The organism is Mitsuokella sp. UBA4253, from assembly GCF_002395285.1.
Lineage (GTDB): Bacteria > Bacillota > Negativicutes > Selenomonadales > Selenomonadaceae > Mitsuokella > Mitsuokella jalaludinii.
Window position 1 is genome coordinate 57672 of the sequence record NZ_DGWR01000017.1, and the last position, 55245, is coordinate 112916.

Sequence of the window (55245 nt, forward strand, 5' to 3'; positions counted from 1 at the left end):
GATGACGGAGGCGACGCGCTCGAGGAGCTCTTCCTTGAACGGCTCCTTGACGGTGTCGATGAGGGTGACTTTCTCGTCGAGGATCAGGTAGGCGTTGTAGCTCGAGCCGCGGCTCGTCTCGTAGCCGTGGAAACTGCGCATGGACCAGTCAATGGCGCCGACCCAGTAGATATTGTTCTGGATTTCAACTGCTTTCATGGTATCCCTCTTTCTTTGGGTATTTCAGGACAAAAGTGCCTCGAATTTTCACATTATGACTCTATTTTATATCGACTTAGCGGTCTTGTAAATATCGATTGTCACATTCACAGAAATGCGGTATGCTAGAGAAACAGTGCCATATCGTGCTATATAAGGTAGTGAATTTTAATTTATATTTAGGAAAGGGATGTGGATCTATGCGCCATCGACTTGGTCCAATCGGGCAGATGAACCGGAAGCAGGTCGCTGTGGCCGGGGCTGTCTGCCTCGTGCTGCTGGCGCTGGCCCTCCGCCTGTACATGGGCGGGGGCAGCCAGGAAAAGAAGAATGTCTCGCACGGCAGGCCGCTCGTCAAGGTCGTGACGGTCAGCCGCGCGGATATGATGCGCCATATCGCGCTCTCGGGGCAGACGGTGGCGGATGCGGATATCCCGCTCGCGCCGAAGTACACGGGGCGTGTCACGGAAGTGCGCGCGAAGCTCGGCGACGAAGTGAAGGCCGGCGATGTGCTGATGGTGCAGGATACGGGGGACCTCGACATCTCGATTGCCGAGAACGCGGCAGCTGCGGGCGCGGCGCAGGCCGATGCGCGCGAGGCGCGTGCCTCGTACAATGCCAACTACATCAAGGCTCGCAACGACCTCGAGCTCGAGCAGGCGAAGTACGAGCGCAACGAGTACCTCTACTCGATCGGCGCGATCTCCCAGGACACGCTCGACAGCGTCAAGCAGGAGTACCTCGCCTCAAAGGCGGTCTTCGATGTGCTCGCGGACCAGGTCGAGGGCGGCAGTGCGGCGAGCGTCGAGTCGAAGGCCTATACGGCAGAGAAAGCACAGCACGCGACGGCGGCGCTGCGCCGCCAGCGCGAGGACATGTACCTGCGCGCACCGCGCGCGGGCGTGATCGGCTACCGCAATGTGGAGGCCGGCGAGATCGTCTCGGCGGGCACGAAGGTCTTCTCGCTCGTCGACACGAGTCACATCAACGTCGACTGCACAATCGCGGAGGCAGATGCCGCCATCCTCAAGACGGGCCTGCCCGTCGAGGTGACGATCGACGCGCTCGGCGAGGACTACGCGGGCGAGATTGTCTACGTGAGTCCGGCGATGGACGACACGAGCAAGACGTACCAGGTGCGCATCGAGCTGACGGACGAGGCGGCGCGCGAGACGATCAAGGCGGGCCTCTTTGCCCGCACGGCCGTCGACATCCTGCAGCGGCGCGCGACGCTCTGCGTGCCGAAGGAAGCGCTGCTCTCGCACAACGGCCGTCAGGTGCTCTTTGTCGTGGGCGATGACGGCAAGGTCTCAGAGCGCGAGGTCAAGGTCGGCCTGATGAATGATGCGGAGGTCGAGATCCTCGATGGCCTTGAACCCGGCGATACGGTCGTCGTGACGAACCAGGACAAGCTGCAGGACGGCAAGAAGGTCGAGACGGAGCCGTATGAGGGCGAGGACAGCAGCGATGACGAGGCGAGTGCATCATGAACATGACACGCCTTTCCATCAAGCGACCGGTCGGCATCTCGATGATCGTTGCGTTCTTTGTCGTGCTCGGCCTCTACAGCTACTACCGCATAGGCGTGGAGCTCCTGCCGGCGCTCAACACGCCGTATGTGACCGTCTCGGTCAAGTACCCGGGCGCGAGCGCGGAGTCGGTGGAGCAGGAGGTCGTCAAGCCGGTCGAGGACGCGCTGTCCTCGGTGTCGGGCGTCAAGAAAATCACCTCGACGGCGAGCTATGAGCGGGCGCGCGTGACGCTCGAGCTCGACTTCGCGACGAATGCCGACACGGCGGCCATCGACGCGAGCAAGAAGGTCGAGGCCATCGCCAACAAGCTGCCCGACGAGGCCGACTCGCCCGTCGTCATCAAGCGCGACATGAACGCGAAGCCGATCGTGGAGCTCGCCGTGCTCTCGGATCACAGCCTGGCCGACACCTACACGGAGACGGACAACGTCTTCTCGGAGGTCATCCAGCAGGCGGGCGGCGTCTCGGAGGTCGAGCTGCACGGCGGCCGCGACAGGGAAGTCGCCATCGATGTCGACCGCGAGAAGATGGCGGCCTACAAGCTGACGCTCGCCAAGATCGCCGCGGCCATCAAGGATGAGAACCAGCTCGTGCCGTCTGGCTCTGTCTACACGGAGACGACGAAGTCGGACGTGCGCGTCGTCGCGCAGTTCCAGAAGCCCAGCGATATCGAGAAGGTGCAGGTGGCCAACACGGCGGGCAAGATGATCCCGCTGACGGCCGTCGCGACTGTCCGCGAGCGCGAGGCCCGCACGGAGCGCTACGGCCGCCTCAACGGCGAGGACGCCATCAATGTCCTCATCTACAAGAACAGCGATGCCAACGTCGTCGAGACGGCGGCCAACATCATGAAGAGCGTCGAGAAGCTGCGCAAGACGTATCCCGACTACCAGTTCGTCGTCGTCTCGAATGACGCCGACTACGTCCGCGACTCGCTGCACAGCACGATGAACACGCTCATAGAAGGGCTGATTACCACGGGCCTTGTGCTCTTCTTCTTCCTGCGCGGCTGGCGCTCGACGGCGGCCGTCATGATCGCGATCCCGACCTCGCTCATTGCGACGTTCTTCGTCATGTACCTGGCGGGCTTCACCTTCAACATGATGTCGCTGATGGGCATGACGCTCTGTGTCGGCATCCTCGTCGACGACTCGATTGTCGTCCTCGAGAATATCGTGCGCCACCTGAAGCTCGGAGAGGCGCCCGATACGGCGGCCGAGAAGGGGCGGACGGAGATCGGAATGGCGGCCATCGCCATCACGCTCTGCGACGCCGCCGTATTCATGCCGATCGCCTTCATGCAGGGCATGACGGGCCAGTACTTCCGCCAGTTCGGCCTGACGATCGTCTTTGCCGGCGCCTTCTCGCTCTTCGTCTCCTTCACCCTGACGCCGATGCTCGCCTCGCGCTTCTTCCGCAAGGGCTACCACCCCGCGAAAAACCGTGCGTTTGCCTGGATGGACCGCGTGGAGGCGCGGGCCGAGCGCCTCTACGTCGAGGTGCTCAATTGGAGCCTGCGCCATACGAAAAAGCTGCTCCTTTCCATCCTGGCCGTCTTTGCTGCTGTCGTCGCCCTGGTGCCGCTCGGCCTCGTCGGCATGGAGTACATGCCTCAGACGGATGAGTCGAGCTTCACCGTCAACATCCAGGCGCCCGTCGGCTCTTCGCCAGCTGAGACGAACCGCGTCGCCGAGCGCATCGAGGGCAAGCTCGCCGAGATCCCCGAGGTCAAGTACTACATGACGCAAGCGGGCGGCAGCACGGCCTATGAAGGCCGCATCAAGGTCCAGCTCGTGGACCGCCGTGAGCGCAGCCGCACCGTCTGGCAGGTCGCCAACGATGTGCGCGCGTTCGCCGCCGACATCAAGACGGCCGATGTGCGCGTCGCCGAGACACAGACGAATGTCGCCGGCATCGCGGGCGGTGGGGGATCGAAGAACGGCGGCGGCGCCCTGCAGGTCGAGCTGCGCAGTAACGACGGTGCGGCGCTTGACGCGGCCGCCGAGAAAGCCATGGACACCCTGCGCGCCATCGACGGCGTGACGGACGTCAACTCCTCCTATGTCGAGGGCATGCCCGAACTGCGCCTGACCGTCGACCGCGAGAAGCTCAAGGCCTACGGCACCTCTCTGCAGGACGTCGACACAGCCTTTGCCAGCGCCATCTCCGGCCTCTCCGCCGGCGAGCTCAAGAGCGACCCCAAAAACGGCGGCCAGGACACCGCGATCAAAGTTCGCTTCAAGGATGCCGACAGCTACAAAGCCTCCGACGTCGCCCGCGTGCCGCTTTCCGCCTCCGGCAAGCTCATCTACCTCGGCGACGTCGCCGCCATCCAGAACGGCAGGGGACCCGTCACCATCCGCCGCGTCAACAAGCAGCGCTCCGTCGCCATCGGCGCCAACCTCAGCGGCCGCCCCATGGGCGATGTCACCCGCGATGTCAAGAAAGCCTTCGCCAAAGCCGACCTCGGCGATAACGTCACCTACCAGTTCAAAGGACAGGCCACCCGCATGGACGAGACCTTCAGCGAGCTGCTCTCAGCGCTCTTCCTCGCCCTTATCCTCATCTACATGCTGCTCGCCGTCCTCTACGAATCCACCATCACACCCTTCATCCGCATGTTCTCCCTGCCGCTCGGCCTCATCGGCTCCATCCTCATGCTCTTCCTCACGCACAACACCCTCAATCTCTTCTCCATGATCGGCATCCTCGTCATGGACGGCATCGTCGCCAAGAACGGCACCCTGCTCATCGACTACACCCTGACCCTCATGGATCGGGGCAAGAGCCCGCTGGAAGCTGTCATCGAAGCCGGCCGCGTCCGTCTCAAGCCGATCTTCATGACCACCATCACCATGATGGTCGGCATGACACCCATGGCCCTCGCCATGACCCCCGGCTCCGAATCCCGCGTCTCCATGGCCTGGGTCATCATCGGCGGCCTCCTGACCTCCACCGTCTTCACCCTGGTCGTCATCCCGATCATCTTCCTGTTCTTTGCCAATCATAAGAAGCAAAATCGAGTAGAGGAGAGAAGCAGCTCGATTTAAGGCACCGGGGCGCAGCGTCAGCGTCCGCCCCCCCCATCGAGCAAACTCCAAAGAGGCGAGGCGAGCAGGGGGCGCAGCGGAGCGCCCGTCCCCGACCGCAAGCCTAGCCTCCAACCGAAAAAACGGACGCAGCTAGGGTCGGGGGACCTGTTCCGCCTGCAGGAGCGAAGCGACCGCCCGCAGGGCTGGCCCTCAAACGGCACCTCGCAAAAGCAGTCGATGAAAACCGCCGCGGCAGGCGGCGAACCTGCCTCCATGCACTCCGCAAAATGAGGGCCATTTAGCGGAGCGACGAAGCCGAAACAGGTCCCCCCGCCCCCGCAACCAAAACTTTTTTCAAATTTCCCCTTGCCAAACCCCGCGATTTACGCTATACTAATCTACGTTGTCGGGATGTGGCACAGTTTGGTAGCGCGCATCGTTCGGGACGATGAGGCCGCAGGTTCGAATCCTGTCATCCCGACCATTTATCAGGAATCAGGAGACCAGTCCAGTCGGACTGGTCTTTTTTGTTGCCCTGATCCAGCATTGATGATAAAATGTATACCTGTAATGCCCAATAGAAGGAGTTGTTGTATCGTGAATATCTTCCGGACCAAGAGCATCGCCGAGTACAAGGCCGATGCCCACCAGTCCCACCTCAAGCGCGCCATGGGCTCCCTTGACGTCACCCTGCTCGGCATCGGCGTCATCGTCGGCACCGGCATCTTCGTCCTGACCGGCGTCGCCGCCGCCAAGTATGCCGGCCCGGCGCTCATGCTGTCCTTCCTGCTCGCCAGCATTGCCTGCGGCTTCGTCAGCATGGCCTACTCCGAACTCGCCAGCATGGTGCCCGTCGCCGGCAGCGCCTACGCCTACGCCTACACCTCCGTCGGCGAGTTCTTCGCCTGGCTCGTCGGCTGGAACCTCGTGCTCGAGTACTCTGTCGGCGCCAGTGCCGTCGCGGGCGGCTGGTCCGCCTACGTCGTCGGTCTCCTGAAGACCGCCGGCATCGAGCTGCCGACCGCCTGGACGAGCGTGCCGGCTGACGGCGGCATCGTCAACCTGCCGGCCGTGCTGATCACACTCTTCCTGACCTTCCTGCTCGTGCGCGGCGTGCGCGAGAGTGTCACGGTCAACAAGGTGCTCGTCGGCGTCAAGCTCGCCGCCATCTTCCTGTTCTTGTTCCTCGCCGCGCCGTCCGTCGACCCGACGAACTGGGAGCCCTTCATGCCGTTCGGCTTCTCCGGCGTCTCGGCCGGCGCCGCCGTCATCGTCTTTGCCTACCTCGGCGTCGACTCCATCGCGACGGCGGCAGAGGAGACGAAGAACCCGGCGCACGACATGCCGACGGGCATCATCGCGTCGCTCCTCATATGCACGGTGCTCTACATCGCCGTGACGGCCGTCATGACGGGCAACGTGCCCTATACTGAGCTCGACAACGCCGAGCCGGTCGCTTTCGTGCTGCGCCAGCTCGGCTACCGCTTCGGCTCCGCGCTCGTCGGCACCGGCGCCATCGCTGGCCTCACGACCGTGCTGCTCGTCATGATGTACGCGCAGACGCGCGCCTTCTTCGCCATGAGCCGCGACGGCCTCATCCCGCAGTCCATCTGCAAGATCCACCCGCGCTTCGCGACGCCGCACCGCATCACGATCATCGTCGGCCTCGCCGTCGCTGTCATCAGCGGCTTCACGCCGATCAACGTCATCGCCGAGATGTGCAGCGTCGGCACGCTCTTTGCGTTCATCATCTCGTCTGTCGGTGTCATGCTCATGCGCCACAAGTACCCCGACCTTGCGCGCCCGTTCCGCTGCCCGGCCATCTACGTCGTCGGCACGCTGGCCATCGTGAGCTGCGGCTACATCATGTACAACCTCTCCTCGATGACCTGGGAGCGCTTCTGGATCTGGAGCGCCCTCGGCATCCTCGTCTACTTCCTCTACGGCTACCGCCACAGCCGCGAGAACAAGCAGGGCGAGGCCTGATCCCACCTGGTGTGCAGCCTGCCTGTACAGATGACGGCAGGGAAGTGGGTGTGAGGAATATATCTTTACATTTTTTTGCATAGCACGTATAATGAAATCTGATGGCACCTCAATCTTGCCATCAGGTTTTTCTATTTATTCCTGACTATGCGATGGGGGACAGCCCCCATCTGTCAAATCCAATATCAGAGGGGAGTAACAAAACACATGAGCAAAAAGATGAAAACCATGGACGGCAACACAGCTGCCGCCTACATCTCCTATGCTTTCACCGACGTCGCGGCAATCTACCCGATCACGCCGTCCTCGCCGATGGCTGAGCATGTAGATGAAATGGCTGCCAAGGGAGCGAAGAATCTCTTCGGCCAGAAGGTCAAGGTCATCGAGCTGCAGTCTGAGGCCGGCGCTGCCGGCGCTGTGCACGGCTCGTTGCAGGCTGGTGCACTGACGACGACGTACACGGCTTCCCAGGGCTTCTTGCTGATGATCCCGAATCTCTACAAGGTAGCCGGCGAGTTGCTGCCGGGCGTCTTCCACGTCTCCGCGCGCGCACTCGCTGCCAACTCCCTGAACATCTTCGGCGACCACCAGGATGTCATGGCCGCACGCCAGACGGGCTGCGCCATGCTCGCCGAGGCGAGCGTCCAGGAGGTCATGGACCTCTCGGCAGTCGCACACCTCGTCGCCATCAAGGGCCGCGTGCCGTTCATCAACTTCTTCGACGGCTTCCGCACGTCGCATGAGATCCAGAAGATCGAGACGATCGACTACGAGGACCTCGCAAAGCTCCTCGACTGGGATGCCGTCAAGGCCTTCCGCCGCCGCGCGCTCAATCCGGACCACCCGGTCCTGCGCGGCTCCGCGACGAACCCGGACATCTACTTCCAGTCGCGTGAAGCAGCCAACAGCTTCTACGATGCACTGCCAGAGCTCGTCGAGGAGGCCATGGCTGACCTCGCGAAGGTCACGGGCCGCGAGCACCATCTCTTCGACTACTACGGCGCCGAGGATGCCGACCGCATCATCATCGCGATGGGCTCCGTCTGCCAGACGGTCCAGGAGACGGTCGACTACCTCAACGCGAAGGGGGAGAAGGTCGGCCTCTTGAACGTACACCTCTACCGTCCGTTCTCCATCGAGCACTTCTTCAAGTACCTGCCAAAGACGATCGAGAAGGTCGCCGTCCTCGACCACACGAAGGAGCCGGGCTCTCTTGGCGAGCCGCTTTACCTCGATGTCAAGGCAGCCTTCTACCATTCCGACATGCATCCGACGATCGTCGGCGGCCGCTTCGGTCTCGGCGGCAAGGACACGACGCCGGACCAGATCTTCGCCGTCTTCGAGGAGCTCAAGAAGGACGCGCCGAAGGACGGCTTCACAATCGGCATCGACGACGATGTCACGCACACGAGCCTGACGCCGGCACTGACGGATGTCGACCTCACGCCAGAGGGCACGACGGCCTGCAAGTTCTGGGGCCTCGGCTCGGACGGCACGGTCGGCGCCAACAAGAGCGCCATCAAGATCATCGGCGACAAGACGGACATGTACGCCCAGGCGTACTTCGCCTATGACTCCAAGAAGTCGGGCGGCATCACGATGTCGCACCTGCGCTTCGGCAAGTCCCCAATCACGAGCCCGTACCTCATCAACAAGGCGGACTTCATCTCCTGCTCGCAGCAGTCGTACGTCTACAAGTACGACCTGCTCGCCGGCCTCAAGAAGGGCGGCACGTTCCTCCTCAACACGGTCTGGAGCGACGAGGAGCTCACGAAGCACCTGCCGGCAGCCATGAAGCGCTACATCGCCAAGAACGAGATCCAGTTCTACACGGTCAACGCTGTGTCGATTGCCAAGGGCCTCGGCCTCGGCGGCCGCTTCAACATGGTCATGCAGTCCGCGTTCTTCAAACTTGCGAACATCATCCCGATCGAGACGGCTGTGACGTACCTCAAGGAAGCCGTCGTGACCTCGTACGGCCGCAAGGGCCAGAACATCGTCGACATGAACAACGGCGCCATCGACCAGGGCATCGAGGCCCTGCACAAGGTCGAAGTGCCGAGCTCGTGGGCTGATGCCGAAGACGAGCCGCAGGAGAAGCGCGACCTGCCGGAGTTCATCACCGAGGTCCAGGAGGTCATGAACCGCCAGGAAGGCGACAAGCTGCCTGTCTCGAAGTTCGCCGGCGACCGCGCCGACGGCACGTACCCGCTCGGCGGCGCCGCCTACGAGAAGCGCGGCACGGCCATCAACGTGCCAGTCTGGAACGCCCAGAAGTGCATCGGCTGCAACAAGTGCTCCTACGTCTGCCCGCACGCCTCCATCCGCCCGGTCCTCACGACGGACGAAGAGCTCGCTGCAGCACCGGAGGGCTTCCCGTCCAAGGAAGTCCGCGCCGTCAAGGACTACCACTTCACGGTGGCTGTCTCCACGATGGACTGCCTCGGCTGCGGCAACTGCGCGCAGGTCTGCCCGGTCAAGGCCCTCGACATGACGCCGCTTGACGACGACCTCAAGGCAAAGCAGGCTTACTTCGACTACGGCGTCGACACGGAAAAAGTCGCGCCGAAGAAGAACCCGATGAAGAAAGAGACCGTCATCGGCAGCCAGTTCGAGCAGCCGCTCATCGAGTTTTCCGGCGCCTGCGCCGGCTGCGGCGAGACGCCGTACGCCAAGCTCATCACGCAGCTCTTCGGCGACCGCATGATGATCGCCAACGCCACGGGCTGCACCTCCATCTGGGGCGGCAGCGCACCGGCCATGCCGTACACGACGAACGCCAAGGGCCATGGCCCGGCTTGGGACAACTCCCTGTTCGAGGATAACGCAGAGTTCGGCCTCGGCATGTTCCTCGGCACGCAGTCCGTCCGCAACGGCCTCGCCGATGACGCCAAGAAGGCCATCGAAGAAGGCCTCGGCAGCGAAGACCTCCAGGCAGCCCTCAAGGACTGGGTAGAGAACCTCGACAACGGCAACGGCACGCGCGACCGCGCCGACCGCCTCGAAGCCCTGCTCGCAGCCGAGAAGGGTGACAATGCGCTGCTCAACAAACTCTACGAGAACCGCGACTACTTCGTCAAGCGCTCCCAGTGGATCTTCGGCGGCGACGGCTGGGCTTACGACATCGGCTACGGCGGCGTCGACCACGTCCTCGCCTCCGGCGCAGACGTCAACGTCTTCGTCTTCGATACCGAAGTCTACTCCAACACCGGCGGCCAGGCCTCCAAGGCAACGCCGGCAGCAGCGATTGCACAGTTCGCCGCCACGGGCAAGAAGACCCGCAAAAAGGATCTCGGCCTCATGGCCAAGACCTACGGTTACGTCTACGTCGCCCAGGTCGCCATGGGCGCAGACCAGAACCAGTTGCTCAAGGCCATCACCGAGGCCGAGGCTTATCCGGGCCCGTCCCTCATCATCGCCTACGCACCGTGCATCAACCACGGCATCCGCAAGGGCATGGGCTGCAGCCAGCTCGAGGAGAAACTCGCCGTAGAGTGCGGCTACTGGGCAAACTACCGCTACAACCCGCAGCTCGTCGGCACCGACAAGAACCCGTTCAGCCTCGACTCCAAAGAGCCGGACTTCTCCAAGTTCCAGGACTTCCTCATGGGCGAGAACCGCTACATCAACCTCAAGCGCACCTTCCCAGAAGCAGCCGAAGCCCTCTTCGAGAAGACCCAGCGCGACGCCGAGATCCGCTACAACAACTACAAGACCCTCGCCGGCAAATAATCGCCAGCAGGGCATAGAAAAAGACCTGTCCGTTTGGACAGGCCTTTTTTATTGGAAGTACCTTCAGCGCAGGGATGGATTCCGCCTGCAGGAGCGAAGTGACCGCCCGCAGGGCTGGCCCTCAAGTCGCATGCGCAAGAGCAGTCGATGAAAGCCCGCCGCGGCAGGCGGCGCACCGCCTCCATGCACACAGCCGAGATGAGGGCCATTTAACGGAGCGACGAAGCCGGGATCCATCCCTGTGCGGTACTGTCTTCCAGTCGTGCGAACTCGTGCAATGGGGCAGTAGCGTACCTTCAGCGCAGGGATGGATTCCGCCTGCAGAAGTGAAGTGACCGCCCGCAGGGCTGGCCCTCAGTCGCATGCGCAAGAGCAGTCGATGAAAGTCCGCCGCGGCAGGCGGCGCACCGCCTCCATGCGCGCAGCCGAGATGAGGGCCATTTCAGCGGAGCGACGAAGCCGGAATCCATCCCTGCGCGCCACCGGAACCGCTCCTTAATACCAGCGCGTCATCGGCAGCTCATTGTTGTTGCCCTTCGTCATCAGCACCTGGTGGATATCAATGTACCCGATGTAGAACGCCGCCGCACACCCCGCGAGATAGAGATCCCACATCCGCACGAACTCCTCATTCTTCCAGCCCGCGACCACATCGTGGACCTTGAGGAAATTGTGGTACCAGCACATCAGCGTCCGGTAGTAGTGGCGTCGCAGGCTCTCCACATCGAGCACGCGGAAGTCCGCATCGTAGGCGTGCGAGATGAGCTCGCGCAGCGACGGCAGCGTCCCGCCCGGGAAGATGTACTTGCGGATCCACGGCTCCGACACCACCTCATCGTGGCCCGTGATCGTGTGCAGGAGAAAGATGCCGCCGTCCTTTAAGAGATGGTTCGCCGTCTCCATGTACGTCGCGTAGTTCGACCGGCCCACATGCTCCATCATGCCGACACTGACGATGCGGTCGAAGATCAGCCCCTTGTCCTCAAGGTCGCGGTAGTCCACGAGCTCAATCTGCACCTGGCCCTCGAGCCCTTCCGCCTTGATGCGCTCCTGGCCCTTCTTCCACTGCTCCTTGCTGAGCGTGCAGCCGTAGCCCTTGACGCCGTACTTCTTCGCCGCCTCGATGAGCAAAAAGCCCCAGCCGCAGCCGATGTCTAAGAGCGTCATGCCCTTCTTGAGGTAGAGCTTCTCGAGGATGTAGTCCACCTTGTTGCGCTGCGCCTGCTCGAGCGTGTCGTCCTCATGCTTGAAGTACGCGCACGAATAGCTCATCGTCGGGTCGAGCCAGAGCTTGTAGAATTCATTGCCCAAATCGTAATGGGACGAGACCTCCTTGGCCTGGTCCTTCTTCTTCTCCGACATGTAGAGGATGTTGCGCAGCCCCTTGCGGTCGAGCGAGAAGCGGTCGGCCTGCTCGAGGAACGTGCAGAGCATGTGGAAGAGGTCGCCCTCGATCTCGATGTCGCCGCGCATGTAGGCCTCGCCGAGCGCCAGCTGCGTCGACTCCAAGAGCGCCTTCTTCGGGACATCCTTGTGCACGACCACTGTGAACTCCGGCTCACCCTGGCCAATCGTGTACACCTCATCGTGCAGCTTCACATTGAAGCAGTGCTTGTCAAAGCGACTCAAATAGTGGAGCAGGAAATTATCCATGAGTTTCTGGAAATGCATCAAAAAAATCTCCCTTCTGCTGGGAGCCACCTCATGTGGCTCTCTCAAGTGTTTCAGGAATCTTCGACATCGTGCAAGCAAAATCCTCTTTTGAGTAAAAGGAGCGGGAAGAAGGACCCTCATGCTGCATTCTGTTCCTGCAACAGCGAAAGACGCGAGAAAGACTCCGAATAGACCGCTTGCTTGGAGCAATGTTAATCAAACGTGATAAAAATCAAAGAAGATAAGGTATATATGTCGAAATCGCATGGCTTCATTAAGGTTACACGTGACTTTTATTTCAAAATGATGTAAGATAATAATAAAAACATAAAGTTTGTAACAAGATGGATTGCAACTTTACAGTGGAACCGGTTTGTTGAGCACGGCATAGGCCAGTCATGGAGGACACGCTCCACATCCGGCGACACAAGGGAAATCAACACGAGAAGAACTAAAAATATGTCGGATGGGGGAAGCAAGATGAACCACATTTACAAAGTCGTCTGGAGCAAAGTCAAGAACTGCTACGTCGTCGTCTCCGAGATTGCCAGGAGCAACGGCAAGACCCGCTCCCAGAAAGTCGTAGCCGTTCTTGGCACTGCCCTGATCAGCAGCGTGCTGTTCACTGGGGGGGGACAGTTTGAGATTGCAGAGGCAGCACCACACACGATTGGCGGGTATACCTTTGATGATACGACGATTTCTATTGCCACAAGTAGATCGACTGTATCATCAACAGGTGGAAGTAAGACAATCGCTTTAGGAAATAAGACAAGAGCTACAGGAGCCAATTCCGTTGCACTGGGAGATCAGAATGAAGCGACGGGAGATAATGCCATTGCCTTTGGCGGCGGCTATAACAAGGCTACAAAGTCTAATACTGCCAGCGGCACCGCATCAGTGGCTTTTGGTGAAGGGACACAGGCTCTTTCGGAAGGCTCTGTTGCCTTTGGTAATGGCACCCAGGCGGGCAACACTGAAATAGATCCCCAGACAAAGAAAAATAGCGGTCAGGATGCTGTAGCTTTTGGCAACGGAACAAAAGCGCTTGGCGGACGTTCCCTGGCCTTTGGCGAGAAGACCATTGCCAAGTACAATGACTCTGTCGCCTTCGGCGACGATACCCGCGCATCGTCCACGGGCGCCACGGCTTTCGGCAACCGTACGCGCGCCCTGTCGCAGTATGCGACGGCCTGGGGCAATGCCACTGTTGCCGCCGATGCAGAATCCACGGCCTGGGGCACGGATACCATCGCCGGTGCCAAACTCGATGAGAATGGTGCCGTGACCAATATCTATACCTATAAGAACAACCCAAACGATAAAACCGAGGAAGAAAAGACAGCCACGGAGAAGATGGATGTCCATGGCAATCTGGCCTATCTCCGGGCAGATGGCACGACGGCTGGTATCAAACAGATGGATATCGGCGGCAAGACGGAAAAGCATGATTATGTGGTCCTGGCCGGCAAGGACGGCAATACCTATGTCCGGGATTACCAGGGCAGTCTCTGGAAGGTCAATGTGGCTGCCGACGGCACGGTGACTGTGGACACCACGGCAGGCACCAAGGGCAAGGTCTACAACGGCCAGAAGAAGACCTCTCTGGCCAAAACCACCGTGGACGGCAGCGAAGTGGACATCAACCCGGACAATGTGCTGACCAAGGCCCATGAAGGCTCCAACGGCTACACCATCGACGGCTATGCCAACGCCACGGCCTTCGGCTATTCCACCGAGGCTTCCGGCGACAACGCCACAGCCTTCGGCAACGACACTAAGGCCAAGGCGGCAGCTGCTACGGCCTTTGGTAAGACAACGACGGCTTCGGGTGACAATGCCACAGCCTTCGGCCTCAGCACTACAGCTTCCGGCAAACAGACCACGGCTTTCGGCAGTTCGACAACTGCCTCCGGCGACAACGCCACGGCTTTCGGCAACGACACCAAGGCCAAGGCATCAGCTGCTACAGCTTTTGGCACGACAACGACTGCTTCGGGCGACAATGCCACGGCCTTCGGTCTCAGCACTACAGCTTCCGGCAAACAGACCACGGCTTTCGGTAGTTCGACAACTGCCTCCGGTGACAACGCCACCGCCTTTGGCAAAAACAGCACTGCCTCCGGCGAAGCCGCAACCGCCTTCGGCATCGGTTCCACCGCTTCGGGTAAGAATTCTCTCGCCGGTCTGGGCGGCACCGCAAGTAACGAGAACTCGATTGCACTCGGTAAGGATACCAAGGCTGATAATGCAGATAGTGCAGTCTCCGTAGCCATTGGACAGAATGCAGAGGCTTCCGGTGCACAATCCTTGGCCATCGGTTTTGGCAATGTGTCTGAGACCAATCAGTCCGGAAACACGCCATATCCTGTCAGCGCAACACAGGCTGCTGCCAAAGGGGCCATTGCTATTGGTATCAATACCGGCGCTAAAGGGGAACATTCTATAGCCATGGGCTCTCATACCGATGCAGCCAAAGACTCGTCGGTGGCCATTGGCTTTGACACGCATGCCGTCGAAGATTCGTCTGTGGCCATCGGCAGTGGTACAAAGGCAGCTGGCCGCTACTCGGTAGCTCTGGGCCTGAGTTCGATTGCCGGCACGGAAACAAATGATGAGAAAAATCCGCTGGATGGCGGCGGTAGCGTAGCCATGGGTTATGCTACTTCAGCTGAAGCCTCCCGCAGTATTGCCATCGGTACCGGTGCAACAGCAGCAGATTCGCAGTTCACTACTGCCGTTGGTGATTCTACGACAGCTCAGGCTGAAGGCAGTGTGGCCATCGGTGCCGGATCCATTGCAACGAGAGGTGCAGGAAATAAGGAAAGCATCGTCTCCACCGATATTAATACAGGTAAGACAACCATAACCTATGGTGATGAAAAGAGGGCTTATCTGAAACCGGATACTCTCTCCACGGACAAGATAAGTACCTGGGGATCGACCACAGGTGCTGTGTCGGTTGGCGGTCAGGCCACATATAAAGAATATGACGACAATGGAAACCTTGTTAAGAAAACGAAGCTGCTCACCCGTCAGATTACCAACGTAGCAGCCGGTTCCGATGATACTGACGCCGTCAATGTCGCCCAGCTCAAAGCCGCTCAGCCGACTGTCACGTCGAATGACCACTCTGTGACCATTGCTACATCCACTGATTTAACAGACTATCACAAGAATTATGACTTGAAGATTGCCACGGCCACCTTGTCGCCGGAAACGAATGGCTCGGGAAACAGTGCTGTGGCAACTGGTAAGGTTACCGTTACCAATCCGACATATACAGGCAGTGACGGAAAACCTGTTACAAACGAGAATGCCTATGTAACAGGCAATAGCGTGGCAGATGCCATCAACAACTCCGGCTTCAAGCTGACCGCATCAGCGTCCGAAGGTGCGGTGACTGGCAACAAAGAGACCTTGATCCATCCGGGCGATACCATGACAATCGATGCCGGCAAGAATATTTCCTTGACCCAGGATAAAGGCAAGATCTCGATCGCCACGAAGGAAAACCTCAACTTGGGGTCTGCTGATAGCAAAGATGATAAGCAGCAGGATGTGCCGGGCACTAATGGTTCTATTACGGTCAATGGTAAGAACGGTTCTTCCGTTGCCATCAATGGCCAGGATGGTTCCATCGGCCTGACCGGCCCGAAGGGGACAGATGGCACGAGCACGTCCATCCAGATGTCGACAATCATGTCTGATCCTACACTGGATGATGGTAAGAATACCAAAACGACCAGTGATGAAGGGGAACAGCAGACAACCACGACCCAAGCTCCGCGCATCCAGTACAAGAACGGCAACACTACCTATGAAGTCGCCACGATGGATGACGGTCAGAAGTATGCCGGTGATGTACAGGCCAGCGATGCGAAGGCGAATGCATTCAGCCGCAAGCTCAATGAACAGACCAATATTGTCGGTGGAATCAAAAATCTGGATGCTCTGTCGACAGGAAATAACGTCGGCGTTGTTTCAAACGGTACAGATACGTTGACCATTCGCCTCGCTAAAGAACTCACTGACTTGACCAGCGTCACCACGGTAGCAAAGGATGCCAAGGGGAATAAGACGAGCGAGACGGTTCAGGATGGCAATGGCATTACAATCACTCCGACTACGTTGGGGGAGGGCAAGTCATCTGTATCCCTGACCGACAAGGGCCTCAGCAATGGTGGCAATCAGATTACGCATGTTGACAGTGGTCTGAAAGATGCTGCCGGCAACACGGTAGATTTGGCAGCAGCCAGTGGAGATGTGCTGAACAATGCAGTCAATGTAGGAGACTTGCAGAACGTACAGAAAGTCGCTTCTGCCCATACGGCTGTTACCGTCAATGGTAGCGTAGAAGCTCCTGATGCCGGTGCCAATGGTACTTTAGGTAATTATACTGATGAAAAGAAAGGCAATCTGCTGCTGGCACAGAAGAAGGATAACACCGGTAAGATCACCTATGACCTGAAACTCAATGATAATGTCATTCTTGGCAAGGATACCTCTGACGGCAAAGACGGCCAGGAAGGCACCATTGGCCTCACCGGTAAAGATGGTCTTCCGGGCACTGATGGCAAGCAGGGATATAGGACCACCATCATCAAGACGGAAAAAGGACAGAAAGGCAAAGATGGCAAGACCGGCAAGGAAAATCTTGGCGGCACGGACATCAACCGCATTGTCTATACCGATAAGGACGGCCGCAATCCTCAGACCGTAGCCACGATGGATGACGGGCAGAAGTATGGTGGTGATAACTATGTTGCAGCGACTGATAAGGCTGCTGAACAGAACGTCATCACGAAGAAACTGAATGAACGCTTGGATATCCAAGGTGGCGCAGATAAGGACAAGCTGACTGAACAGAACATCGGCGTCAATGTTAAAGACGGTGTAATGAAAGTCCAGCTTGCTCAGAATCTCAACCTGACCGGTAACGGATCTGTCACGATGGGCAATACCATCATCGACAATGGCGGCGTGACCATCACCACAAAAAATGGCGATAACACCAATACAATCAGCTTGACAGACAATGGCCTCAATAATGGTGGCAAGACCATCACCAATGTCGCAGGCGGCACGAATCTTACCGATGCCGTCAATGTATCGCAGCTCAACGCTGCCAAGACAACGGTGACATCGAATGACCACTCTGTGACCATTGATACGACTACGGATTCAACAGATAAGCACAAGAATTACGACTTGAAGATTGCTACGGCCACCTTGTCGCAGGATAAGACTACAGGAGACAACCCTGTGGAAACCGGTAAGGTTACTGTTAGCAACCCGAAAATTTCTGTTACAGAAAATGGAGAAACGAAGCAGGTTGATAACCCTAATGCCTATGTAACAGGCAATAGCGTGGCAGATGCCATCAACAACTCTGGCTTTACGCTGACTACATCAAAATCTGAGGGCGGTTCTGTATCGGGAACATCGACTACGTTGATCAAGCCGGGTAGCACTGTAACGTTGAATGCAGGCAAGAACATTGCCATGACTCAGGCAGATAGTAAAGTGACCATTGCTTTGTCGGATGATGTGACCGCGCAGACAATCACTGCTAATGGCAAGAATGGTAATGACGGCGAGATTGGTCTCACCGGCAAGAACGGTGCTGATGGCACAGTAACCACCATCATCAAGACCATCGGCAAGAATGGTACCGATGGCAAGAATGGTACACCTGGTGTCAATGGCACCGATGGCATCACTCGCATTGTCTATCAGGATGGCAAAGACGGCGAAGCTGGCACTACGACCCATACAGTGGCTACGCTTGATGACGGTCTGAAGTTCATTGGTGACAAAACTGATGATAAGGCGATTGCCAAAAAGCTTGGTGATATCTTGAAGATTAAAGGCGACGGTACTTACGATGCAGCTACCCAAACAAATACGAGCAATATCCAGACTTCTGTTGATGGCGATGCAATCAAGGTTGCTCTGAATAAAGATATCAACCTGAAGCAGGATGGTTCCTTGACCGTCGGCGGCAACACGCAGGATGGTTCTAAAACGGTGGATAATCCGATTGTCATCAAGCACTTCGGCGACAAGACGCTCGATATGATTACAGGCGTTGACAAAGATGGCAAGCCGATTTCTGCTAATAAAAAGGCTGCAGCTGGCGACTATGTCACAGGCCTTGACAACAAGGACTGGAATGTCGACAGTCCGACTTACGTCAGCGGCCGTGCAGCTACCGAAGACCAGCTCAAGACAATCAGTGATGCGGTCAAAGAAGCTTCTACTACAGCTGGTAAGCATACAGTCGTTACTGTAGAAGGTGGGAAAGACGCCGGAACTACAGACTATAACGGTGAAAACCTGAAGCTGAAAGTCACGGATACAGCTGGTCAGAAGACGTACGATCTGAAACTCAGCGATAAGCTGAACCTCGGCACGGTTGGCAAAGATGGTGAGAAAGGTACAGATGGCTCTATTGGACTCAAGGGGGCAGACGGCAAGTCTAGCATCGGTCTCAACGGCAAGGATGGTATCTCTGTTATTGGCAAGGATGGTAAGAATGGCGTCAGCATCACAGGTTCCAATGGCCTCAATGGCAAGGACGGCATCGATGGCAAGATTGCCATCGGTACGCCGGGCAAGGACGGCCAGCCGGGCAAAGATGCGGTTTCTATCTCCGGCCAGAATGGTATTGGCCATATCGGCCTGACCGGCCAGAGAGGTGAAGATGGCAAGGATGGTGTATTTACCGACCTTTCCACGACCCTTGGCACAGCAACGCTTGACCCTGCCAAGAATGAGCAGAGCAAGTCGGCCGACAAGGTGAATGCAGACGATAAATCATCCCGCATCCAGTACCAGACGACCGTCACAGACAAAGATGGCAAGACTAAGACGGTCATTACCCATGAAGTCGCTACGATGGACGACGGCCAGAAGTATGCTGGTGATTTCGGCGATGGCGCTTCGGTCAAGCTGAACAAGACGGTCAACGTCAAGGGCAATGCCAAGAAGGAAGCCGACCTTACGGATGGCAACATCGGTGTAGTTTCGAGCCAGAGTGGCGATAACGGTCAGTTGTTGATCAAGCTGAACAAGGACCTCAACCTTGGTGACAATGGTTCTGTCAAGATGGGGAATACGACCATCAACAATGATGGTATGACCATCAGCAAGACGGAATCCGGGAAGACGACTACTGTCACACTGACGGATAAGGGCCTTAACAATGGCGGCAACAAGATTACCAATGTAGCTGCTGGTACCGATGGAACGGATGCTGTAAATGTATCCCAGCTCAATGACGTCAAGACCTTGGCTGGTCAGCATACGACGGTAGAAGCTGGTTCGAAGAATATCACGGTCAAAGAAGGTACGAATTCGACTGGTGGCAAAAACTACACCATCGATTTAGCCAAGGATGTCGCGTTTGGTGATGCCGCTAAGGGCGATAAGACGGTTGCCATCAGTGGCACCAATGGCACGGTTATGGCCGGTACAGGCGACAACAAGGTCACTGTCGACGGCTCGAAAGGTCAGATTGTCGCTGGCGGCGATAATGGCGTCAAGATCGGCAATATCGCGGAGGGCGACAGCAGACTGACCATCTACGATAAGGATGGCAAGGCTACGAACCAGACCGACAAGGCTGGCAAGTATGTCACCAATCTGGATAACAAGACCTGGAAGGATGATGGTTCCTATGTCAGCGGCCGTGCTGCTACAGAGGATCAGCTCCATCAGGTCGAGTCGAATGTCAACAAGCAGATTGCTGATGTGAACACGAAAATCGACAAGGTCGACAAGCACCATACGGAAGTCACCGTCAATGGCGGCACGGCTGCGAAAGCGGACGGCTCCTACACGGATGGCAATCTCCAGCTGAAGCAGACGACTGGCGAGGATGGGCAGAAGGTCTATGACCTGAAGCTCAACGACCAGCTCAAGGTCGGCCAGAAGGGCGACGCTGGCACGGCTGGTAAGGACGGCAACGTCACGGTCGAGACAAAGGGCGGCACGACGGTCGTCATCGGCCATGATGGCAAAGATGGAAAAGACGGCAGGGATGGCCTCTTTGTCAACGGTAAGGATGGCAAGGACGGCAAGTCCGGCGTTTCCATCACCGGTCCGAACGGCGTTGCTGGCAGGGATGGTGTCGACGGCAAAGTCGGCATCGCTGGCACGGACGGCAGAGATGCGGTCTCGATTGCTGGCAGGGATGGTGTCGGCCATATCGGCCTGACAGGCCCGAAGGGCGCAGATGGCAAGGATGGTGCTTTCACAGACCTTTCCACGATCCTCGGACAGGCTACGCTGGATCCCGCGAAGAATGTGAAGGGGAAGGATGGCGACGCCAAGGACGAAAAGGCATCCCGCATCCACTACGAGACGACGGTCGCGACGAAAGATGGTGAAAAGACAGTCTCCCATGAGGTCGCCACGATGGACGATGGCATGAAGTACAGCGGTGATTCTGGCAGCGCGGCGGTGAAGCTGAACAATAATGTCCAGCTCTACGGCGGTGCGAAGGAATACGCGGCTGGCGACAACATCGGCGTCGTTGTTTCGCAGGATGGCGATAACGCTAAGATGCAGGTCAAGTTGGCCAAGGACCTCAAGGGCATCGATAGCATCGATGCCAAGACGGTCACGACGGGCAATACGACCATCAACAACGGCGGCCTGACGGTCAAGGGCGATGACAAGCACAAGGACATCACGGTCCAGCAGGGCGCGGTCAATATGGGCGGCAACAAGATCGAAGGAGTCGCGCCGGGCCGCATTGCGCCGGATTCGACGGATGCTGTCAATGGCAGCCAGCTCGCGCAGCGCGATCAGGCGATCGGCAAGCTCGGTGGTGAGGTCAGCAATCTCGACCGCCGTGTCGACCGCGTCGGTGCCGGTGCTGCGGCTCTCGCGGCACTTCATCCGCAGGACTTCGACCCGGATGACAAGTGGGATTTCGCAGTGGGCTACGGCAATTACCGCGGTGCGAATGCGGCGGCTGTCGGCGCGTTCTACCGTCCGAATGAGGACACGACGCTGTCGGTCGGCGGCACAGTCGGCGGCGGCGAGAACATGGTCAACGCTGGCATCAGCTTCAAGTTCGGCCAGGGCAACCATGTGACGAACAGCCGCGTCGCGATGGCAAAGGAAATCCTCGCGCTCAAGGACTACGTCCAGAAGCAGGACGAGAAGATCGAGAAGCTCGAAGCGCTCGTCGGGACGCAGGGCACGGCAAACGCGCCGAAGCGCCGTTCCATCCTGTTCCCGGATGTGCCGGAGAACCACTGGGCTTACGCCTACGTCAAGAAATTGGCGGACCGCGGCCTGCTCGAGGGCTATCCGGATGGCGAGTTCAAGGGCACGCGCACGATCACGCGCTATGAGTTCGCCGCCATCTTCTCGCGGGCACTCGAGAACGGTGTCAGCGTCGACGGCGACATGGAGCGCATGTCGGAAGAATTCGAGCCGGAGATCCGCGAGCTCTCCCTGAACCGTTTCCGCGTCGACCGCGTCGAGGGCGATGACAACGACCGCCATAAGATCGAGCGCGTCCGCGTCAACGACCGCGATGAACTGGTCAAGCAGAAGAACGGCGAGCAGAAGAAGCGCTACCGCGATGTCTACGGCAGCGTGATCGAGAAAGACGCGCCATCTGACGCTGTGAAGTAAAGTCAATAAGCAAACAGAAAAAGAGAAGGCATCCAGCAAAAACTTGCTGGATGCCTTCGTTCATGTTAAACTGGAAATGCTACTGGGAACGGCTGGCGGTTCCTCGCAGAAAGGTCGAAATCTATCGACAGGCGAGGTGATAGCCTTGGATCAAGCGACGATGCAGCTTCTGCTGATCTTACTCATCTTGATCATGGTAAAAAAATAACCGCCTGAGCGACCAAACTTAGCGGTTATTTTCATGAAAGTGATAAAATAAACCAACGAGTGAGGAACTGCGCCGCACCCAGTAGTTTTTTCTTACATTTATTATACTATTTTTGCATAGGGAAAGCAAGTAGACTCATTTTTTTAGGCCTGACAAGGAAAAATGCTTGACACGGTGGCGAGGAGCCGCTATAATAGCCTATGTCAAGCAAAACGCCTTGGCACGATATCAGGATTAAGGTGGGGCAGGATGGAGCAGCTTTTGTATTTGTCGGCGCTGTTTGATTTTTATGGGGCGCTTTTGACAGAGAAGCAGCAGGAATGCCTCAAGATGCATCTCTTTGAGGATTTTTCCCTATCGGAGATCGGCGAGGAGCTCGGGATTTCCCGGCAGGCGGTCTACGACAACATCCATCGCTCTGAGAAGGCCATGGAATCGTACGAAGAGAAGCTTGGGCTCGTGGCGCGTTACCAGAGGGAGCGCGCGGTGCTCGCGGACATCTGCCGCTCGGTCAAGGCCCTGCGGACGGATGCCAACAGCGCTGCGGTCAGCGACATCCTCGCGCGGCTCGTGCCTCTCCTCGGTAGCAGTGAATATGGCCGGGAGGTATGATTTTTGATTTTTGAAAGTTTATCGGACCGACTCCAGGCAACCTTCAAGAAGCTCCGCGGCCACGGCAAGCTGACGGAGGACGACGTCAATGAGGCGATGCGCGAGGTGCGCATGGCGCTTCTCGAAGCCGATGTCAATTTCAAGGTTGTCAAGCAGTTCATCAAGACCGTCAAGGAACGCGCGATCGGCCAGGATATCCTCGAGACGCTGACACCTGCCCAGGTCGTCATCAAGATCGTCGATGAGGAGCTCACGAAGCTCATGGGCGGCACGCAGAGCCGTCTCAACATGAGCCCGAAGCCGCCGACGGTCATCATGATGGTCGGCCTGCAGGGCGCCGGTAAGACGACGTCGGCCGGCAAGCTCGGCCTTGCGCTCAAGAAGCAGGGCAAGCGCCCCTTGCTCGTCGCGGCGGATATCTACCGCCCGGCGGCCATCACGCAGCTGCAGGTCCTCGGCAAGCAGCTCGACATCCCCGTGTTCTCGATGGAGCAGGGGACGGACGCGGTGACGATCGCGAAGGAGTCGATCGGCTACTCGCAGTCGCATGCCTGCGATGTCGTCATCATCGATACGGCGGGCCGCCTGCAGATCGATGAGAAGCTCATGCAGGAGCTTCGCGACATCAAGTCGGAGGTTCATCCGCATGAGATCCTGCTCGTCGTCGATGCGATGACGGGCCAGGAATCCGTCAATGTCGCGCAGGCGTTCAACGACGCTCTCGGCCTCGATGGCGTCGTCATGACGAAGCTCGACGGCGATGCCCGCGGCGGCGCGGCGCTCTCCGTCAAGGCGGTCACGGGCGTGCCCATCAAGTTCATCGGTCTTGGCGAGAAGCTCGAGCCGCTCGAGCCGTTCCATCCGGACCGCATGGCGTCGCGCATCCTCGGCATGGGCGATGTGCTCTCGCTCGTCGAGAAGGCACAGGCGACTTTCGACATGGAAGAAGCCAAGAAGATGGAGAAGAAGCTGCGCAAGGACGAGTTCACGCTCGATGATTTCCTCGCGCAGATGCAGCAGGTCAAGAAACTCGGCTCGCTCGAGAACATCTTAGGCCTGATTCCGGGCATGGGCGGCCTCAAGAAGCAGCTCGCCGGTCAGGACATCGACCTCGACGGTAAGGAAATGCGCCAGATTGAGGCAATCATCAAGTCGATGACGCCGAAGGAGCGCGCCAACATCACGATCATCAACGGCAGCCGCCGCAAGCGCATCGCGATGGGCTCCGGCACGCGCGTGCAGGACGTCAACAAGCTCCTGAAGCAGTTCGGCGAGATGAAGAAGATGATGAAGAAGATGCAGAAGGGCAAAAAGGGCCTGCCGAATCTCGGCGGCCTGGGACTTCCCAAATTGCCGTTCATGCATTGAGATATTTCCTGATCACGATTTGAAAGGTGGTGAATTCACATGGCAGTAAAGATTCGTCTGAACCGTATGGGTGCAAAGAAGAATCCGTTCTATCGCATTGTTGTCGCGGACTCCCGCGCACCGCGCGATGGTCGTTTCATCGAGGTCCTCGGTAACTACGATCCGTCCCAGAACCCGGCAGTCGTCAATGTTGACGAGGAGAAGGTTCTCGACTGGATGGGCAAGGGTGCTCAGCCGACGGACACCGTTAAGAATCTCTTCAGCAAGAAGGGCCTCATGGCTAAGTTTGCTGAGGTAAAGAACGCTAAGAACTGATTGAGTGAGGCTACAGCATGAAAGAACTTGTTGAAGTCATCGCCAAGTCCTTAGTGGATCATCCGGAAGATGTCCGCGTCGAGGAGAAGCAGCAGGACCGTCAGGTCACGCTCGAGCTCCGCGTGGATGAGGATGACATGGGCAAGGTCATTGGCCGCCAGGGCCGCATCGCGAAAGCCATGCGCACGGTTGTCAAGGCCGCAGCCACCCGGGAGAACAAGAAAGTCTCGGTTGATATCATTTGAAAAGAGCGGCATCGCCCACATGCATCTGCATGGCATGGGTATTGCCGCTGTTTTTGTATCTTGAACAAGAAGCAGAGAAGCAGAAAAGAGGAATACCATGGATACGATTTCGCTCAAGATGCCGGTGACGGTCAAGGCCAAGGTCACGGAGAAGCTCAAGGAGAAGATGACGAAGGAGCTCGCAGAGGGCATCCAGCGCGCAGAGCTCGAGCTGCAGCAGCTCGACATCCAGGAGAAGCGCGTCATGCAGGAAAACGGCCCGGCAAACCCGCAGGAGCCGACGCCGCAGGAGATCCAGCGCCTCAACGCCATCCAGCAGCACTTCGGCCAGGAGCGCCAGAAGCGTGCGGAGTACCGCGCGCAGGCTCTCGCGCAGAAGGAGCAGACGGAGAAGCTCAAGATCGGTTCGGAGATCGTGCAGGGCACGCTCGAGCGCCAGGTCGAGGTCAAGGTCGGCGACGATATGCGTGAGCTCATGAATGTGGAAGTGCTGGTGGAAGATGACAAGATTATCGCTATCCGCGGCTAATAAGAAGAAAGACCGCGTGACAATCGGCAAGGTCGGCGCGGTGCACGGCATCCACGGCGAGCTGCGCATCATCCCGCTGACGGACTTCGTCGAGCGCTTTGCCGGCATGAAGGAAGTCATGGTCGGCGATGAGATGCTGCACATCGAGAGCTGCAAGTTCCACAAGCAGTTCGTGCTGCTGAAGTTCCGCGAGTACCCGGTGCGCGAGCAGGCCATGCGCCTGACGGGCCAGCTGCTGACGGTCGCGCGCGACGAGGCTGTGCCGCTTGAAGAGGGTGAGTTCTACACCTTCGACATCATCGGGCTGACGGTCTATGATATGGCGGGCACGGAGCTCGGCACAGTCGAGAACGTCCTGCGCACGGGCAGCAACGATGTCTACCAGGCGCGCCGCCCGGACGGGCGCGAACTGCTCATACCGGCGCTCAAGGCCGTCGTGCGCGAGATCGATGTCGCGGGCGGCCGCATGGTCGTCGATCTGCCGGAGGAGACGGACGATGCGCATTGACATGATCACGCTGTTCCCGGAGATGTTTGCGGGGCCGTTCGGCGCGAGCATCACGAAGCGCGCCGTGGAGAAGGGCATCCTCGACATCCACTTCACGAATTTCCGCGACTACTCGTTCGACAAGCACAGGCATGTCGACGATTCGCCGTTCGGCGGCGGCGCGGGGATGGTGCTGAAGCCGGAGCCGATGTACCGCGCTGTGCGCGCGGTGCTTGAGGAGACAGCCATGCATGCGGCGAGCCGCCGCGTGCTGATCATGGACCCGGCGGGGCCCGTCTTCACGCAGGCAAAGGCGAAGGAGCTCGCGAGCTACGAGCAGCTCGTCTTCATCTGCGGCCACTACGAGGGCTTCGATGCGCGCATCTACCCGCTCGCTGACGAGGCCATCTCCATCGGCGACTTCGTGCTGACGGGCGGCGAGCTGCCCGCGATGGTCATCACGGATGCCGTCTCGCGCATGCTGCCGGGCGTGCTCGGCGATGCGGAGTCGGCCCCGACGGACTCGTTCTACGACGGGCTCCTGGGCTTCCCGCAGTACACGCGGCCGCGCGACTTCGAGGGCATGGAAGTGCCGGAGGTGCTGCTCTCGGGCGACCACGCGAAGATCCGCCAGTGGCGCCACGAGCAGTCGCTGCGCCTGACGCAGGAGAAGCGTCCGGACCTGCTCGCGAAGAAGGCGCTCAGCGACGAGGACCGCGCGATCCTGCGCCGCTTCGAGCAGCCCGGCTGACGGCCGGGACACCTGCTCAAGAGGGGGCTCCGGGCGCAAGATTCTTCTTGTTTCAACGAGTTGAATCTGCTACAATAAAGCTAACGATAGCAGACAGGCCACGGCTTCTGGAGCCGTGGCCTTTTTGGTGAAAGGCAGGGGTTTGTGGATTGGAGGAAAAGCTGAAGCTGTACGGCTTCAATAACCTGACGAAGGCATTGAGCTTCAACATCTATGATATCTGTTATGCGAAGTCGGCGCGGGAGCAGCAGGACTACATCAAGTACATCGACGAGCAGTACAACTCGGAGCGCTTGACGAACATCCTGTCGACGGTTACGGAGATGATTGGGGCGCGCATCCTCAACATCGCGAAGCAGGATTACGACCCGCAGGGCGCAAGCGTGACGATGTTGATCGCGGAAGAAGACGCGGTGACATCGGGACGCAAGAAGCCGGTCGAGTCGGCCATCCTTGGCGACACGATCCTCGCGCATCTCGACAAGAGCCATGTGACGGTGCACACGTATCCGGAGTTCCACCCGGGCACGAGCATCGCGACGTTCCGCGTCGACATTGATGTCGCGACGTGCGGCGAGATCACGCCCTTGAAGACGCTCGACTACATGATCGCACAGTTCGACTCGGATATCATCACGATGGACTACCGCGTGCGCGGCTTCACGCGCGACCTCGACGGCCGCAAGCTCTTCATGGACTCGAAGATGCGGTCCATCCAGGAGTTCATCGCCAAGGAGACGCTCGACCGCTACGATGCCGTCGACATCAACCTCTATCAGGCGAATCTCTACCACACGCGCATGCTCATCAAGGAGCCGCAGCTGCAGAACTACCTCTTCAATACGGACATCTACGAGATCCCGCCGAAGGACCGCCTGGCCATCAGCAACAGCCTGCGCCGCGAGATGATCGAGATCTACAGTGGGCGCAACCTCTACTGAGGTGACGTGCTCTGTGCATATACTACACACGATAAGGAAGTGAAGGAAATGGGAGGATATCTGACTCAGGACCGCGCGCCAATCCTCGAGGCGCTCGAGCGCATGAAGCGCGCGCGCCTCGTGCCGTTTGATGTGCCGGGCCACAAGCGCGGCCGCGGCAATCCGGAGCTTCGGGACTTCCTCGGGGAGAAGTGCCTCGACGTCGATGTCAACTCGATGAAGATGCTTGACAATCTCTGCCATCCCGTCTCGGTCATCCGCGATGCGGAGAAGCTCGCAGCGGAGGCCTTTGGCGCGGCACATGCGTTCTTCATGGTCGGCGGCACGACGTCGGCCGTGCAGGCGATGGTGCTGACGGCCGTCGGCCGCGGCGACAAGATCATCATGCCGCGCAATGTGCACCGCAGCGCCATCAACGCGCTGATCCTCTGCGGCGCAGTGCCGGTCTACGTCAACCCGCAGATGGACCACACGCTCGGCATCTCGCTCGGCATGCGTGTCGAGGAAGTCAAGGACGCCATCAGGCGCCATCCCGACGCGAAGGCCGTGCTCGTCAACAATCCGACGTACTACGGCATCTGCTCGAACTTGCGCGAGATCGTTCGCCTCGCACACGAGCACGGCATGATGGTGCTCGCCGACGAGGCGCACGGCACGCATTTCTACTTCAACGACAAGCTGCCCGTCTCGGCCATGGCGGCGGGCGCCGACATGGCGTCGATCAGCATGCACAAGTCGGGCGGCTCGCTGACGCAGAGCTCGATGCTGCTCTGCGGCCCCGCTGTCAATGCGGGCTACGTGCATCAGGTCATCAACATCACGCAGACGACCTCAGGCTCCTACCTCCTGCTCTCGAGCCTCGACATCAGCCGCCGCAACCTCGCCTTGCATGGCCAGGAGATCTTCGACAAGGTCATCCGTCTTGTCGAGTACGCGCGCGACGAGATCAACGCCATCGGCGACTACTACGCCTACAGCCGCGAGCTCGTGAACGGCGACTCCGTCTACGACTTCGACACGACGAAACTCTCCATCTTCACGCGGCCGACGGGCCTCGCGGGCATCGAGGTCTACGACCTGCTGCGCGACGAGTACGACATCCAGACGGAGTTCGGCGACATCGCGAACCTCCTGGCCTACGTCTCAGTCGGCGACCGCCCGAAGGACATCGAGCGCCTCGTCGCGGCGCTCGCGGAGATCCGCCGCAACTACCGCAAGGATTCCTCGAAGATGCTCAAGGCCGAGTACATCGAGCCGGAGGTCGTCTACGGTCCGCAGGAGGCATTCTACGCCGAGAAGGAGTCGCTGCCCATCGAGTCGACAGCGGGCCGCGTCTGCAGTGAGTTCGTCATGTGCTACCCGCCGGGTATCCCGATTCTCGCGCCGGGCGAGCGCATCACGGACGAGATCCTGACCTACATCCGCTACGCGCGCAAGAAGGGCTGCCAGATGACGGGCCCTGAAGACATGACGCTCGCGCGGCTCAATGTCGTGAAATGACAAGACAACAAGATACGATATCGGCCTGATATGGCCGTAGGATATGATATACAAGGGGGGATCTTGATTCTATGGAACTCTGGTTTACCGAACACCACACGCCAAAAGTCCGTCTGTCCATCAAGGTGGACCGCCAGCTCTACTCGGGCCGCAGCGAATTCCAGCGCATCGACATCTTCGATTCGAAGGAGTTCGGCCGCTTCCTGACGCTCGACGGCTACATGATGCTGACGGAGATGGATGAGTTCATCTACCACGAGATGATTACGCACGTGCCGATGTGCGTCAACCCGGATGCGCACGACATCCTCGTCATCGGCGGCGGCGACGGCGGCACGGTGCGCGAGCTCCTGCGCTACCCGACGGTGCGCCACATCGACCTCGTCGAGATCGATGAGCTCGTCGTCGAGGTCTGCAAGAAGTACCTGCCGCAGACGGCGGGATGCCTTTCTGACCCGCGCATCTCCATCCACTACGAAGACGGCCTCAAGTACGTGCGCCACGCGGAAAATGCCTACGACCTCATTATCGTCGATTCGACGGACCCGTTCGGGCCGGGCGAGGGGCTCTTCACGAAGGAGTTCTACGGCAACTGCTACAAGGCGCTGCGCGAGGACGGCATCATGGTCAACCAGCACGAGAGCCCGTTCTACCAGCAGGACGCCTACGCGATGCAGCGCGCCCACAAGCGCATCGTCGATTCCTTCCCAATCAGCCGCGTCTATCAGGCGCACATCCCGACGTACCCGTCAGGCCACTGGCTCTTCGGCTTTGCCTCAAAGAAGCGCCATCCCGTCAAGGACGTCAACTGGGTGCGCTGGAACGCCCTCGGGCTCAAGACACGCTACTACAACACGCAGCTGCACGCGGGCGCCTTTGCCCTGCCGAATTATGTGGAGGAGATGCTAAGAGATGTTGAACCGGAATCGTAATGTCGAGATGTTCCTCGGCTGTGAAAGCACCTACGAGGAGAGCCGCATCGTGCTCTACGGCGCGCCGTTTGACTCGACGACGTCGTACCGCCCGGGCACGCGCTTCGCGAGCCGCACGATGCGCGCGGAGTCGTACGGCCTCGAGACGTACAGCCCGTACCAGGACCTCGACCTCGAGGACGCGAAGGTATTTGACGGCGGCGACCTCGAGCTCTGCTTCGGCGACACGGAGATGGCGCTCGGCGACATCGAGGCGTGTGCGCGCGATATCGTCGCGGACGGCAAGCTGCCGTTCCTCATCGGCGGCGAGCACCTCGTGACACTGCCGGCCTTCTGCGCCGTGCAGGCAAAGTACCCGGATGTCGCCGTCATCCACTTTGACGCGCACACGGACCTGCGCGAGGAGTACCTCGGTAACCGCCTCTCGCACGCGACAGTCATCCGCCGCATCTGGGAGATCATCGGCGACGGCCGCATCTTCCAGTTCGGCATCCGCAGCGGCGAGCGCGCGGAGTGGTACTGGTCGGCCGAGGGCCACACGAAGATCCAGAAGTTCAGCTTCGCGGGCCTCGACGAGGCGATTGAGTCGCTGGCGGGCCGCCCGGTCTACCTGACCATCGACCTCGATGTGCTCGACCCCTCGTGCTTCCCCGGCACGGGGACGCCGGAGGCGGGCGGCGTGCGCTTCACGGACCTCTTGTCCGCCGCGCTGCGCACCATCCGCGGCTGCCGCATCGTCGGCTGTGACATGGTCGAGCTCTCACCGCCTCTTGACCCGAGCGGTGCCTCGACGGCCACGGCCCTCAAGCTCCTGCGCGAGATGCTGCTCGCGCTCGAGAAGCCCTACATCCAGAAATGAAATCGTTCTATATTCCATCATTCCATACTTCAGGAGGTATTACCATGGGAAAAGCTTTGATCATCGGCTGCGGCGGCGTCGCGAGTGTCGCCATCCACAAGTGCTGCCAGAACTCGGACGAATTCAGTGAGATCATGATTGCCTCGCGCACGAAGTCGAAGTGCGACGCGCTCAAGGAGAAGCTCGAGGGCACGACGAAGACGAAGATCCGCACGGCGCAGGTCGATGCCGACAATGTCGATGCGCTCATCGCTCTGATCGAGGACTTCCAGCCGGACGTCGTGCTGAACCTCGCGCTGCCGTACCAGGACCTGCACATCATGGATGCCTGCCTCGCGACGAAGACGAACTACGTCGACACGGCCAACTACGAGCCGGAGGACACGGCGAAGTTCGAGTACAAGTGGCAGTGGGCCTACCGCGAGCGCTACGAGAAGGCCGGCATCACGGCGCTCCTCGGCTCCGGCTTCGACCCGGGCGTCACGGGCGTCTTTGCCGCCTATGCGCTCAAGCACCACTTCGACGAGATCAACTACATCGACATCCTCGACTGCAACGCCGGCGACCACGGCTATCCGTTCGCGACGAACTTCAACCCTGAGATCAACATCCGCGAAGTCTCGGCCAACGGCAGCTACTGGGAGGACGGCCACTGGGTCGAGACGAAGCCGATGGAGATCAAGCGCGTCTACAACTTCCCGGAAGTCGGCCCGAAGGACATGTACCTTCTGCACCACGAGGAGCTCGAGAGCCTCGGCCTCAACATTCCGGGCATCAAGCGCATCCGCTTCTTCATGACGTTCGGCCAGAGCTACCTCACGCACCTCAAGTGCCTCGAAAATGTCGGCATGACGTCCATCGAGCCGATCGAGTTCGAGGGCAAGAAGATCGTGCCGCTGCAGTTCCTCAAGGCTGTGCTGCCGGACCCGGCAAGCCTCGGCCCGCGCACGAAGGGCAAGACGAACATCGGCTGCATCTTCCGCGGCAAGAAGGACGGCAAGGACAAGACGTACTACCTCTACAACGTCTGTGACCATCAGGAGTGCTACAAGGAAGTCGGCTCGCAGGCCGTCTCCTACACGACGGGCGTGCCGGCCATGATCGGCGCGATGCTCATCATGAACGGCACCTGGAAGGGCCCAGGCGTCAAGAACATCGAGGAGTTCGACCCGGATCCGTTCATGGATGCCCTCAACAAGTGGGGCCTGCCGTGGAAAGAGAGCTTTGATCCGGAGCTCGTCGACTGATGGGGAGCTTGACATACCGCAAGGAGTTCTTCGAGGTGATGACGCCCTCGTATGTCATCGCGAAGGACCTCTTGGAGCACAACCTGCGCATCCTGCACGAGGTGGAGGAGAGCACGGGCGCGCATGTGCTGCTCGCCCAGAAGTGCTTCTCCATGTACCACTACTACCCGCTGATCGCTCAGTACCTCTCGGGCACGACGGCCAGCGGCCTCTACGAGGCCAAGCTCGGCCATGAGGAGATGGGCAAAGAGAACCATGTCTTTTCGCCCGCCTACAAGGAGTCGGAATTTGCGGAGCTCACCAAGATCTGTGACCACATCATCTTCAACTCCTTTGCCCAGTGGAAGAAGTTCGGCCCGGAGGCACTCGCAGTCGGCGTCTCGTGCGGCCTGCGCATCAACCCCGAGCGTTCGACGCAGGACCACGCCATCTACGATCCGTGCGCGGAGGGCTCGCGCCTCGGCGTGCGCCTGCGCGACTTTGATGAGAGCGCCATCGGGGGCCTTGAGGGCCTGCACTTCCACACGCTCTGCGAGCAGGGCGCCGATGCGCTCGCCGTCACGCTCGAAGCGGTCGAGGCGAAATTCGGCAAGTACCTGCCGCAGATGAAGTGGATCAACTTCGGCGGCGGCCACCACATCACGAAGGCAGGCTACGACATCGCCCTCTTGAAGAAGTGCATCCGCCGCATGCAGGAAAAGTACGGCCTGACGGTCTACGTCGAGCCCGGCGAGGCCGTCGCGCTCAACGCGGGCTTCCTCGTCGCCGAGGTGCTCGACATCCAGCAGGAGAACGCCATCGCCATCCTCGACACATCGGCTGCCTGCCACATGCCCGACGTCATCGAGATGCCGTACCGTCCGCCCGTCCTCGGCAGCGGCGAGCCGGGGGAGAAGGCCCACACCTACACCTTCGCCGGCCCGACCTGCCTCGCCGGCGACACGATCGGCACATACTCCTTCGACGAGCCCCTCGCCGTCGGCGACCGCATCGTCTTTTGTGACATGGCCATCTACACCATGGTCAAGAACAACACCTTCAACGGCATGCCCCTGCCCGCCATCATCGCCAGCGACGAGGACGGCAGCTGGCAGCCCGTCCGCCAGTTCGGCTACGAAGACTTCAAGATGAGGCTCTGAGAAGCTGAGCATCGATACAGAATCAAAAAGCGTCTCTGCTGCATGATGCAGCATGAGACGCTTTCTTTTTGCGCGTATTTTGCTTATTTCCGCGTCAAGAGGATGACGGCGGCCAGGATGCTCAGGGCACCGAGGAGGTCGAAGGGGGTGAAGGCGATGTGGAGCAGGGTGACGGAGAGGAGGATGGCGGCGAGGGGTTCGGCGGAGCCGAGGATGCTCGTCTCGGCGGGCTGGAGGTACTGGAGGCTGCCGAGGTAGCAAGCGAAGGCGATGACGGTGCCAAAGACGATGATGTAGGAAAAGAGCAGGGCGGCTGTCGCGTTGAAGAGACCCGTGAAGTCCCAGGGGCGCGAGACGGGCAGGAAGAGCAGGCCGCCCACGAGCATGCCCCAGCCGATGATGAGTGTCGGGCGGTACTTGCAGATCAGGCGCTTCGGCTGGACGGTGTAGAAGGCGGCGGCAAAGGCCGAGAGCAGGCCCCAGAAAAGGGCGGGCGGCGAGATGGCAAGCTGCGTCAGGCTGCCGTGCGTCACGAGCAGGAAGGTACCGAGGACGGCGAGCGCGACGCAGAGGAGTTCGCCAAAGGGCGGCAGCCTGCGCGTGCGCAGTGCTGTCCAGGCGACGATGACGACCGGCATGAGGTACTGGAGGATCGTGCCGGTTGCGGCATTGCTGAACTTGATTGTGGCGAAGTAGGTGTACTGGACGCCGAGCATGCCGAAGACGGCAAAGGCGATGGTCTCCAGGCAATCGCGCCGCTCGCGAAAGACGGTCAGGAGATTCTGGCGGTAGGCGGCGAAGTCGATGAGCAGCAGCAGTGCGCCCGAGAGGATCAGGCGCACGCCGACGAGCCATTCCGTCGAGAAGGCGCAGTCCTGCAGGATGTACTGCCCCGCGACGCCCGAGCCGCCCCAGAGGACGGCGCCTGTCAACGCGAGCGCTATGCCGCGGCGGCGCACTGTGCGCGCGGGCGGCGTGGGTGATGCAGGATTCTTGGCAGTTGGCATTTGGCTGTTCCTTTCCGTTGATAGAGGTGGGGGATGATCACTTGTCCGGCACAAAGGTGTAGAGCGGCTTCCCTTCCTTGTCGGTCAGCTTGATGGGGTTCAGGCTGAGCTTGCCGTGCTGGATGTGGAAGGCGTCTGTCGAGACAGTGAAGCCCGGCAGATTGATGACGGCATCGTAGAAGTGGAGGTCGCCGCCTGCGTCTGTCACCTTGCCGGAGAGGCTGTCAAACGGCAGCAGGCGGTAGCGCCCCGGCCCTGAGACAAAGGAGCCAGACGACACTGTGCTCTTGGCCGAGCCCTCTGAGTGGATCTCGAGGTCGAGGTCAACGCGCGTGTGCAGGCCGCTCTTGGGGAGGGCCTCCTCGGTTTGCATGGCTTCGCCATGGCCGTAGAGGTTGTAGAAGCGCGTGTCGAGGTCGTAGTCGCCGCGGGCCGTGAGCTTGCCCTTGTAGACGTCGGCCGTGACGTCGGTGAACTGTAGCAGGGAGTTCTCGTAGTAGACCTTGCCTTCGACATTTGCGAAGTCGAGGCCCGGGATGTGGAGCTCGTCCATCTCGACCTTGCCCGTGCCAATAGGGTGGGAGACGGGACCCGTGAAGTACGTCGAGAGCGTCATCTTGTCGTGGATGTTCATCCCGAAGCCGAGCGAGGACGGGTCGACCTGGTAGAGCACGAGGGCCATGTTGCACGCCGGCTCTGGCGCTTCGGTGAAGTCAACCGTGCCGTTGAGGGCGATGGCATCGCCGATCATCGTGCCGCCGAAGCCGCCAATCGACATGTCGAGGCTCATCTGCTTTGCGGTGTCGAGGTCGACGGCCATCTGCACGTGGCTCATGACGTAGTGGCGCTCGCGGTAGAAGACCTCGACGCCGCCGTCGTGGACGTTCAGGCGCAGTTTCAGATGCTTGCCCGCCGCGTTGAAGTTGTGCCAGTCGCGCTGGACTTTCTGCTGGTGGTGCTTGCGGCGCCACTGGCCGACCTCGCGGCGCTCGCGCGCGTCGAGCGTCGCGAGGTTGACCTTCTCGCGCCAGTCCTCAGACTCCTTCTTGAGGTGGTCCATGTCGGGCGAGGGGCGCACGAAGTCGACCTTCATGTCGTCGGAGAGGTGGACGGATACGGAGGGCTGATTGACGGTGAGCTCGCGTATCGTCGTCGACTTGAAGTCGCGCGTTAGGACGTCCCAGACGTTGACGCGGAAGTCGCCGCTCGGGATCTCGAGGATGGGATTGCCCTCGCGGTCCTTCCACTCGAGGCCTGTGAAGTAGACGTGGCCCGTGATGTCGGAGATCAGCCGCTCGACCGTGATCGTGCCGCGCAGCATGTCCTGGTTTGCCATCGCGTAGTTGAAGATCTGCGCTGCGCCGCGGCTGATGATCTCGAGTGCGAGGAGGATGAGGAGGCAGACGACGAGCAGAGCGAGCCCCAGGCGCTTCAGGCATTTCTTGCCGAACGCGCGTCGCCCCTCACTGCAGGACGGCAGATGAAACCATGACATGGGCGCTCCCTCCTTTCTGTTTTGTTCTCTTGCATTTTTTCATCTTTTTATTGTATCATGGACGCATCGCTTTTAGAAGACAGGAGCAGAAAAGCGCGGAGAATCTGTGAAAATTTTCTGCTGATGAGATACTTTCTCGCCGTAATGTGATATGATATAGATAACAGAAAGGAAGATGTTTGGATGCGATTTCGACAAGTGAGAAAGATGGCGGTGTGCCTTGGTGTGTCCGGTGCCATCCTGGCGGGCGGCGTGACGATGCAGCCTGTCTCGGCGTCACCCGTGCCTCTGCGCGGTGTCATCGAGGGCTTCTACGGCACGCCGTGGCAGCAGGAAGAGCGGCTCGACATTCTCGCGTTCTGCCGGGCTGAGGGCTTCAACGCCTATCTCTACGCGCCGAAGGATGACCCGTACCACCGCGAGAAATGGCGCGAACCTTACCCGGAGGACAAACTCCGGGAACTCGGCGCGCTCGTGAAGGCGGCCAAGGCACAGGACGTGCGCTTCATCTTTGCCGTCTCGCCGGGGCTCGATGTCTCGCTGCACGGTTACAAGGGCTATGTCGACCGCCAGAAGATGCTCGCCAAGCTCGAAGTGCTCTACCGCCTCGGCGTGCGCGACTTCGCCGTCTTCTTTGACGATATCAAGGACAAGGACGGCGCGGGCCAGGCGTCTTTCCTCAACGATGTCTCGCGCGATCTGCGGAGGCGCCACGCGGACATCGGCGCCTTCCTGACGGTGCCGACGGAGTACTTCTACGCAGACATGCAGGAAGGCGGCGTGCGCAAGCCCTACACGGATGCGTTCGCCGAGGGGCTTTCGCACGACGTCCTGGTGCTCTACACGGGTGACGGCGTGGCGAAGGGGCCGCTGACGGATGAGGCGCTCGCGAAAGCTGATGCGCTCTACGGGCGGGCGCTTGGTCTCTGGTGGAATTACCCCGTCAACGACTACATGGAGACAAAGCTCGCGCTCGGCCCTGTAGATCCCCTGCCGAAGGGGAATCTGCCCGCCATCTTCTTCAACCCGATGAAGGTCGAGGCCCTGTCGAAAATCGCCTTGGCGACGGGGGCTGACTACGCCGAAGACCCCGAGCACTACGATCCCGAGAAGTCGTGGCAGGAGGCCATCAAGCGCCAGTACGGGCCGCTCGCAAAGGACATGGCGCTCTTTGCCGCGGGCTCGCGCCACCTCGAGAATGACTGGACATCAATTGGCCTCGCGGATGACCCGGATTTTGCCGCAACGGCTGAGCGCCTGCTGGAGAGCTGGCCGGATGGGGCAGGGGCCAAGGAAGCGCATGCGGCGCTTCTCGCCATGGCCGACGCGCGCGCCAAGGCTGCAGGGCGCCTCTTGAAGGAGCTGCCGCCCGAGCAGCTCAAGGCGTGCCGGCCGCAGCTTGAGCAGACGGTTCGCCTGGCTTCGGCCAGCAGGACGGCTCTCATGCTCCTTCAGGTACAGCAGGCCGTCGCGAAAGATGGCGGCCGGCACGAAAGAAGCCTCCGCGACAAGCTACAGCGAGAGCTTACGGCCATCGATCAGCATGAAGCAGAGGCAGAGGTCAGCGAGAAGGCGATGGGCGCCTTCGTCCGGAATGTGGCCAGGAGGCGTTAGAGCGCGCTGAGCGCTCTGGTCGCGCCGAGGCCCAGGAACGTCGCAAGGAAGCAAAGGCCGAGATTGGCGGCGATGTTCATGGCGGCGTAGAAGAGGCTGCCGCCCTCGATGAGCGTGACCGTCTCGAGGCTGAACGATGAGAAGGTCGTGAAGCCGCCGAGGAAGCCGACGGTCAGGAGCAGCCGGGCGGGCTCTGCGAGCGTGAAGCCGGTCTTTTCCATCAGAAAGACGAGCGAGCCCATGATGAAGCCCATGAGCAGGCTGCCAAGCGTGTTGACGAACAGCGTGCCGAACGGGAAGTACGTGCCGAAGAGCGCCCCGATGTGCGTGGTGCTGAAGTAGCGGCAGGCGGCGCCAAGACCGCCGCCGATGAAGACGAGTAGAAGACTTTGCATAATATCCTCCTTTTTTTGTTGTCAGCGCAAGCTGTAGGCTCATTATACGCCGGACCGTCTTTCCGTGCAATGGGCAGACAAGGCGATGACGAAAGATAGCGGCCATTATGCACCGATATCGCAGATGCTGCCGTGCGCCTCCTGGCGCGGGCAGGCGAGTAGAACAGGAGAGTATCATGCGGAGTAAGGAACAGGAAAACAAGCGCCGCCAGAGACGGCGCAAGAAACAGCTCGAGCGGGCCATCCACGCGCAGTCCGTCAGCCTCGAGGGGCTCGCGGAGCTCCATCCGAGGGGCGTCGTCTCGTTCGACCTCGAGATGGCCGGGGCGTTCCCCGACGACATCATCGAGATCGGGGCCATCCGCATGCCAATCGCCTCGGACAAGATCGAAGTCTTCCGCCGGCTCATTCGCCCGCGGACCTTCATCAACCGCACGGTGCGCAACATGACGGGCCTCACGAAGGAGGACCTCAGGGACAAGTCGCCGCTCGACGTCATCCTGCCGGAGTTCCTCGACTTCGTCGACCCGGAGGACCTCGTCGTCGGCCACGCCATCGGTGACAACGACATTCTGAGCATCAACCTCGCGCTCATGCGCATGAACCACAAGAACGACACGAACATCCGCTTCTGCCCGCGCTATCTCGACACCGTGCGCCTCGCACAGCAGCTTCTGCCGAAGCGTAAGAAGTACAACCTCGTCGCCCTCCTGGAGTCGTTTGGCTGGCACACGAAGAAGAAGCACCGCGCCTTCGAGGACGCGCTGGCCTCGTACGTGCTGCTCGAATGCCTGCTCAAGGACAATGAAGAGAAGCCGGACTGGCTCCCCGACCTTCTCGCGCGGGAGGGCGGCCGCTCGCTCGTCTGTCAGTACCTCGACTGCGAAGCCGAAGAAGCGGGAGAAACGGACGAAAATGAGGACGGATGAGGCGGAGATTGCGCAAAAAGCACTTGTCCAGTGCTTTCTATTGTAGGAACTCACAAATATTTTCGTGAGTTCCTACAATGGAATCGCCTTTTTTTGGACCTTGTATTCCGTTATAATAATAGATGAAGGGGGTAGGTTGGCAAGCCGAAAGGCTTTATCTTGCCGGCTCCAGTCAAGTCCATTGATTTGAACGCCAACCACAAGTCAACGTGATGGGAGCCGGCGCCCTTCGACCGAAAAGAACAGAGGCTGTCGCAGCGATGCGGCGGCCTCTTTTTCGTGGGCTGTATTGCAAAATCACATGGCCTCTGTTAGAATGGTAGTCAATCGTTTCGATAAATCGTATTTATATCGTGTCGGATGATCCTCGCGGATCGATTGGGAGGCTTTTATGATGGGAGATTTGCCAAGCATCCAGCAGCTGGAATGCTTCATTATCTACGGGCGTGTGCAGAACTTCACGCGAGCGGCCAAGGAGGCGAACATCACGCAGTCGGCCTTCAGCGCGCAGATGAAGAACCTCGAGAGCGCGCTCGGTGTCACGCTCATCCAGCGCTCGAAGCGCGGCAGCCACCTGACGGAGGCGGGGAAGGTATTCCTCGCGCGCATCACGGACTGGATGGATGGCCTGCACAAGATCGTCTACGACCTGCAGTCGGCCAATGCCGCGCAGCCCGCTGAGCTCAATGTCGGCATCCTGCGGACGCTCGGCGACATCCAGGTGAACCGCCACATCGCGCACTTCCGCCAGACCAACAAGAACCTGCGCTTCAACGTATTCGATCTCGAGACGGACCAGATCTGCCGCGCGCTGCAGGATGACCGCCTCGACGTCGCCTCGACGTACTACGTCGCCGATTCGCTGCCGGCGGGCGGCGCGGCCGAGTACGAGACGGCGCACTTCTGCTGGGATAATCTCGTCTATTACGCGCCGCTCCTGCAGCCTCGTGTTGTGCCTGTCACGCGCGAGGCGATCGCGCGCCTGCCCATCGTCATCTACCCGAAGAATTACTTCATGAACAAGACGTTCCACGCGTACTTCGCGCCCGTCCTCGAGAAGGAAACGCCCGTCATCTCGGCGCGCCTCTCGACGCCTTACGCGATGGTCTACTACTGCCAGCAGAATGGGGCGGGAGCGCTCTTGCCGGAGCGCCTGCTGCGCGCACTCGGCTGCCGCGACGGCTGGTACGAGCTCGCGCAGCCGCTGCGCGTCGACGCCTGCCTCATCTACAAGAAGAACAGCCCCAAGATCGACCTGATCCGCGACTACGTCAGCCACGTCTTGCAGAGCTTTGATGAGGGGCAGGACTCTATTCATCGCGAGAAGCGATGAGCACGGCTCCCGCGCAAAAGCAGAAGAAACAGGAAGTTTTTTAGCAGCGCCTCTCCGTGACTCATCCTAAAAACGCGAAAACATCCAGATGGGGCGGACGCTGTTATGCGTGCCATGCACAGGAAACGCGACTGAAGGTCATGTCGACAGAACCCGTAGAGAATGGTGCTTGTCATCTGTTTTTATGATGACAAGCATCTTTTTTATGCGCTACACAAAATCAAGGCGACCCCGTATAATCAATAACTGTCATACATTTGATTTATTCTTTGTGAGAAAGGTCGTTGATTTTATTTATGTCTTCCAAACCACGGTTATGGACGAAAGGGTTCATCCTTGATACGCTTGTCAATTTCCTGATTTACATCATCTACTATATGCTGATGGTCATCATCGCATCGGAGGCCATCCACTCGCTGAATGCCTCGATGAGTGAGGCTGGCCTCGCTTCCGGCATCTTCATCCTCGGCACGCTCGTCGCGCGCCTCTTCGCGGGCCGCTCGGTCGAGCTCTACGGCCGCAGGAAGATGCTGTTCGCCGGTATCATCTTCTACCTCGCGACGACGTTCATGTACTTCGGCATCCACTCGATGGCCATGCTCTTCCTCGTCCGCTGCCTCAACGGTATCGGCTACGGCATCGCTTCGACGGCGACGAGCACGATTGTCTCGACGATGATTCCGGCAGAGCGCCGCGGTGAGGGCATCAACTACTATGCGCTCTCGATGAGCCTCGCAGCTGCGATCGGCCCCTTCATCGGCATGCTCATGCAGCAGATCTTCCCGTTCGAGGACATCATCTACTTCTGCATCGCCATGATCGTCGTCTGCCTCGGCGCTGCAGCTGTCATGCACGTCGATGAGATGGAGCTCACGGAAGAGCACCGCGCCGCACTCAAGGAGATCCACATCGCGAACTTCCTCGAGCCGAAAGTCACGGCCATCTCGATTGTCGCCTTCTGCGTCGCCGTCTGCTACTCGAGCGTCCTGAGCTTCCTCGCCTCGTATGCAGGTGAGCTCCAGCTCATGACGGCTGGCACGCTGTTCTTCGTCGTCTACGCACTCGCCGTCACGGTTGCCCGCCCGGTTGCCGGTGTCATGTTCGACCGCAAGGGTGAGGACTTCGTCATGTACCCGACGTATGCCTGCCTGGCCATCGGCCTGCTGCTCCTCTCCATCACGACGCAGAGCTGGATGATGCTCGTAGCCGGCGTCTTCGTCGGCCTCGGCTACGGCACGTTCATGTCGAATGGTCAGGCCATCTGCGTCAAGCTCGTCAAGGAAGTCCGCATCGGCGTTGCCGTCTCGACGTACTTCATCGCCCTTGACCTTGGCCTCGGCGTCGGCCCGTACATGCTCGGCGCCTTCAAGGAATCCCTCGGCTTCCAGGGCATCTACTTTGTTGTCGGCCTCGGCGCCGTCGGCTGCGCTGCCCTCTACTACCTGCTCTACGCTCGCCGCCGCGATGCGCGCCGCGCTGCTGCAGAAGGCGAGATGACGGAAGAAGAGCTCGAGGCAGAGCTCGAAGAAGCTTGAGCCAGACAGCAGTTCCCTCTCACAATACGATATAGATTCCCGATTTTCAGACTGCGCTTCCCCCGCGATCTGAATCCCCATAAAAATACCGGCCGCATGGAGTTCCCCTCCTGTGCGGCCGGTATTCTTATATCCTGCAGGAACGTGATCGCGGAGAAGGCTCAGCTCGGGTCCTGCGCGAGGACCTTGGCGAGCTTCGCCTCGTCGGGCGTGATGTAGAGCGTCCTCTGGTTCGTGAAGATGACGAAGCCGGGCTTGCTGCCGGACGGCTTCTTGACGTAGCGGATCTCCGTGTAGTCGACGGGGATCTTCGAGGAGCCGCGCGCCTTGCTGAAGTGCGCGGCGAGGCTCGCGGCGAGCAGGATGTCCTCTTCGCTCGGCTCTGTGCCGCCATTCTGCAGGACGACGTGAGAGCCAGGGATGTCCTTCGTGTGGAGCCAGGTGTCGTTGAAGCGCGCCGTCTTGAACGTCAGCTTGTCGTTCTGGTAGTTGTTCTTGCCGACGAGGATTTCTGTGCCGTCTGGCGCCTGGAAGTGGAAGGGGCGGGCGGGCTTGTCGTTGTTCTTCTTCTTGGGCTTCTCGCGCAGGTAGCCCGCGGCGATGAGCTCGTTGTGGATCTCGGCGATCTCCGCGAGATTCGAGGAGGCGAGCAGCGACGCCTCGATGCTCTCGAGGTAGGCGATATTTGCCTCGCACTCGCGGCGCTGGACCTGTAGCAGTTCCTGTGCGCGCTTGAGCTTGTCGTACTTCTTGTAGCAGGCCTGCATGTTCTCGACGAGCGTCAGGCGCTGGTCGAGCGGGATCGTGATGGTTTCGCCCGTCTCACTGTAGATGTTCGGCACGGTCACGCTCGCGTCCTCGCGGTCCTTGAACTGGTACTGGTACGTCATGAGGTTGTCGCCGCGCACCTTGAATTCCTCCGCGTTCTCCGCCGCCGCGATCTCCTCATCGAGCTTCGTGAGCTTGTTCTCGGCACGGTTCTTCTCATTCTTGACGAGCTTGCGGAAGCGGTCCTTGTCGGGCAGCACGTAGGAGCCGAGCAGGTTGTCGGCCTTCTCGAGCATGGCGCTGATCGTCGGGAAGGAGAGCGCGGCGGCCTCTGGCAGGTAGTGGAGTGGGAAGGCGGCCATGGCGAGCACCTTCTGGTTCTCGCCGAGCAAGAGCACGGCTTTATCGCCGTCCTCGCCGCCGTGCGCAGCCGCCTCGCGGATTTCCTCAAGGGCGCCTTTGACAGCCTGGAAGTCGGCCGCATCGAGCGCTTCGATGCGGATGGAGGGCGCGAGCCCTGCCGAGAAGCAGACTTCCTTCGCGGAGACAGGGCCGAAGCCCATGCAGGCGGCTAAGAGTGCCTTGTCAAGGCGAAGCGTTGGGTCTGCCTTCACGATGGCCATAATGGTCTCGATATCATCTGTGAAGAGGTCTTTCTTCTCCTGTCCGGGCGGCAGCTCGTAGGCCTGGCCGGGCAGGACGGTGCGCACGCGGCTGCTGTTCGCGCCGATCTTGCGCAGCGCGTCGATGATGATGCCGTTCTGCACGAGGATGATGTTGCTGTACTTGCCCATGAGCTCGAGCACGAGCGTCTTCGTCACGATGCGGCCGCCCGCGGCCAGCGAGTCGATGTCGATGAGCAGCAGGCGGTCGAGTCCGTGCTGGCGGATCTGGGCAATGCGGCCCGTCTCGATCTGCTTGCGCAGGACCATGCAGAAGACGGGCGGTTCAGGCGGGTTCTCGAGGTTCTTCTCGAGCAGGTGGGCCGACGGGTTCTGCGAGTTGATGGAGATGTGCAGCAGGAAATTCTGCCCGGGCTGGCGCACGGACAGGATGATGGATTGCTTATTGGGCTGTGTGATCTTGTCGATGCGGCCGCCCGCGAGCGCTGCGTCAAGCTCGCGCGTCAGCGGGCGCATCGAAAAGCCGTCAAGACTCATATGGATTCCTCATTCCTTCTATATAATAGTATCGGGAATATTGTACCATCTGCGCAGGGGGAACTCAAGTACAGATGTACGGAAAGGGGTTGCAAGTGGCGGCCAAAACCAGTAGAATATAAGGATAAGGTAAAAGGAGGTATTCCTCATGCATTTTTCAAAATGGCAGGGCTGTGGCAATGACTTTGTCCTGGTCGACTGCTTCAAGGAAAACGTCGATGATTTCGCTGCGTTTGCGAAGCAGGTCTGTGACCGCCACTATGGCATCGGCGGCGACGGCGTGCTCTACGTGCTGCCGTCCGATAAGGCGGACTTCCGCATGCGCATCTTCAATACAGACGGCAGTGAAGCGGAGATGTGCGGCAACGGCATCCGCTGCTTCGCGCGCTATCTCCACGACTTCGGCCTGACCGAGAAGGAAGCGTTCACGGTCGAGACGGGCGCAGGCATCCTCGTGCCGCGCCTGCAGATCGAGGCGGGCCAGGTCACAGGCGTGCGCGTCGACATGGGCGAGCCGGTGCTCGAGGGCGAGAAGATCCCCGTCAAGGGCTTCGGCATGGACCGCGTCATCGAGGAGGATATCACGGTCAAGGGGCAGGACTACAAGATGACCTGCGTCTCGATGGGCAACCCGCACTGCGTCATCTTCGTCGATGATGCCGAGGCGTTCCCAATCCACGAACTTGGTGCCTCGTTTGAGTCGCATCCGGCCTTCCCGCGCAAGACGAACACGGAATTCGTCGAGGTGCGCGACCGCCAGCACGTGCGCATGCGCGTCTGGGAGCGCGGCGCTGCTGTGACGCTCGCCTGCGGCACGGGCTCGTGCGCGACGTGCGTCGCCGGTGTGCTGACGGGCCGCACGGACCGCAAGGTCGAGGTCGAGCTCGACGGCGGCAAGCTCACGGTCGAGTGGGATGAGGCCACGAACCACGTCTTCATGACGGGCCCGGCGGAGCTCGTCTTCACGGGTGAGATCGCGTACTGACGGGGGTGAGGCTATGATCAGGAGCATGACCGGTTTCGGCTCTGCCGTCGTTGAGAATGAGGAATACAAGGTATCGGTCGAGGTCAAGGCTGTCAACCAGCGCTTCCTCGAGCTGTCCTTCCACATGGGGCGCCCGCTCTCGCCGTTCGAGGACAATTTGCGCCGCCTCGTGCGCCAGACGGCTGCGCGCGGCAAGGTCGACATCTTCGTCAACTATCTCGACAAGCGCGAGCACGCCGCCTCCATCCGCGTCGACAAGCAGCTCGCCGCCTCGTACCGCGCGGCGCTCGACGAGCTCAGCGACTTCCTGCACCTCGCGCGTCCCGACGACGTCATGCAGGTCGCCTCGTACCCCGATGTCCTGCAGGTCGAGAAGGACGAAGAGCTCGCGGGCTTCGAGCCCGTGCTGCGCGCGGCTGCCAGTGAGGCCCTGCGGAGCTTCGATGCGATGCGCCAGGCCGAGGGCGAGAACATCGGCCGCGACTTCTTCGTGCGCCTCGGCGAGCTCGAAGCGTCCGTCGAGCGTCTCAAGGCCCTCGCGCCGACGATCGTGCAGGCCTACCGCGAGCGCCTCGAGAAGACGCTCGGGGAGCTGCTCTCTGAGCAGGAGATCGACGAGACGCGCATCATCCAGGAGACGGCGCTCTACGCCGACAAGGTCAACTACACGGAGGAAGTCGTGCGGCTCGGCAGCCATTTCCAGCAGTTCCGCGCCATCCTCGCGTCGGCGGACGGTCCCATTGGCCGCAAGCTCGACTTTCTGATCCAGGAGATGAACCGCGAGACGAACACGATCGCCTCGAAGGCGAGCTCGGCCGAGGCCGCGCAGCTCGTCGTCGACATGAAGAGCGAGATTGAGAAGCTCCGCGAGCAGGTCCAGAACATCGAGTGAGACAGCTCACGATTCACGATATGGAGGAAAGGTGAAATGGATATCAGCTTAATCAACATCGGTTTTGGCAACATCATATCTGCGAGCCGCATCGTCGCGATTGTGAGCCCGGAGTCGGCGCCCATCAAGCGAATCGTCCAGGAGGCGCGCGACAATGAGCGCCTGATCGATGCGACGTATGGCCGCCGCACGCGCGCTGTCATCGTCATGGACAGCGACCACGTCGTGCTGTCCTCCGTGCAGCCGGAGACGATCACGCACCGCATCCTCGTCGAGGATGACCCGAAGGAGATGGCGAGGGCCAGCAGAGCAGAGATGAATCGGAATACTAAAGGAAAAGATGAGGTAGAATGAGCAAAGGGTTATTGATTGTGATTTCGGGGCCTTCGGGCACGGGCAAGGGAACGGTCTGCGGAGAGCTCCTCTCGAAGACGCCGGAGCTTGCCTACTCGATCTCCGCGACGACGCGCCAGCCGCGTGATGGTGAAGTCGACGGCAAGAACTACTACTTCCTGACGAAGGAGCAGTTCGAGAAGATGATCGGGGAGGGCGGCTTCCTCGAGTACGCCAATGTCTACGGCAACTACTACGGCACGCCGCTCGGCAAGATCGAGGAGCGCCGCGAGGCAGGGCAGGACATCCTGCTCGAAATCGATACGCAGGGCGCGCTGAATGTCATGAAGCGCTGCCCCGACGGGCTCTTCATCTTCCTCTTGCCGCCGTCCCTGCCGGAGCTCGAGCGCCGCATCCGCGGCCGCGGCTCGGAGACAGAGGAGTCGCTCGCGCGCCGTCTCGGCTCCGCCGAGAAGGAGATCGAGATTGGCCGCAATTACACGTTTGTCGTCATCAATGACACAGTGCGCCAGGCTGTGAAGCGCATCCAGGCCATCATGGTCGCAGAGCACTGCCGTCGTGATAAAGAAGATATGATCAATGAGGTGTTGGAACAATGAGAACGAATACTGTTGAGATGAGCATGGTCAATCCGTCCACGGATACGCTGATGAAGAAAGTCGACAGCCGCTACGGCCTCGTCGTGCTCGCCGCCAAGCGCGCACGCCAGCTCTTAGACGGCGCTGAGCTCAAGGCGACGAAGGCCCGCTCGACGAAGAACGTGACGAATGCGCTCGAGGAGATTGCCGAGGGCAAGATCTCTTACGAGCTCGATATCGACCAGTAAGATTCCTTGAGAAAACAGCAGGGGAGGAGATGCAGCCGATGGAACAGGAGAACGCAGGCGCCCTCTCGGGCAAGAAAATCGTGCTCGGTGTGACGGGCGGCATCGCCGCCTACAAGGCCGTCGAGATCGCGAGCCGCCTGAAGAAAGCCGGCGCGGAGGTCCATGTCATCATGACGCGCGGCGCCGAGAACTTCGTCACGGAGCTGACCTTCCGCGAGATCAGTGGCCAACCGGTGACGACGGACATGTGGGCCAAGGTGCCGCACTACCATGTCGAGCACATCGCGCTCGCCACGCTCGCCGACGCCGTGCTGATCGCACCTGCGACGGCCAACGTCCTTGCCAAGGCAGCGGCCGGCATCGCCGACGACATGCTGACGACGACCTTGCTCGCGACAAAGGCACCTGTCTTTGCCGCGCCGGCGATGAACACGAACATGTACGAGAATCCCGTGACGCAGCGCAACCTGCGCGACCTCGCCGCAAGGGGATATCACATCATCGAGCCAGCGAGCGGCATGCTCGCCTGCGGCGTCCGCGGCAAGGGGCGCCTGCCGGAGCCAGCCGCCATCGTAGAGGAGCTCGCTGCCTTCTTCGCCAAGGGGAAGGAGCTCGCGGGCAAGAAGGTACTCGTGACGGCCGGCGGCACCATCGAGCCGCTCGACCCCGTGCGCTACCTCGGCAACCGCTCGACGGGCCGCATGGGCTATGCCATCGCGCAGCAGGCAAAGAGCCGCGGCGCCGATGTCGTGCTGGTGTCGGCGCCAAGCGCTCTGCCCGTGCCGGAGGGCGTGCGCATCGTGCGCGTCGAGACGGCGCGGCAGATGCGCGAAGCCGTGCTCCGGAAGTTCCCGGCCACGGATGTCGTCATCAAGGCGGCCGCCGTCGCCGATTACCGGCCCAAGGTCGTAGCGGCTGACAAGATCAAGAAGCAGGACGGGGAGTTCACGCTCGTACTCGAGCGCAACCCCGACATCCTCTACGAGCTCGGCCAGAAGAAGGCGCACCAGATCCTCGTCGGCTTCGCCGCAGAGACGCAGCACGTCGAGGACTACGCCAAGGCCAAGCTCGCCAAGAAGAACCTCGACTTCATCGTCGCCAATGACGTCTCCGAGAAGGACGCGGGCTTTGGCACCGAGACAAACCGCGTCAAGATCTTCGCGCGGGACGGCCGCATGTGGGACTACCCGCTCATGAGCAAGAGCGCGATCGGCGGGATCATACTCGACCGTGTGCAGGAACAACTGAAAGACGATACGGTTGGTTGACATCGTAGCGGGGTGGGGGCGTATATTCCGGCTTCAGAAGCTCCGCTGAATGGGGCCTATGCCAGGGCTCGCTCCTATGCCACTTCGCCGCCTGCCGCGGCGTCCTGACATAGTGGACGGATGCAGGCAGATACTTAGGCCCCAGCCCTGCGGGCAGTCGCTGCGCTTCTTCCAGGCGGAACACACGCCCCCGCCCTGAGCTCGGTTTTCTGTCCGTCGCTTGAAACGGAGCGTTCCTTCTGTGCAAGACGATACCGCATCGTAACTAGGGTGGGGAATATATTTCCCCACCCTTAGGCAGTACCTTTTTACTGTCACAAATCGACTTGTACGGTGGGCTCATATGCGATGGCCTGACTAGGCGGGGTGGAGACTATTTCGCTTGCAGGAACGGAGTGACTGCCCGCAGGGCTGCCCCGCAAACGAGCTTGGCTTTGTTTGCAATGTAAAAGCGTCGCTGTATGCGGCGCAGTTCCTCAGTACTGAAGATATACCTTGCGGGGCATTTAACGAAGTGACGAAACCGAAATAGTCTCCACCCCGCCCCCTACGATGTTATACAAAAAAAGGGCTGCCGCTTTCGCGACAGCTCTTTTTGCAGGCGTCAGCCCATAGCTTATTTCGTTGCCTTTTTGCTTGCCTTTGCGTTCTTTGCATTCTCCTGCGGTGCGAATGGCGTCAGGGCGAAGTAGTCGAGCTCGCCTTTGCTGTTGAAGATGAACTCGCAGCGGACGACTTTTGCCTTGTCAAAGCTCATGAGATAGATGAACTGGTCCGTCTTGTCGAAGCGCGTCCACGAGACGAAGCGGCTCTCCTTGAGCGTGCCGAGTTCCTTGGCCATGCGCTGCTGTGCCTTGAGCATTTCAGATGCCTTGACGTTCTTCTTGGCATCGGCGCTCATGACGGCGAGGGCAGAGGCCGAGTCCTGCTTGACGAGCATGGCGTCGATCCACTGGTTCGAGATCGTCTCTTCGCTCTCGAATGCCTTGGCGTTCGCGGACGGAGCAGCCATGGCCGTTGCCGGCAGGATGAGCAGGCAGAGCATCATCGCGAGTAAATAGATTTTCTTCATAAAAACAATACACCTCCTGACAGCCATTGTACCGCATTTCTATCTTTCCTGTAAAGCGATTCTTGCGGATGTCCGCGCTGGCCGGGAGCCTGCATTGCAGTGTGTTTTATCTTCTATTCTGTATCTTAGGTATCTAGGGGGTTACATTTTGCTCGAACAATTGATATTCACGATGGGCGGCCCTCTGCGGGCAGGCAGCCTGCGGGTCGAGGTGGCGGTGCGCGAGCGCAAGGTCTATGTCGGCGCGGCCCGGGCGGATTCGCTCGAGGAGCTGCCGCAGGAACTCGCTCCGGACGCTCTTGTAGAGTTGCCGAACGGCCGCCGCTGGCTGCGCAAGCTCGACAAGCTCGCCATCGCGCAGCGCTGGCGCTCGCGCTTCACGGCGTCGGCGCCGCTCTCGGCGGACACGCGCTGGCAGCTCCTCTACAAGGAGCAGGGCAAGAACGCGCGCCACATCATAGGGCTCGGGGCGTTCCCCGAGAACTGGACGTCGTTCGTCGACTGCCTCAATGAATTGCCGGACGTCGCCATCCAGCAGCAGAACCACCTCGAGTACATCCGCTTCCTGCTCGTCGAGAAGGTGCCCGTCATCACGGGGCGGAAGAGGACGGTCGTGGAGCTACGCGAGAAGCTCGTCCTCGACCGCCGCAAGCGCATGATCCTCTACAACCGCCACAAGGAGGACTTCGGCACGGAGCGCCATGCCTACGATCTGCCGAAGGCGGTAAGCAATCTGCTCGATGCGCTCGACAAACCGGCTGCCTTCGAGCAGCGCCTGCACGTGCGCTGTATCGACGGCTCGGATACGGGGGCGCGGCTCATCGTGCGCTGGCAGCGCCACGACCGCCTCGAGGCGGGGCTCACTTGCCATTACGATGCACAGGACATGCCGGCGGACTGGCCGCTCTTCCTGCGCATGCTGCACGAGGCCATGGGCGGCATCCGCGGCCGCTTCTTTGCTCTCGACCGCTTCCCGTTCGAGAGCGCGGCGCAGGCGAGCGCACAGCCATGAGGCAGAGCGCTCGATGTAGCAGGGAAATTGACAGGCATTGGATTCCTGCTATACTGAAGGTATTAATAAATACAGCGTATCTGCAAGAATACGATAGATGAGAGAATGCGGCTCAAGATCCATGAAGATCCATGTACAGCATATACAGTATATACGGTGCGATGGGATGCGATATGAGCCGGGAAAGAGGGGATACTATGCAGATTTCCAGCCGTTTCACCATTGCGGTCCACATCTTTGCCTGCATCGAGGCGTTCGGGGACCAGTACAAGCTCACGAGCGATTTCCTCGCGGGCAGCGTCAATGTCAACCCCGTCATCATCCGCAAGACGATGTCCCAGCTCCAGAAGGCCGGGCTCATCAAGGTCGCACGCGGCACGGGCGGCATCAGGATCACGCGTCCGCTCGAGGAGATCACGCTCTTAGACATCTTCGAGGCCGTCGAGTCCATCGACCACGAGCATCTCTTCCACTTCCACGACAATCCGAATCCGGCCTGCCCGGTCGGCCGCAACATCCACAAGATCCTCGACGGCCACCTGCAAGATGCCCAGCGCGCGCTCGAGCAGGAGCTCGCCAAGACGACGCTCGCCGACATCCAGCAGGAGACGCTGGCCTGCCTCGCAAAGGATGCTGCTGCAGATCAGCAGGGATGATGGGGGCACAGCATGAATAAGATCCTTGCCATGATGAAGCAGCACGAGCGCGCGCTGGCACTACTCGCCGTCATTGTCCTCGTCCTGCTCGGCAACGGCCAGCTGGCCATCACGGACCCCGTCGAATCGAACTACGCGCTGACCGCCAAGGAGATGCTGGCAGCTGGCGACTTCACCTCGCCGCGCATCTACGGGAATTACTGGTATGATAAACCGATCTTCTTTTACTGGGAACTCCTCGCGGCTTTCCAGATTTTCGGCACGGGAGAGTTTGCTGCGCGCTTTTTCCCGGCTGTGTTCTCGGTGCTCAATGTGCTTGAGACGTACTACTTCGCGCGCAAGCTCTACGACAGGGCTACGGCTTTCCTCTCGGCCATCATCTTCGGCACGACGATCGCCTTCTTCTACCTCTCGAAGGCCGTCATCACGGACATGACGTTCGTCTTCTTCTTCAACGCCGTGCTCATCGCCTTCTACCTCGCTTACCGCAGCGGCAGGCGATGGCTCTACCTTGCGGCCTTCTTCTTCTCGGGACTGACCGTCCTGACGAAGGGCCCGATAGGCTTCCTGCTGCCGGGCTTCATCCTGCTCGTCTTTCTCTGCGTGAGGCGGCGGGCGGGGGAGGTCCTGCACATGAAGTGGCTGCCCGGCATGGCCGTCTTCCTCGCCGTCGGCGGCTCGTGGTACTACGTCATGTACCGCCTGCACGGCATGGCATTCATCGACACATTCTTCGGCGTGCACAATTTCCTGCGCGCCCGCGTGGCCGAGCATGCGCGCGACGATGTCTTCTACTACTACACGCTCATTTTCCTCTTGGGCTTCGCGCCATGGTCGTTCGTCGTGCTCTACCAGGTCAAGAAGCGCTGGGCAGAGCTCAGGGAGAGGGTGAAGCAGCGGCGCGTGAGCGATGCGGCCATCTTCCTCTTTGTCTGGGCGCTGCTCGTCAACCTCTTCTTCCAGTGCATGGCGACGAAGTACGTCACCTACACGCAGCCGGCCTTCCTGCCGATGGCCATCCTCGCGGGCCGCTTTCTGCTGCCGAAGATACGCCTCGTCAAGCGGACTGCCGCCTGCATGTACGTGCTCTACGCAGTGCTGATCTTCGTGGCCGCCATCCCGCTCTGCGAGCAGCAGTCGGGGCGCACGACGGCCGCTGCTTTAAGGAATCTTAATCCCGGTGATTACCTCGTCGTTAACTACGGCGACTATAATAATGACCGTATCCACTACAGAGCCTCGACGGTCTTCTACTACGGGGAGAACATCCCCGAGCTTATCGGGCGCGAGGAGATGGAGGACGTCCGGCCCGGCGGCATGAGCTGGAACGCCAAGAATGTCATGCCGTTCCTCGCCTATGAGGACCTGCCGCCCGAGACGCCGATCCTCATCATCTGCGAGACGGAGCGGCTGCCTTTCCTGCGCGGCCGCCTCGCCGACAGCGCTCTCGAGAACGTCTACGAGTCACAGGGCACGACGATTGTCAAGGCCATCGTGCCGCGCCGCCGCATCGCCAATCCCGGCGATGCGGAATAAAAACACAGAAGGAACACGAAGGAACACAGAAGGATAGAAGGGAAGTCTAGATATCCATGGAGAAAAAGAGACTGTCCATCGTCGTACCCGTCTACAACGAGGAGGACAATCTGCATCATTTCTACGAAGCCGTCCGCCAGACGATGGCAGGTCTTGACCTTGACTGGGAAATCATCTTTGTCGACGACGGATCGCGCGACAAGAGCCGCGCCATCCTCGCGAAGCTCGAGCGTGAAGATGCACGCGTCCAGCCGATGCTGCTCGCACGCAATTACGGCCACCAGCTCGCGCTGACCTGCGGCCTCGACCACGCGGACGGCGATGTCGTCATAACGATGGACGGCGACATGCAGCATCCGCCCGAGCTCATTCCCGAACTGCTGAAGTACTGGCACGAGGGATACGATGTCGTGCAGACGATACGCGATGCGACGCGCGACGCCTCGTGGCTCAAGCGCACGACATCGGCCGGCTACTACAAGTTCCTCAACCTCATCTCGGAGGTGCCCGTGCAGCCGGGCGGCTCCGACTTCCGCCTGATGGACCGCAAGGCCGTGCTCGCCTTCCGGCGCTACCGCGAGCACGCGCGCTTCATCCGCGGGCTCATCGGCGCGATGGGCTTCCGGCAGAAGCAGCTGCACTTCACGGCGCCGCCGCGCTTTGCGGGCAGCTCGAAGTTCTCGCCGCGCAAGATGTGGCGCCTCGCCGTCGACGGCGTCTTCACGTGCTCGACCTTCCCGCTGCGCCTCGGCCTCTACTTCGGCATGGCGAGCCTCTTCGCGAGCATCTGCCTCTTCCTGCACGTGCTCTATGAGACCTTCGTCAGCGAGGACACGGCGGCGGGCTGGCCGACGATCATGGCCTGCCTGCTCTTCTTCGGCGGCATGCAGCTCCTGATCCTCGGCATCATCGGCGAGTATCTCGGCCGCACCTACGAGGAGACGAAGCGCCGTCCGCTCTACCTCCTCGCGCGCGGCAAGCCCGAAGACCTCGCGCACGGCCTCGATGATGAGGCGGCGGCTTCGGCCATCGCCATGGCCAATGAGTCGGCAGAAGAGCCGGAGCCTGCCCATGAGAGTTGACTGGCAGACCATCAAGCACCACTTCTTCACGCGCGCCTTCCTGCTCTTCCTCGTCATCGGCACGCTCAACACCTTCCTCTGCAGCTTCCTCGCGACGATCCTCGAACCGCTCGTCCACAATGCGAACCTCGCATTCAACATCGGCTATCTGCTGAGCAATGGCAATGCGTATCTGCTCAACAGCTTCTTCGTCTTCCCGACGCGCATGACGCTCGCGCGCTACGTGAAGTTCTTCCTCTCGTACGTGCCGAATTACATCATCCAGAACGCCATCGTCTTCATCTGCTACAATCTGCTCGGTCTGCCGTCGCTCGCGAGCTACCTGCTCGCGGCCATCCTCGGCGTGCCGATCACCTTCCTCTGCGTCAAGATCTTCGCCTTCGGCCGCCATTGAGCGGCGGGGAAGAAGAGGTGTTGTGACTTTTATCACAGCTCTGTGATATTTTCTGTTGACGGATAACGACTATCCATGGTATGGTAGATACGATTCAGTAACTGACCAGCAAATGGAGGTTCCTGTATTCTTTCGAGTATGTATACTCTTTTGCGTATGGATGCTCGTTGAGTACGGGGACCTCCATTTTTCATGACAGGAGAGATAGCATGACCAACCGCAATGAACAGTGGAAACACGAGAAGGACGGGCTCGAGATCCTCAAGGAGCTTCCCGCGCTCGCCGAAAAGGATTTCAAGGAGATTGACCCCGGAGACATCGAGCGCCTCAAGTGGGCGGGCATCTACGCGCAGCGGCCGCGCGACGGCCACTTCCTCGTGCGCGTCAAGCTGCCTTCGGGCCAGCTGACGGCAGCGCAGGCCAAAGTCCTCGCGGATCTTGCCGCCGCATACGGCAAGGGCGAGATCCAGATCACGATACGCCAGGCCGTGCAGATCCACAACATCACTCTGCGCGATGCCGTGGACATCCTGCCGCGGCTCAAGGCCGCGGGCCTGAGCTCCGTCGAGGCCTGCGGCGATGTGCCGCGCACGATCCTCGGCAACCCGCTAGCCGGTGTCGACGCAGAGGAACTTCTCGACACGCGCCCGCTCGTCGAGGAAGTCTTCCGGTTCTTCCTCGGCAACCGCGATTTCTCGAACCTGCCGCGCAAGTTCAAGATCTCCATCTCTGCCAACCCGCATGATGCCGGCTTTGCGCGCATCAATGACCTGGCCTTTGTGCCGGCAAGGCGCGAGGGGGAGGCGGGCTTCGTCGCCTACGTCGGCGGCGGCCTTTCGGCAGAGCCGCATCTTGCGGTACGCCTGCCGTTCTTCATCCGCCCGGCGGAGATCAAGGCCGTCGCTGAGGCTGTCGCAACGTTCTTCCGCGACGAGGGCTACCGCGAGAAGCGCAATCACTGCCGCCTCAAGTACCTCGTGGCGGACCTCGGCGCAGAGCGTGTCGCCGAGAAGATCGAGGCACAGACGGGCGCTCTGCTGTGCGGCGGCGAGGAAGTCACCGCCCCGTGGAACTACGGCCGCTTTTACGGCATCCACGCGCAGAAGCAGCCGGGACTCTGCTACGTCGGCGTCCACGTGAAGAACGGCCACATCCGAGCCGAAGACCTCCGGGCATTTGCCGAGCTTGCTGAGCGCTTCGGCCAAGGACGCCTGCGCACGACGAACTCGCAGAACCTCATCCTGCTCGACATCCCCGAGGGAGAGACCGGGGCACTGCTTCACGATGCAATCTTCAAGGCCTACCCGACGGCGCCGGGGTTCTTCACGGGATATGCCTCCTCGTGCACGGGCAATGCCTACTGCAACTTCGCACCGATTGAGACGAAGAACCGCCTGCACGACCTCACGGCCGCGCTCGACGAAGCTTTCCCAGAGGTCGGACAGCCGTTGCGCATCAACCTGACGGGCTGCTTCCACGCCTGCGCGCAGCCGCAGGTCGCCGACATCGGACTGACGGGCGGCCGCGCGCGCGTCGGCGAGGCGGTCGTGCCCGTCTACACGTTGATGATCGGCGGCCATCTCGGCGAGGGATCTGCCTTTGCTCGGCCGCTCGAGGGCCGCGTGGCCGACGACAAGCTCCTCAGCCTCCTGGAGGCCCTCGTCCAGAAGTACCTCGCACTGCGCGAGGCGGGCGAGCCGTTCTACGCGACGGTCGCGCGCACGGGCCTCGAGCTTTGGCAGTCTGTCGCCAACCAATACACAATTGCTTGAGAGACGTTGACAATGTGAAAGAGTCCGACTATAATAAGAGTTGCAATTGCATAACGGGGGAGCTTGCGGCGTCGTGCACAGCAGGCTGAGAGGGGACTCGTGGTCCCGACCCTTGACCTGATTTGGATAATGCCAACGTAGGGAGATGGAGCGCTTCGCCGCAGGGCAGGCGCAGACGTGAGATGAGCGAAGGAAGACCAAGCAGGTCTTCCTTCTTTTTGTATATAGAAAACCCTTGGT

At 60.0% G+C, this 55245-nt stretch carries 42 protein-coding genes, 1 tRNA gene and 1 riboswitch (1 of these 44 cut by a window edge); of the genes, 36 read left to right on the forward strand and 7 right to left on the reverse strand.

The genetic code is table 11. The features are described from left to right. Window positions 1–198, reverse strand: partial view of an FprA family A-type flavoprotein gene (locus B2X55_RS10225; protein WP_286822036.1) — the 5' portion only. Its footprint begins 969 nt before the window's first position; the window shows 198 of its 1167 coding nt (coding positions 1–198); its start codon is at window positions 196–198; its stop codon lies beyond the left edge, outside the window. A gap of 200 nt (window positions 199–398) precedes the next feature. Between B2X55_RS10225 and B2X55_RS10230 the strand changes: the two genes are divergently transcribed. The 5 genes from B2X55_RS10230 (at window position 399) to nifJ (ending at window position 10480) form a co-directional block, all read left to right on the forward strand. After that, complete coding sequence (locus B2X55_RS10230) at window positions 399–1688, forward strand: efflux RND transporter periplasmic adaptor subunit (RefSeq protein WP_286822038.1); 1290 nt, start codon at window positions 399–401, stop codon at window positions 1686–1688. Beyond that, window positions 1685–4780 (forward strand): efflux RND transporter permease subunit, encoded by a 3096-nt coding sequence (locus tag B2X55_RS10235; RefSeq protein WP_286822039.1) that lies wholly within the window; start codon window positions 1685–1687, stop codon window positions 4778–4780. The genes B2X55_RS10230 and B2X55_RS10235 overlap by 4 nt, the downstream gene beginning before the upstream one ends. A gap of 389 nt (window positions 4781–5169) precedes the next feature. Further along, window positions 5170–5246, forward strand: a tRNA-Pro gene (locus tag B2X55_RS10240). Window positions 5247–5359: 113 nt separating this feature from the next. Beyond that, on the forward strand, window positions 5360–6748 hold the full coding sequence (locus B2X55_RS10245; RefSeq protein WP_286822040.1) for an amino acid permease: 1389 nt from the start codon (window positions 5360–5362) through the stop codon (window positions 6746–6748). Between the two features lie 207 nt (window positions 6749–6955). Further along, window positions 6956–10480: a pyruvate:ferredoxin (flavodoxin) oxidoreductase gene (gene nifJ / locus B2X55_RS10250; RefSeq protein WP_286822041.1), complete on the forward strand. Its 3525-nt coding sequence runs from the start codon at window positions 6956–6958 to the stop codon at window positions 10478–10480. A gap of 495 nt (window positions 10481–10975) precedes the next feature. Here the strand turns inward: nifJ and B2X55_RS10255 are convergent, their stop codons facing one another. Beyond that, window positions 10976–12151 (reverse strand): class I SAM-dependent methyltransferase, encoded by a 1176-nt coding sequence (locus B2X55_RS10255; protein WP_286822043.1) that lies wholly within the window; start codon window positions 12149–12151, stop codon window positions 10976–10978. A gap of 462 nt (window positions 12152–12613) precedes the next feature. On the opposite strand from B2X55_RS10255, the gene B2X55_RS10260 reads away from it, so the two are divergent. From B2X55_RS10260 to nspC, 15 genes are all read left to right on the forward strand, one after another. Then, window positions 12614–21787 carry an ESPR-type extended signal peptide-containing protein gene (locus B2X55_RS10260; protein ID WP_349678253.1) on the forward strand — a complete coding sequence of 3058 codons (9174 nt, stop codon included), beginning with the start codon at window positions 12614–12616 and terminating at the stop codon, window positions 21785–21787. 43 nt (window positions 21788–21830) lie between these two features. After that, entirely contained in the window at window positions 21831–21995 is a 165-nt protein-coding gene (locus B2X55_RS10265; RefSeq protein ID WP_286822045.1) for a hypothetical protein, read from the forward strand. Window positions 21996–22244: 249 nt separating this feature from the next. Beyond that, window positions 22245–22607 carry a YlxM family DNA-binding protein gene (gene ylxM / locus B2X55_RS10270; protein ID WP_270528585.1) on the forward strand — a complete coding sequence of 121 codons (363 nt, stop codon included), beginning with the start codon at window positions 22245–22247 and terminating at the stop codon, window positions 22605–22607. Between the two features lie 3 nt (window positions 22608–22610). Further along, complete coding sequence (gene ffh / locus B2X55_RS10275) at window positions 22611–23975, forward strand: signal recognition particle protein (RefSeq protein ID WP_286822046.1); 1365 nt, start codon at window positions 22611–22613, stop codon at window positions 23973–23975. 39 nt (window positions 23976–24014) lie between these two features. Next, window positions 24015–24290 (forward strand): 30S ribosomal protein S16, encoded by a 276-nt coding sequence (rpsP, locus tag B2X55_RS10280; RefSeq protein ID WP_278823097.1) that lies wholly within the window; start codon window positions 24015–24017, stop codon window positions 24288–24290. A gap of 17 nt (window positions 24291–24307) precedes the next feature. Then, on the forward strand, window positions 24308–24535 hold the full coding sequence (locus B2X55_RS10285) for a KH domain-containing protein (protein WP_226868575.1): 228 nt from the start codon (window positions 24308–24310) through the stop codon (window positions 24533–24535). A gap of 97 nt (window positions 24536–24632) precedes the next feature. Continuing rightward, window positions 24633–25064, forward strand: a complete 432-nt coding sequence (locus tag B2X55_RS10290; RefSeq protein WP_036374908.1) for a YlqD family protein — start codon at window positions 24633–24635, stop codon at window positions 25062–25064. After that, complete coding sequence (rimM, locus tag B2X55_RS10295; RefSeq protein WP_286822048.1) at window positions 25036–25572, forward strand: ribosome maturation factor RimM; 537 nt, start codon at window positions 25036–25038, stop codon at window positions 25570–25572. Before B2X55_RS10290 ends, rimM begins: the two co-directional genes overlap by 29 nt. Beyond that, complete coding sequence (trmD, locus tag B2X55_RS10300) at window positions 25562–26302, forward strand: tRNA (guanosine(37)-N1)-methyltransferase TrmD (protein ID WP_286822049.1); 741 nt, start codon at window positions 25562–25564, stop codon at window positions 26300–26302. Before rimM ends, trmD begins: the two co-directional genes overlap by 11 nt. A 149-nt stretch (window positions 26303–26451) precedes the next feature. Continuing rightward, window positions 26452–27243, forward strand: coding sequence for an adenosylmethionine decarboxylase (speD, locus tag B2X55_RS10305; protein WP_286822050.1), 792 nt, complete (start codon window positions 26452–26454; stop codon window positions 27241–27243). 48 nt (window positions 27244–27291) lie between these two features. After that, on the forward strand, window positions 27292–28743 hold the full coding sequence (locus B2X55_RS10310) for an aminotransferase class I/II-fold pyridoxal phosphate-dependent enzyme (RefSeq protein ID WP_286822052.1): 1452 nt from the start codon (window positions 27292–27294) through the stop codon (window positions 28741–28743). Window positions 28744–28814: 71 nt separating this feature from the next. Next, window positions 28815–29675: a polyamine aminopropyltransferase gene (speE, locus tag B2X55_RS10315; RefSeq protein WP_286822054.1), complete on the forward strand. Its 861-nt coding sequence runs from the start codon at window positions 28815–28817 to the stop codon at window positions 29673–29675. Beyond that, entirely contained in the window at window positions 29656–30534 is an 879-nt protein-coding gene (gene speB, locus B2X55_RS10320; RefSeq protein ID WP_286822055.1) for an agmatinase, read from the forward strand. Before speE ends, speB begins: the two co-directional genes overlap by 20 nt. A 44-nt stretch (window positions 30535–30578) precedes the next feature. Next, entirely contained in the window at window positions 30579–31781 is a 1203-nt protein-coding gene (locus B2X55_RS10325) for a saccharopine dehydrogenase family protein (protein WP_286822056.1), read from the forward strand. Beyond that, window positions 31781–32920 (forward strand): carboxynorspermidine decarboxylase, encoded by a 1140-nt coding sequence (gene nspC / locus B2X55_RS10330; RefSeq protein WP_286822057.1) that lies wholly within the window; start codon window positions 31781–31783, stop codon window positions 32918–32920. The genes B2X55_RS10325 and nspC overlap by 1 nt, the downstream gene beginning before the upstream one ends. An 83-nt stretch (window positions 32921–33003) precedes the next feature. On the opposite strand, the gene B2X55_RS10335 is transcribed toward nspC, so the two are convergent. Further along, the gene (locus tag B2X55_RS10335) at window positions 33004–33927 is read right to left on the reverse strand and encodes a DMT family transporter (RefSeq protein ID WP_286822058.1); all 924 of its coding nucleotides are present in this window, start codon (window positions 33925–33927) and stop codon (window positions 33004–33006) included. A gap of 37 nt (window positions 33928–33964) precedes the next feature. Further along, complete coding sequence (locus B2X55_RS10340; RefSeq protein WP_286822059.1) at window positions 33965–35422, reverse strand: hypothetical protein; 1458 nt, start codon at window positions 35420–35422, stop codon at window positions 33965–33967. A gap of 183 nt (window positions 35423–35605) precedes the next feature. Here B2X55_RS10340 and B2X55_RS10345 point away from each other — a divergent pair, with 183 nt between their 5' ends. Next, window positions 35606–37036: a protein O-GlcNAcase gene (locus B2X55_RS10345; protein WP_286822060.1), complete on the forward strand. Its 1431-nt coding sequence runs from the start codon at window positions 35606–35608 to the stop codon at window positions 37034–37036. On the opposite strand, the gene crcB is transcribed toward B2X55_RS10345, so the two are convergent. Further along, window positions 37033–37431: a fluoride efflux transporter CrcB gene (gene crcB, locus B2X55_RS10350; protein WP_286822061.1), complete on the reverse strand. Its 399-nt coding sequence runs from the start codon at window positions 37429–37431 to the stop codon at window positions 37033–37035. The genes B2X55_RS10345 and crcB overlap by 4 nt on opposite strands. Before the next feature lie 176 nt (window positions 37432–37607). On the opposite strand from crcB, the gene B2X55_RS10355 reads away from it, so the two are divergent. The 3 genes from B2X55_RS10355 to B2X55_RS10365 all read left to right on the forward strand — a co-directional run bounded on the left by B2X55_RS10355 (window position 37608) and on the right by B2X55_RS10365 (window position 41228). Further along, window positions 37608–38360: a 3'-5' exonuclease gene (locus tag B2X55_RS10355; RefSeq protein WP_051652166.1), complete on the forward strand. Its 753-nt coding sequence runs from the start codon at window positions 37608–37610 to the stop codon at window positions 38358–38360. 394 nt (window positions 38361–38754) lie between these two features. Beyond that, complete coding sequence (locus B2X55_RS10360) at window positions 38755–39693, forward strand: LysR family transcriptional regulator (protein ID WP_036374875.1); 939 nt, start codon at window positions 38755–38757, stop codon at window positions 39691–39693. Window positions 39694–39989: 296 nt separating this feature from the next. Beyond that, window positions 39990–41228: an MFS transporter gene (locus B2X55_RS10365; protein WP_286822062.1), complete on the forward strand. Its 1239-nt coding sequence runs from the start codon at window positions 39990–39992 to the stop codon at window positions 41226–41228. A gap of 161 nt (window positions 41229–41389) precedes the next feature. Here the strand turns inward: B2X55_RS10365 and B2X55_RS10370 are convergent, their stop codons facing one another. Next, a complete protein-coding gene (locus tag B2X55_RS10370) occupies window positions 41390–43156 on the reverse strand; it encodes an Rqc2 family fibronectin-binding protein (protein ID WP_286822063.1) in 1767 nt (588 codons plus the stop codon). Between the two features lie 148 nt (window positions 43157–43304). Between B2X55_RS10370 and dapF the strand changes: the two genes are divergently transcribed. From dapF to coaBC, 6 genes are read left to right on the forward strand one after another with little or no spacing between them, the layout of a single operon-like run. Next, a complete protein-coding gene (dapF, locus tag B2X55_RS10375) occupies window positions 43305–44141 on the forward strand; it encodes a diaminopimelate epimerase (protein ID WP_286822064.1) in 837 nt (278 codons plus the stop codon). A 13-nt stretch (window positions 44142–44154) separates the two neighbouring features. Then, on the forward strand, window positions 44155–45033 hold the full coding sequence (locus B2X55_RS10380) for a YicC/YloC family endoribonuclease (RefSeq protein ID WP_286822065.1): 879 nt from the start codon (window positions 44155–44157) through the stop codon (window positions 45031–45033). 36 nt (window positions 45034–45069) lie between these two features. Then, entirely contained in the window at window positions 45070–45387 is a 318-nt protein-coding gene (gene remA / locus B2X55_RS10385) for an extracellular matrix/biofilm regulator RemA (RefSeq protein WP_286822066.1), read from the forward strand. Next, entirely contained in the window at window positions 45384–45986 is a 603-nt protein-coding gene (gmk, locus tag B2X55_RS10390; RefSeq protein WP_036374861.1) for a guanylate kinase, read from the forward strand. Before remA ends, gmk begins: the two co-directional genes overlap by 4 nt. Further along, entirely contained in the window at window positions 45983–46213 is a 231-nt protein-coding gene (gene rpoZ / locus B2X55_RS10395) for a DNA-directed RNA polymerase subunit omega (protein WP_036374858.1), read from the forward strand. Before gmk ends, rpoZ begins: the two co-directional genes overlap by 4 nt. 29 nt (window positions 46214–46242) lie before the next feature. After that, a complete protein-coding gene (gene coaBC, locus B2X55_RS10400; protein ID WP_286822068.1) occupies window positions 46243–47481 on the forward strand; it encodes a bifunctional phosphopantothenoylcysteine decarboxylase/phosphopantothenate--cysteine ligase CoaBC in 1239 nt (412 codons plus the stop codon). Window positions 47482–48097: 616 nt separating this feature from the next. On the opposite strand, the gene B2X55_RS10405 is transcribed toward coaBC, so the two are convergent. After that, window positions 48098–48553, reverse strand: a complete 456-nt coding sequence (locus B2X55_RS10405; RefSeq protein WP_278823152.1) for a hypothetical protein — start codon at window positions 48551–48553, stop codon at window positions 48098–48100. A gap of 148 nt (window positions 48554–48701) precedes the next feature. Here B2X55_RS10405 and B2X55_RS10410 point away from each other — a divergent pair, with 148 nt between their 5' ends. The 6 genes from B2X55_RS10410 to B2X55_RS10435 all read left to right on the forward strand — a co-directional run bounded on the left by B2X55_RS10410 (window position 48702) and on the right by B2X55_RS10435 (window position 55005). After that, window positions 48702–49565 carry a hypothetical protein gene (locus B2X55_RS10410; RefSeq protein WP_270528563.1) on the forward strand — a complete coding sequence of 288 codons (864 nt, stop codon included), beginning with the start codon at window positions 48702–48704 and terminating at the stop codon, window positions 49563–49565. A gap of 197 nt (window positions 49566–49762) precedes the next feature. Further along, a complete protein-coding gene (locus B2X55_RS10415; RefSeq protein ID WP_036374849.1) occupies window positions 49763–50221 on the forward strand; it encodes an Rrf2 family transcriptional regulator in 459 nt (152 codons plus the stop codon). A gap of 12 nt (window positions 50222–50233) precedes the next feature. Beyond that, window positions 50234–51757 (forward strand): ArnT family glycosyltransferase, encoded by a 1524-nt coding sequence (locus B2X55_RS10420; protein ID WP_286822071.1) that lies wholly within the window; start codon window positions 50234–50236, stop codon window positions 51755–51757. 56 nt (window positions 51758–51813) lie between these two features. Beyond that, window positions 51814–52839 carry a glycosyltransferase family 2 protein gene (locus B2X55_RS10425; protein WP_286822072.1) on the forward strand — a complete coding sequence of 342 codons (1026 nt, stop codon included), beginning with the start codon at window positions 51814–51816 and terminating at the stop codon, window positions 52837–52839. Further along, window positions 52829–53233 (forward strand): GtrA family protein, encoded by a 405-nt coding sequence (locus B2X55_RS10430; protein WP_286822073.1) that lies wholly within the window; start codon window positions 52829–52831, stop codon window positions 53231–53233. Before B2X55_RS10425 ends, B2X55_RS10430 begins: the two co-directional genes overlap by 11 nt. 209 nt (window positions 53234–53442) lie before the next feature. Then, on the forward strand, window positions 53443–55005 hold the full coding sequence (locus B2X55_RS10435; protein WP_286822075.1) for a nitrite/sulfite reductase: 1563 nt from the start codon (window positions 53443–53445) through the stop codon (window positions 55003–55005). A 45-nt stretch (window positions 55006–55050) separates the two neighbouring features. After that, window positions 55051–55166, forward strand: a riboswitch (TPP riboswitch). The last annotated feature ends 79 nt before the right edge of the window (window positions 55167–55245 follow it).

Excerpts from the sequence above, each read along its gene's own strand:
- B2X55_RS10230 (WP_286822038.1), top strand. The coding sequence starts at position 399 with ATGCGCCATCGACTTGGTCCAATCGGGCAGATGAACCGGAAGCAGGTC.
- B2X55_RS10235 (WP_286822039.1), top strand. The coding sequence starts at position 1,685 with ATGAACATGACACGCCTTTCCATCAAGCGACCGGTCGGCATCTCGATG.
- nifJ (WP_286822041.1), top strand. The coding sequence starts at position 6,956 with ATGAGCAAAAAGATGAAAACCATGGACGGCAACACAGCTGCCGCCTAC.
- B2X55_RS10255 (WP_286822043.1), bottom strand. The coding sequence starts at position 12,151 with ATGCATTTCCAGAAACTCATGGATAATTTCCTGCTCCACTATTTGAGT.
- B2X55_RS10260 (WP_349678253.1), top strand. The coding sequence starts at position 12,614 with ATGAACCACATTTACAAAGTCGTCTGGAGCAAAGTCAAGAACTGCTAC.
- ylxM (WP_270528585.1), top strand. The coding sequence starts at position 22,245 with ATGGAGCAGCTTTTGTATTTGTCGGCGCTGTTTGATTTTTATGGGGCG.
- rpsP (WP_278823097.1), top strand. The coding sequence starts at position 24,015 with ATGGCAGTAAAGATTCGTCTGAACCGTATGGGTGCAAAGAAGAATCCG.
- B2X55_RS10285 (WP_226868575.1), top strand. The coding sequence starts at position 24,308 with ATGAAAGAACTTGTTGAAGTCATCGCCAAGTCCTTAGTGGATCATCCG.
- B2X55_RS10290 (WP_036374908.1), top strand. The coding sequence starts at position 24,633 with ATGGATACGATTTCGCTCAAGATGCCGGTGACGGTCAAGGCCAAGGTC.
- rimM (WP_286822048.1), top strand. The coding sequence starts at position 25,036 with ATGACAAGATTATCGCTATCCGCGGCTAATAAGAAGAAAGACCGCGTG.
- trmD (WP_286822049.1), top strand. The coding sequence starts at position 25,562 with ATGCGCATTGACATGATCACGCTGTTCCCGGAGATGTTTGCGGGGCCG.
- B2X55_RS10310 (WP_286822052.1), top strand. The coding sequence starts at position 27,292 with ATGGGAGGATATCTGACTCAGGACCGCGCGCCAATCCTCGAGGCGCTC.
- speE (WP_286822054.1), top strand. The coding sequence starts at position 28,815 with ATGGAACTCTGGTTTACCGAACACCACACGCCAAAAGTCCGTCTGTCC.
- speB (WP_286822055.1), top strand. The coding sequence starts at position 29,656 with ATGTTGAACCGGAATCGTAATGTCGAGATGTTCCTCGGCTGTGAAAGC.
- B2X55_RS10325 (WP_286822056.1), top strand. The coding sequence starts at position 30,579 with ATGGGAAAAGCTTTGATCATCGGCTGCGGCGGCGTCGCGAGTGTCGCC.
- nspC (WP_286822057.1), top strand. The coding sequence starts at position 31,781 with ATGGGGAGCTTGACATACCGCAAGGAGTTCTTCGAGGTGATGACGCCC.
- B2X55_RS10335 (WP_286822058.1), bottom strand. The coding sequence starts at position 33,927 with ATGCCAACTGCCAAGAATCCTGCATCACCCACGCCGCCCGCGCGCACA.
- B2X55_RS10340 (WP_286822059.1), bottom strand. The coding sequence starts at position 35,422 with ATGTCATGGTTTCATCTGCCGTCCTGCAGTGAGGGGCGACGCGCGTTC.
- B2X55_RS10345 (WP_286822060.1), top strand. The coding sequence starts at position 35,606 with ATGCGATTTCGACAAGTGAGAAAGATGGCGGTGTGCCTTGGTGTGTCC.
- crcB (WP_286822061.1), bottom strand. The coding sequence starts at position 37,431 with ATGCAAAGTCTTCTACTCGTCTTCATCGGCGGCGGTCTTGGCGCCGCC.
- B2X55_RS10355 (WP_051652166.1), top strand. The coding sequence starts at position 37,608 with ATGCGGAGTAAGGAACAGGAAAACAAGCGCCGCCAGAGACGGCGCAAG.
- B2X55_RS10360 (WP_036374875.1), top strand. The coding sequence starts at position 38,755 with ATGGGAGATTTGCCAAGCATCCAGCAGCTGGAATGCTTCATTATCTAC.
- B2X55_RS10365 (WP_286822062.1), top strand. The coding sequence starts at position 39,990 with ATGTCTTCCAAACCACGGTTATGGACGAAAGGGTTCATCCTTGATACG.
- B2X55_RS10370 (WP_286822063.1), bottom strand. The coding sequence starts at position 43,156 with ATGAGTCTTGACGGCTTTTCGATGCGCCCGCTGACGCGCGAGCTTGAC.
- dapF (WP_286822064.1), top strand. The coding sequence starts at position 43,305 with ATGCATTTTTCAAAATGGCAGGGCTGTGGCAATGACTTTGTCCTGGTC.
- B2X55_RS10380 (WP_286822065.1), top strand. The coding sequence starts at position 44,155 with ATGATCAGGAGCATGACCGGTTTCGGCTCTGCCGTCGTTGAGAATGAG.
- remA (WP_286822066.1), top strand. The coding sequence starts at position 45,070 with ATGGATATCAGCTTAATCAACATCGGTTTTGGCAACATCATATCTGCG.
- gmk (WP_036374861.1), top strand. The coding sequence starts at position 45,384 with ATGAGCAAAGGGTTATTGATTGTGATTTCGGGGCCTTCGGGCACGGGC.
- rpoZ (WP_036374858.1), top strand. The coding sequence starts at position 45,983 with ATGAGAACGAATACTGTTGAGATGAGCATGGTCAATCCGTCCACGGAT.
- coaBC (WP_286822068.1), top strand. The coding sequence starts at position 46,243 with ATGCAGCCGATGGAACAGGAGAACGCAGGCGCCCTCTCGGGCAAGAAA.
- B2X55_RS10405 (WP_278823152.1), bottom strand. The coding sequence starts at position 48,553 with ATGAAGAAAATCTATTTACTCGCGATGATGCTCTGCCTGCTCATCCTG.
- B2X55_RS10415 (WP_036374849.1), top strand. The coding sequence starts at position 49,763 with ATGCAGATTTCCAGCCGTTTCACCATTGCGGTCCACATCTTTGCCTGC.
- B2X55_RS10420 (WP_286822071.1), top strand. The coding sequence starts at position 50,234 with ATGAATAAGATCCTTGCCATGATGAAGCAGCACGAGCGCGCGCTGGCA.
- B2X55_RS10425 (WP_286822072.1), top strand. The coding sequence starts at position 51,814 with ATGGAGAAAAAGAGACTGTCCATCGTCGTACCCGTCTACAACGAGGAG.
- B2X55_RS10430 (WP_286822073.1), top strand. The coding sequence starts at position 52,829 with ATGAGAGTTGACTGGCAGACCATCAAGCACCACTTCTTCACGCGCGCC.
- B2X55_RS10435 (WP_286822075.1), top strand. The coding sequence starts at position 53,443 with ATGACCAACCGCAATGAACAGTGGAAACACGAGAAGGACGGGCTCGAG.